The organism is Bradyrhizobium jicamae (assembly GCF_018130215.1).
GTDB classification, from domain to species: Bacteria; Pseudomonadota; Alphaproteobacteria; order Rhizobiales; family Xanthobacteraceae; genus Bradyrhizobium; species Bradyrhizobium jicamae_A.
Genome location: NZ_JAFCKQ010000008.1, coordinates 1 through 57,337, shown reverse-complemented (window position 1 = coordinate 57,337; position 57,337 = coordinate 1). Strand labels below are relative to the sequence as shown.

At 60.7% G+C, this 57,337-nt stretch carries 53 protein-coding genes and 1 pseudogene (1 of these 54 cut by a window edge); 43 read left to right on the top strand and 11 right to left on the bottom strand.

The annotated features are described in order from the left end of the window. The 15 genes and pseudogenes from JQ586_RS12400 to JQ586_RS12330 form a co-directional block, all read left to right on the top strand. Positions 1-139, top strand: partial view of a magnesium chelatase subunit H gene (locus JQ586_RS12400; protein ID WP_212394846.1) — the 3' end only. 3,452 nt of this gene lie to the left of the window's left edge; the window shows 139 of its 3,591 coding nt (coding positions 3,453-3,591); its start codon lies beyond the left edge, outside the window; its stop codon occupies positions 137-139. Next, on the top strand, positions 136-1,044 hold the full coding sequence (bchL, locus tag JQ586_RS12395; protein WP_212394845.1) for a ferredoxin:protochlorophyllide reductase (ATP-dependent) iron-sulfur ATP-binding protein: 909 nt from the start codon (positions 136-138) through the stop codon (positions 1,042-1,044). The genes JQ586_RS12400 and bchL overlap by 4 nt, the downstream gene beginning before the upstream one ends. Further along, a complete protein-coding gene (bchM, locus tag JQ586_RS12390; RefSeq protein ID WP_212394844.1) occupies positions 1,044-1,745 on the top strand; it encodes a magnesium protoporphyrin IX methyltransferase in 702 nt (233 codons plus the stop codon). The genes bchL and bchM overlap by 1 nt, the downstream gene beginning before the upstream one ends. Then, complete coding sequence (locus tag JQ586_RS12385) at positions 1,742-3,172, top strand: BCD family MFS transporter (RefSeq protein ID WP_212394843.1); 1,431 nt, start codon at positions 1,742-1,744, stop codon at positions 3,170-3,172. The genes bchM and JQ586_RS12385 overlap by 4 nt, the downstream gene beginning before the upstream one ends. A gap of 18 nt (positions 3,173-3,190) precedes the next feature. Next, a complete protein-coding gene (gene puhA / locus JQ586_RS12380; protein WP_212394842.1) occupies positions 3,191-3,961 on the top strand; it encodes a photosynthetic reaction center subunit H in 771 nt (256 codons plus the stop codon). A gap of 32 nt (positions 3,962-3,993) precedes the next feature. Further along, the gene (gene puhB / locus JQ586_RS12375; protein WP_312016959.1) at positions 3,994-4,602 is read left to right on the top strand and encodes a photosynthetic complex putative assembly protein PuhB; all 609 of its coding nucleotides are present in this window, start codon (positions 3,994-3,996) and stop codon (positions 4,600-4,602) included. A gap of 11 nt (positions 4,603-4,613) precedes the next feature. Then, positions 4,614-5,072: a photosynthetic complex assembly protein PuhC gene (gene puhC, locus JQ586_RS12370; RefSeq protein ID WP_212394840.1), complete on the top strand. Its 459-nt coding sequence runs from the start codon at positions 4,614-4,616 to the stop codon at positions 5,070-5,072. Then, complete coding sequence (locus JQ586_RS12365; RefSeq protein ID WP_212394839.1) at positions 5,069-5,374, top strand: hypothetical protein; 306 nt, start codon at positions 5,069-5,071, stop codon at positions 5,372-5,374. Before puhC ends, JQ586_RS12365 begins: the two co-directional genes overlap by 4 nt. Beyond that, positions 5,371-6,435 carry a magnesium-protoporphyrin IX monomethyl ester (oxidative) cyclase gene (gene acsF / locus JQ586_RS12360; RefSeq protein WP_212394838.1) on the top strand — a complete coding sequence of 355 codons (1,065 nt, stop codon included), beginning with the start codon at positions 5,371-5,373 and terminating at the stop codon, positions 6,433-6,435. The genes JQ586_RS12365 and acsF overlap by 4 nt, the downstream gene beginning before the upstream one ends. A 13-nt stretch (positions 6,436-6,448) precedes the next feature. Beyond that, the gene (puhE, locus tag JQ586_RS12355) at positions 6,449-7,465 is read left to right on the top strand and encodes a putative photosynthetic complex assembly protein PuhE (RefSeq protein ID WP_212394837.1); all 1,017 of its coding nucleotides are present in this window, start codon (positions 6,449-6,451) and stop codon (positions 7,463-7,465) included. Further along, a complete protein-coding gene (gene hemA / locus JQ586_RS12350) occupies positions 7,462-8,673 on the top strand; it encodes a 5-aminolevulinate synthase (protein WP_212394836.1) in 1,212 nt (403 codons plus the stop codon). Before puhE ends, hemA begins: the two co-directional genes overlap by 4 nt. A 5-nt stretch (positions 8,674-8,678) precedes the next feature. After that, a pseudogene (gene hemF / locus JQ586_RS12345) lies at positions 8,679-9,560 on the top strand (oxygen-dependent coproporphyrinogen oxidase); the annotation flags it as partial. Positions 9,561-9,838: 278 nt separating this feature from the next. After that, positions 9,839-10,243 (top strand): hypothetical protein, encoded by a 405-nt coding sequence (locus JQ586_RS12340; protein ID WP_249147508.1) that lies wholly within the window; start codon positions 9,839-9,841, stop codon positions 10,241-10,243. A 369-nt stretch (positions 10,244-10,612) separates the two neighbouring features. Continuing rightward, a complete protein-coding gene (locus tag JQ586_RS12335; protein WP_212394834.1) occupies positions 10,613-11,092 on the top strand; it encodes a hypothetical protein in 480 nt (159 codons plus the stop codon). Between the two features lie 121 nt (positions 11,093-11,213). Continuing rightward, on the top strand, positions 11,214-11,651 hold the full coding sequence (locus JQ586_RS12330) for a hypothetical protein (protein WP_212394833.1): 438 nt from the start codon (positions 11,214-11,216) through the stop codon (positions 11,649-11,651). A 75-nt stretch (positions 11,652-11,726) separates the two neighbouring features. On the opposite strand, the gene JQ586_RS12325 is transcribed toward JQ586_RS12330, so the two are convergent. The 3 genes from JQ586_RS12325 to JQ586_RS12315 form a co-directional block, all read right to left on the bottom strand. Further along, a complete protein-coding gene (locus JQ586_RS12325) occupies positions 11,727-12,584 on the bottom strand; it encodes a hypothetical protein (protein WP_212394832.1) in 858 nt (285 codons plus the stop codon). Between the two features lie 644 nt (positions 12,585-13,228). Continuing rightward, complete coding sequence (locus tag JQ586_RS12320; protein ID WP_212394831.1) at positions 13,229-13,963, bottom strand: SDR family NAD(P)-dependent oxidoreductase; 735 nt, start codon at positions 13,961-13,963, stop codon at positions 13,229-13,231. 10 nt (positions 13,964-13,973) lie between these two features. Continuing rightward, the gene (locus tag JQ586_RS12315; protein ID WP_212394830.1) at positions 13,974-15,014 is read right to left on the bottom strand and encodes a LacI family DNA-binding transcriptional regulator; all 1,041 of its coding nucleotides are present in this window, start codon (positions 15,012-15,014) and stop codon (positions 13,974-13,976) included. 239 nt (positions 15,015-15,253) lie between these two features. Between JQ586_RS12315 and JQ586_RS12310 the strand changes: the two genes are divergently transcribed. The 8 genes from JQ586_RS12310 to JQ586_RS12275 are packed head-to-tail and all read left to right on the top strand — an operon-like array spanning position 15,254 to position 23,529. Then, the gene (locus JQ586_RS12310) at positions 15,254-16,504 is read left to right on the top strand and encodes an extracellular solute-binding protein (protein ID WP_409410978.1); all 1,251 of its coding nucleotides are present in this window, start codon (positions 15,254-15,256) and stop codon (positions 16,502-16,504) included. A 59-nt stretch (positions 16,505-16,563) separates the two neighbouring features. Then, a complete protein-coding gene (locus JQ586_RS12305) occupies positions 16,564-17,451 on the top strand; it encodes a carbohydrate ABC transporter permease (RefSeq protein ID WP_212394828.1) in 888 nt (295 codons plus the stop codon). Between the two features lie 4 nt (positions 17,452-17,455). Further along, positions 17,456-18,283 (top strand): carbohydrate ABC transporter permease, encoded by an 828-nt coding sequence (locus JQ586_RS12300; protein ID WP_212394827.1) that lies wholly within the window; start codon positions 17,456-17,458, stop codon positions 18,281-18,283. 7 nt (positions 18,284-18,290) lie between these two features. Then, complete coding sequence (locus JQ586_RS12295; RefSeq protein ID WP_212394826.1) at positions 18,291-19,295, top strand: zinc-binding dehydrogenase; 1,005 nt, start codon at positions 18,291-18,293, stop codon at positions 19,293-19,295. A gap of 6 nt (positions 19,296-19,301) precedes the next feature. Further along, positions 19,302-20,375 (top strand): ABC transporter ATP-binding protein, encoded by a 1,074-nt coding sequence (locus tag JQ586_RS12290; protein WP_212394825.1) that lies wholly within the window; start codon positions 19,302-19,304, stop codon positions 20,373-20,375. Next, on the top strand, positions 20,372-21,331 hold the full coding sequence (locus JQ586_RS12285) for a sugar kinase (RefSeq protein ID WP_212394824.1): 960 nt from the start codon (positions 20,372-20,374) through the stop codon (positions 21,329-21,331). Before JQ586_RS12290 ends, JQ586_RS12285 begins: the two co-directional genes overlap by 4 nt. Then, the gene (locus JQ586_RS12280) at positions 21,328-22,365 is read left to right on the top strand and encodes a tagatose 1,6-diphosphate aldolase (RefSeq protein WP_212394823.1); all 1,038 of its coding nucleotides are present in this window, start codon (positions 21,328-21,330) and stop codon (positions 22,363-22,365) included. Before JQ586_RS12285 ends, JQ586_RS12280 begins: the two co-directional genes overlap by 4 nt. 39 nt (positions 22,366-22,404) lie before the next feature. Then, entirely contained in the window at positions 22,405-23,529 is a 1,125-nt protein-coding gene (locus JQ586_RS12275; protein WP_212394822.1) for a mandelate racemase/muconate lactonizing enzyme family protein, read from the top strand. Between the two features lie 282 nt (positions 23,530-23,811). On the opposite strand, the gene JQ586_RS12270 is transcribed toward JQ586_RS12275, so the two are convergent. The 4 genes from JQ586_RS12270 to JQ586_RS12255 form a co-directional block, all read right to left on the bottom strand. Next, positions 23,812-24,450: an RraA family protein gene (locus tag JQ586_RS12270; protein WP_212394821.1), complete on the bottom strand. Its 639-nt coding sequence runs from the start codon at positions 24,448-24,450 to the stop codon at positions 23,812-23,814. Positions 24,451-24,633: 183 nt separating this feature from the next. Next, entirely contained in the window at positions 24,634-25,818 is a 1,185-nt protein-coding gene (locus tag JQ586_RS12265; protein WP_312016958.1) for a Xaa-Pro peptidase family protein, read from the bottom strand. 576 nt (positions 25,819-26,394) lie between these two features. Further along, the gene (locus JQ586_RS12260) at positions 26,395-26,934 is read right to left on the bottom strand and encodes a flavin reductase family protein (RefSeq protein ID WP_212394819.1); all 540 of its coding nucleotides are present in this window, start codon (positions 26,932-26,934) and stop codon (positions 26,395-26,397) included. Between the two features lie 63 nt (positions 26,935-26,997). Beyond that, entirely contained in the window at positions 26,998-28,212 is a 1,215-nt protein-coding gene (locus JQ586_RS12255; protein WP_212394818.1) for an acyl-CoA dehydrogenase family protein, read from the bottom strand. Positions 28,213-28,413: 201 nt separating this feature from the next. On the opposite strand from JQ586_RS12255, the gene JQ586_RS12250 reads away from it, so the two are divergent. From JQ586_RS12250 to JQ586_RS12220, 7 genes are all read left to right on the top strand, one after another. Beyond that, positions 28,414-29,061, top strand: a complete 648-nt coding sequence (locus JQ586_RS12250; RefSeq protein WP_212394817.1) for a TetR family transcriptional regulator — start codon at positions 28,414-28,416, stop codon at positions 29,059-29,061. Between the two features lie 60 nt (positions 29,062-29,121). After that, a complete protein-coding gene (locus JQ586_RS12245; RefSeq protein ID WP_212394816.1) occupies positions 29,122-30,324 on the top strand; it encodes a hypothetical protein in 1,203 nt (400 codons plus the stop codon). A 121-nt stretch (positions 30,325-30,445) separates the two neighbouring features. Next, a complete protein-coding gene (locus JQ586_RS12240) occupies positions 30,446-31,522 on the top strand; it encodes a substrate-binding domain-containing protein (protein WP_212394815.1) in 1,077 nt (358 codons plus the stop codon). 18 nt (positions 31,523-31,540) lie between these two features. Then, positions 31,541-33,100, top strand: a complete 1,560-nt coding sequence (locus JQ586_RS12235) for a sugar ABC transporter ATP-binding protein (RefSeq protein WP_212394814.1) — start codon at positions 31,541-31,543, stop codon at positions 33,098-33,100. A 19-nt stretch (positions 33,101-33,119) separates the two neighbouring features. Then, a complete protein-coding gene (locus JQ586_RS12230) occupies positions 33,120-34,319 on the top strand; it encodes a sugar ABC transporter permease (protein WP_212394813.1) in 1,200 nt (399 codons plus the stop codon). Positions 34,320-35,043: 724 nt separating this feature from the next. After that, positions 35,044-36,435 carry an amidase family protein gene (locus tag JQ586_RS12225; RefSeq protein ID WP_212394976.1) on the top strand — a complete coding sequence of 464 codons (1,392 nt, stop codon included), beginning with the start codon at positions 35,044-35,046 and terminating at the stop codon, positions 36,433-36,435. Between the two features lie 215 nt (positions 36,436-36,650). Beyond that, positions 36,651-36,950 carry a putative quinol monooxygenase gene (locus JQ586_RS12220; protein ID WP_212394812.1) on the top strand — a complete coding sequence of 100 codons (300 nt, stop codon included), beginning with the start codon at positions 36,651-36,653 and terminating at the stop codon, positions 36,948-36,950. Positions 36,951-37,464: 514 nt separating this feature from the next. On the opposite strand, the gene JQ586_RS12215 is transcribed toward JQ586_RS12220, so the two are convergent. Beyond that, complete coding sequence (locus JQ586_RS12215; protein WP_212394811.1) at positions 37,465-38,895, bottom strand: short-chain fatty acyl-CoA regulator family protein; 1,431 nt, start codon at positions 38,893-38,895, stop codon at positions 37,465-37,467. 115 nt (positions 38,896-39,010) lie between these two features. On the opposite strand from JQ586_RS12215, the gene JQ586_RS12210 reads away from it, so the two are divergent. Genes JQ586_RS12210 through prpB form a run of 3 tightly spaced genes read left to right on the top strand, consistent with a single transcriptional unit; the run spans position 39,011 to position 42,690 of the window. Next, positions 39,011-40,585 (top strand): MmgE/PrpD family protein, encoded by a 1,575-nt coding sequence (locus JQ586_RS12210; RefSeq protein WP_212394810.1) that lies wholly within the window; start codon positions 39,011-39,013, stop codon positions 40,583-40,585. Then, positions 40,578-41,762 carry a 2-methylcitrate synthase gene (gene prpC / locus JQ586_RS12205; RefSeq protein WP_212394809.1) on the top strand — a complete coding sequence of 395 codons (1,185 nt, stop codon included), beginning with the start codon at positions 40,578-40,580 and terminating at the stop codon, positions 41,760-41,762. Before JQ586_RS12210 ends, prpC begins: the two co-directional genes overlap by 8 nt. Before the next feature lie 7 nt (positions 41,763-41,769). Then, complete coding sequence (gene prpB / locus JQ586_RS12200) at positions 41,770-42,690, top strand: methylisocitrate lyase (protein WP_212394808.1); 921 nt, start codon at positions 41,770-41,772, stop codon at positions 42,688-42,690. Positions 42,691-42,763: 73 nt separating this feature from the next. Here the strand turns inward: prpB and JQ586_RS12195 are convergent, their stop codons facing one another. Continuing rightward, positions 42,764-43,747, bottom strand: a complete 984-nt coding sequence (locus JQ586_RS12195; RefSeq protein ID WP_212394807.1) for a fumarylacetoacetate hydrolase family protein — start codon at positions 43,745-43,747, stop codon at positions 42,764-42,766. 101 nt (positions 43,748-43,848) lie between these two features. Next, positions 43,849-44,715 (bottom strand): FadR/GntR family transcriptional regulator, encoded by an 867-nt coding sequence (locus JQ586_RS12190; RefSeq protein ID WP_212394806.1) that lies wholly within the window; start codon positions 44,713-44,715, stop codon positions 43,849-43,851. 250 nt (positions 44,716-44,965) lie between these two features. Here JQ586_RS12190 and JQ586_RS12185 point away from each other — a divergent pair, with 250 nt between their 5' ends. The 7 genes from JQ586_RS12185 (at position 44,966) to JQ586_RS12155 (ending at position 52,862) form a co-directional block, all read left to right on the top strand. After that, the gene (locus tag JQ586_RS12185; RefSeq protein WP_212394805.1) at positions 44,966-46,984 is read left to right on the top strand and encodes an FAD-dependent oxidoreductase; all 2,019 of its coding nucleotides are present in this window, start codon (positions 44,966-44,968) and stop codon (positions 46,982-46,984) included. A gap of 74 nt (positions 46,985-47,058) precedes the next feature. After that, on the top strand, positions 47,059-47,925 hold the full coding sequence (locus JQ586_RS12180) for a branched-chain amino acid ABC transporter permease (protein ID WP_212394804.1): 867 nt from the start codon (positions 47,059-47,061) through the stop codon (positions 47,923-47,925). Further along, positions 47,922-48,953: a branched-chain amino acid ABC transporter permease gene (locus JQ586_RS12175; RefSeq protein ID WP_212394803.1), complete on the top strand. Its 1,032-nt coding sequence runs from the start codon at positions 47,922-47,924 to the stop codon at positions 48,951-48,953. Before JQ586_RS12180 ends, JQ586_RS12175 begins: the two co-directional genes overlap by 4 nt. Before the next feature lie 28 nt (positions 48,954-48,981). After that, positions 48,982-50,232, top strand: coding sequence for an ABC transporter substrate-binding protein (locus JQ586_RS12170; RefSeq protein WP_212394802.1), 1,251 nt, complete (start codon positions 48,982-48,984; stop codon positions 50,230-50,232). After that, positions 50,229-50,990: an ABC transporter ATP-binding protein gene (locus JQ586_RS12165; protein ID WP_249147519.1), complete on the top strand. Its 762-nt coding sequence runs from the start codon at positions 50,229-50,231 to the stop codon at positions 50,988-50,990. Before JQ586_RS12170 ends, JQ586_RS12165 begins: the two co-directional genes overlap by 4 nt. A 7-nt stretch (positions 50,991-50,997) precedes the next feature. Next, positions 50,998-51,678, top strand: coding sequence for an ABC transporter ATP-binding protein (locus JQ586_RS12160; RefSeq protein ID WP_312016957.1), 681 nt, complete (start codon positions 50,998-51,000; stop codon positions 51,676-51,678). A gap of 542 nt (positions 51,679-52,220) precedes the next feature. Continuing rightward, a complete protein-coding gene (locus JQ586_RS12155; RefSeq protein WP_212394799.1) occupies positions 52,221-52,862 on the top strand; it encodes a TetR family transcriptional regulator C-terminal domain-containing protein in 642 nt (213 codons plus the stop codon). Between the two features lie 29 nt (positions 52,863-52,891). Here JQ586_RS12155 and JQ586_RS12150 read toward each other — a convergent pair whose 3' ends face one another. Next, complete coding sequence (locus JQ586_RS12150; protein ID WP_212394798.1) at positions 52,892-54,505, bottom strand: AMP-binding protein; 1,614 nt, start codon at positions 54,503-54,505, stop codon at positions 52,892-52,894. A 237-nt stretch (positions 54,506-54,742) separates the two neighbouring features. Here JQ586_RS12150 and JQ586_RS12145 point away from each other — a divergent pair, with 237 nt between their 5' ends. From JQ586_RS12145 to JQ586_RS41105, 3 genes are all read left to right on the top strand, one after another. Further along, positions 54,743-55,915 (top strand): ABC transporter substrate-binding protein, encoded by a 1,173-nt coding sequence (locus tag JQ586_RS12145; RefSeq protein ID WP_312016956.1) that lies wholly within the window; start codon positions 54,743-54,745, stop codon positions 55,913-55,915. A gap of 15 nt (positions 55,916-55,930) precedes the next feature. Then, positions 55,931-57,079 (top strand): acyl-CoA dehydrogenase family protein, encoded by a 1,149-nt coding sequence (locus JQ586_RS12140; protein ID WP_212394796.1) that lies wholly within the window; start codon positions 55,931-55,933, stop codon positions 57,077-57,079. 88 nt (positions 57,080-57,167) lie between these two features. After that, positions 57,168-57,337, top strand: a 170-nt coding sequence (locus JQ586_RS41105; protein WP_283815441.1) for an enoyl-CoA hydratase/isomerase family protein, incomplete at its 3' end; no start/stop codon positions are given.

Sequence of the window (57,337 nt, the reverse complement as noted above, 5' to 3'; positions counted from 1 at the left end):
GTCGGCGAAGATCGCCAATCGCCTGATAGAGGCGCATGAACGCAATTACTGGTCGCCCGACCAGGCCATGCTCGAGGTGTTGCGCAGGGCAGGCGAGCAGTTCGAAGATCGTCTCGAAGGCGTGGGAGTTGCCGCATGAACATGTCGATCGCGCAGCCAGTCGCCAACGCACAGGTCCGTCGTCCTGACGGGGCCGGAAGCGTACAGGTGCAAATGGATCCGAACGTCGTGATCGGCAACGCAAAGGTGTTTTCGATCTACGGCAAGGGTGGCATCGGTAAGAGCACGACGTCGTCAAACCTCTCCGTCGCATTCTCCAAGCTCGGCAAGCGTGTCTTGCAGATCGGCTGCGATCCGAAGCATGACTCGACCTTTACATTGACGAAGCGTCTGGTGCCGACAGTGATCGATATCCTCGAGCAGGTAAACTTTCACGCCGAGGAGCTGCGGCCCGACGATTTCGTCTACCAGGGCTACAACGGCGTGATGTGCGTCGAGGCGGGCGGGCCGCCTGCCGGCACCGGCTGCGGCGGCTATGTCGTTGGTCAGACCGTAAAGCTCCTGAAGGAGCACCACCTGCTCGAGGATACCGATGTCGTGATCTTCGACGTGCTGGGCGACGTCGTTTGCGGCGGATTTGCCTCTCCTCTCCAGCATGCTGACCGCGCGTTGATCGTGGCTGCGAATGATTTCGACTCGATCTTCGCGATGAACCGCATCGTCGCGGCCATCCAGGCCAAGTCGCGCAATTATCCAGTGCGTCTTGGCGGCGTGATCGCCAACCGCAGCGCTGGAACCGATCAAATCGATAAATTCAATGAACGGGCAGGGCTGCAGACCGTCGCGCACTTCCCCGACCTCGATGTCATCCGCAAGAGCCGGCTGAAAAAGTCGACGCTTTTCGAGATGGAGCCGTCGCCCGAGGTGGAAGCCGTGCAGAACGAGTACCTGCGCCTTGCCGCTTCGCTGCTCGGCGGCAGTGTAGCGATGAACGCAGTACCGTTGAAAGACCGTGACATTTTCGACCTGTTGGGGTTCGACTGATGACAACAGCACAGTACCTGGAACGACGCGGCGAACTCGAGACCTATTTCGACCGTACGGCCGTCGCGGCCTGGTCACGACTGACGTCCGACGCACCGGTCGGACGGATCCGGGCGACGGTGCGCGCAGGCCGCGACGAGATGCGGCAAACGTTGCTGTCATGGCTGCCGCAGGACATGCGCGGCGCACGTCTGCTCGACGCTGGCTGCGGAACCGGCGCCTTGTCGATCGACGCCGCGCGCCGCGGTGCCGACGTCGTCGCCGTCGACATCTCTCCGACCCTGGTCGCGATCGCCGGCAAGCGAGTTCCGGTCGATATCGGCACGCGCGCGATCCAGTTCATTGCGGCCGATATGCTCGATCCGCGTTTCGGACGGTTCGATTTTGTCGTCGCGATGGATTCGATGATCCACTATCGGTCGGCGGACATCACGCGGATGGTGGCGGGCCTGGCCGCGCGGACCTCGCATGCCCTGCTGATGACGTTCGCGCCAAAGACACCTGCGCTGGCGCTCATGCATGCGGTCGGCCGCGCCTTTCCGCGCGGCAACCGCGCACCCGCGATCGAACCGGTCTCCGAGAGCAAATTGCGGGCGATGATCGTGGATCATCCCGATCTAAAGGACTGGCGGTTCGGTCGCCATCGCCGGATCGCAAGCAGCTTCTACAAATCCCACGCGCTGGAGCTGTTGGCATCATGACCAGGCGTGCCCCATCGATCGCGCAAGGCTGGATGCAGTTGGGGTCGCGCTTCCTGCCGTTCGCCGATGCGGCGACGGTCGAACTGCCGCTGTCGCGCCTGATGCGGTTGTCGCTGTTCCAGGTCTCCGTGGGGATCTCCGTCGTTCTGCTGAACGGGACGCTCAACCGTGTCATGATCGTCGAGCTCGGCGTGCCGAGCTGGCTGGTTGCATCCATGGTGGCGCTGCCGTTGGTGTTCGCGCCGCTCCGCGTGCTCATCGGCTTCCGGTCCGACAATCATCGTTCCGTACTCGGATGGCGGCGCGTGCCTTATATCTGGATGGGCACACTGTTGCAGTTCGGCGGCCTCGCGATCATGCCCTTCGCGCTTCTGGTGCTGTCGGGAGATTCGCCCGGGCAGATCATTGCCGGCCGCATCGGCGCGGCGGTGGCATTTCTGCTGGTTGGTGCGGGCTTGCATACCACGCAAACGGCCGGCTTGTCGCTGGCCACCGACATAGCGCCCGAGGCGTCGCGGCCGCGGGTCGTTGCATTTCTCTATGTCATGCTGATGCTCGGCATGATGGCGAGCGCGCTCGCATTCGGCGCGCTGCTTGCCAATTTCAGCGAGATGCGCCTGATTCAGGTGGTCCAGGGCGCCGCTTTGCTCGAGATGCTGCTCAATATCGCCGCACTATGGAAGCAGGAGGCACGAAATCCGTCCAGGACGTCGCCTAACCGGGAACGGCCACTCTTCAGTGAATCTTGGCGCAGATTCCAGCAATCCGGCGGTTCGGTGCGCGTGCTTGTCGCCGTCGGGCTCGGCACTGCAGGCTTCACGATGCAGGACATTCTGCTCGAGCCCTATGGCGCCGAGATCCTGCATCTGACGGTCGGCGAGACGACCGCACTGACCGCGCTTTTTGCGGCCGGCACGCTGGCCGGTTTCGGTGTCGCAGCAAGGTTTCTCGGCAACGGAGCGGACCCCTACCGAATTGCCGCCATGGGTCCTTTGGTCGGGCTGATCGCGTTCTCGTCGGTGATCTTCTCCGCACCGTTGGCGTCACCGCTGCTGTTCCGGATCGGGACCACGTTAATCGGGGTTGGTGGAGGGCTGTTCGCTGTCGGCACGCTGACGGCCGCAATGGCGTTGGCGGGAGACGGCGAGAGCGGGCTTGCGCTTGGCACATGGGGTGCGGTGCAGGCCACCGCGGCCGGAGGGGCGATCGCGGTCGGTGGCGCGATCCGAGATCTGATGTCGGGGCTCGCGAGCCAAGGGCATCTTGGTGTGGCGCTTGCCAGTCCTGCCACCGGATACAGCATCGTCTACCACATCGAGCTCGGATTGCTGTTTGCGACGCTCGCCGTGATCGGCCCGCTTGTTCGATCCAGGCATCCGGTGCCAACACAGAAACCCAAATTTGGGATCGCGGAATTTCCGGGTTAGTCGAATCGGGAGGACGTCATGCACACTGATCTCACGGGCTACATCGATGTCGCGCAAGTCGTCTTGTATGCGTTCTGGACATTCTTCGCTTGCCTCATCTTCTATCTGCGGCGCGAAGATAAGCGGGAAGGGTATCCGCTACAATTTGAAGGACCCGGCCGTCGCAGTGGCGTCGGCTTCCCGTCATTCCCCGGTCTGAAGAAATATCAGCTGCGTAACGGGCACGTCGCGACCTTGCCGAATTGGAAGAACGATCGGCGCGATGCGGCCGTCACGCCGTTGACGCCTTGGCCGGGCTCGCCCTACGTCCCGACCGGAGATCCAATGCTCGATGGCGTCGGTCCTGCCTCCTATGCGGATCGCGAAGACGTTCCCGAATTGTCAATGGACGATGTTCCCGCGATCGTGCCGCTTCGGGTCGACACCACCATCTCGATCGAAACGCGCGATCCGGATCCGCGCGGCATGCCGGTTATCGGCGCCGACGGAGAGATCGGTGGCACTGTTCACGAAGTCTGGGTCGACCGTGCCGAGATGCTGATCCGCTACCTCGAGGTCGAGGTGGCCGATGCTGAGGGCCGCCATGTGTTGCTGCCGATGACCATGGCGCGCATCGACAAGCGTCGCGGCCGCGTGCTGGTGCGATCGATCCTTGGACGCCAGTTCGCCGATGCGCCGGTACTGGCGAGCCCGGACCATGTCACCAAGCGGGAGGAAGACAGAATCGCCGGCTATTTCGGTGGTGGCAATCTGTACGCCACTGCAGCACGCCAGGAGCCCCTGCTATGAGAGGAGCGACTGCCAAATTCGAGCCTTTGGCGTTGCCCAAGGGTGAGCGCCTGCTCTGGCAAGGTAGGCCGGACGCATGGGCGCTGGCGATCAGGGTGTTCCACATCCGCTTGGTGGCCGCCTATTTCGCGTTACTTTTCGTCGTTCGCATCGCCATGCGCCTGTCCGCACAAGAGCCGTGGGGCGCGACGATGGCCGGCGCGGCGCGGCTCGCCATCCCCTTCGCGATCGCGATGGTGTTGCTAGGCGGCTTGGCATGGCTGTACGGCCGGACGACCCGTTACAGCATTACCAGTCGCCGCGTGCTGCTGCAGTTCGGCGCCGTCCTGCCCATGACGCTGAACGTGCCGTTCGGGGAGGTCGCGAGCGCCGCGGTCAAGACTTACGGCGATGACACCGGCGATCTCCCGCTGGCGGTGACGAGCAAGCAGCGGCTCGCCTTTCTCTTGCTGTGGCCGCATGTTCGGCCATGGCACCTGACGAGGGTCGAGCCGATGCTTCGCTGCGTGCCCGCCGCGACCAAGGTCGCCGAAATCCTCGGCGCGGCACTAGCGCAGGCCTCTTCGGCCACCCCAGAGCCAGCCGACTGCATGATGCCCTTGCCGCGTCCGGCCCAGCCGGTCGTTGCGACCGCAGCCTAGGAGAGAAAGTCATGAACCACGCCGTCGCCGACCGAACTGTTCCGAAACGGGCGTTGTTGGGCGCGGCGGTACTGGTCGCGTTCTCGATTGTGACGGCAGGTGTCGGCCGGCTGACCGGCCTCGGCGCGCTGCATTCCGAACATGGCATGCCCGTCCGGTCTGTTTCCCTTCGGTTCGAGGATCGTGTCGACGGCGGCATTTCGGTGATCGCCCCGAACTCCGGCACTGTCATCGGCGTGGTGCCGGTCGGGACCGACGGGTTCGTCCGCACGGCGCTGCGCAGCCTCGCCTTCGATCGTCGGCGTCATGGCGTCGGGGACGAACCAGCCTTCCTGATCAACAGATGGCCGGACGGTGCAACGACACTCGAAGACCCCGCCACCGGCCGGCGCGTTGCTCTGGGCGCATTCGGCGACGCCAACTTGAAGGCTTTTACCAACCTGATGGCGATGGGAGAGGGAAAGTCATGAACGCGTTTTGGAACCCAGAACCGCGCCGCTTCGACGTCGGTTGCACGATCGAGATCGGACAGACGGCCGAGAGCCTGCACGCCCATGTCAATCTCGATGGCCACGTCGAGATCCGCCCCGGCGACGAGGTCACCATCCACGGCGCGCCGGTCACGATCAATTTTGGCGACTGCATCAACATGCGCCGGACCGCTACAATCGTCAGGGCTGGGATCCTTAAACGCATGGTGGCGCACATCGCCGGATATCTCGAACTGACCGAACTCTACGACGTCAGCTTCTCGGACGGGAGAGCATCATGATAGCAATCGAAGGTGGAGCCCGAACATCGTCCAGCACAGACATGGCGCGAGAGGACACGATCCTCAGCCCACGCTTCTACACCACCGACTTCGAAGCCATGAATCGGCTCAATGTCGATCTCGTGCGCGCCGAGTGGAACGCTGTCATCGCCGATCTGCGTGCCGACCACAATCGCAAGCATTTCGTCAAGACCGACGAGTTCGAGCGCGATCTCGACGAACTGCCGCTGGAACTGCGCAAGGAATTCAAGGATTTTCTGGTCAGCTCGCTGACCGCCGAATTCTCCGGTTGTGTGCTCTATGCCGAAATCAAGAAGCGGATCAGCAATCCCGACATCCGCGAGCTTTTCACCTATATGAGCCGCGATGAGGCCCGGCATGCCGGCTTCATCAACGAGATACTCAAGGATCACGGCATCGGCGTCGATCTGAGCTTCCTCACCAAAGCGAAGAAATACACCTACTTCAAACCAAAATTCATCTTTTATGCGACATACCTTTCCGAGAAAATCGGCTATGCGCGCTACATCACCATCTACCGCCAGATGGAACGCAATCCCGACCGGCAATTCCATCCGATTTTCCGATGGTTCGAACGCTGGTGCAACGACGAGTTCCGGCATGGCGAAGCATTCGCGCTGTTGATGCGAGCCGATCCGCGACTACTGCGCGGCCACAACAAGCTCTGGATCAAGTTCTTCCTGCTTGCGGTGTTCGCCACCATGTACGTCCGCGACCACATGCGGCCGGCATTTCACCACGCGCTGGGGATGAAGCCGACCGACTACGACATGAGGGTGTTCCGCGTCACGTCGGAGATCTCGCGCCAGGTGTTTCCAGTGATGCTTGATCTCGACGATCCGCGTTTCCTGGGTGGTTTGGAGCGTCTTCGCCGGATTGCGGAATCGATTGCCGACGCCAAGTCGAGAGGTGGATTAGCGGCGCGCTTGAAACGTGTCGGCCTGCCGCTGTTTGCTGCGGCGGCTTTCGGCCGGCTGTTCCTGCTGCCTGCCAAGAAGAACGAGCTGCCCGCAGAAATCAGGCTTCAACCCGCGTGGTGAGGAGCTTCCGGCCATGGGTGTCCTTGCAATCTCGGTCCTCTATGTGTTGTTCGTCTGGTGGTTCAGCACGGGTACCGTACTGCTCCTTGTCGGCTTGTCGTCGCGGTATGGCCGCGTACTGAAGGCCGGCACTGCTGTCCTGTTCGCTGCGTCGCTCGTCGGCGTCGCAGCCAGCAGCCAGGATACCAGCGCGGCCGGGGCCTACTGCGCCTTCACCTGCGCGATTCTTCTGTGGGGCGCCGTTGAGATGTCACTACTGGCTGGTTGGATTACGGGGCCGCGGGCCGAACCATGTCCGCCCGGTTGCGGCGCGCTCGATCGGATTTGGTTTGCGATCCAGGCGATCGCCTATCATGAGCTCGCGCTGATCGTCACCGCCGGCCTCGCATTTGCGGTAACTGTCAACAGCCCGAACCAGCTTGGCTGGTGGACGTTTGCCGCTTTGCTTCTGCTACGCCAGAGCGCCAAGATTAATCTGTTCCTCGGCGTGCGCATACTCAACGATGAACTGCTGCCAGCTCAGGTCGGATTCCTCAAGAGCTACTTCGCGCGCAAGCCGATGAATGCACTGTTCCCGGGTTCGGTGACGCTCGCGACCGCCGCGATGGCATTGCTGGTGCTGGCCGCGATCAATGCGGAGACCGAATTCGATGCGCTTTCCTCCGCCCTTTTGGCGACCCTCATTGCGCTGGGGGCGCTTGAACACTGGTTCATGATGTTGCCCGTACCCGTCGTTGATCTCTGGCGCTGGTCTGTCCGTACCACGCGAGGCAATGCGGATCCGACTGCGACCGAGCCGTCGCCGCGGCCGGTGCTGTCAGTCATTCCGGGCGGAGCAAGCGCGGAGAGACCCGCACAGGCCAAGAGCGCAGCCGTTGCTGCACGACAGCGGCTCGAAGACCGCTTTCGCCAGGCCTATCGCGAGAGCCAGGTCGCCGAAAAAGCCGAGCAGCGCCTGCCGGAACCGGCCATCGCTCAGGCGACCGCCTCGAACGACTTCAACCGAACAGCAGATGGGAGAGCGCCATGAACTACGAGGACTATTTCCGCCGCCAACTGGACGGTCTTCGCCGGGAGGGACGCTATCGGGTATTCGCCGATCTCGAGCGCAAGGTCGGCGCTTTTCCCAAGGCCGTGCACTACAGCCCGGCGGGTCAGCGAGAGGTCTCCGTATGGTGTTCGAACGACTATCTCGGTATGGGGCAGCATCCGAAGGTCCTGGCCGCCATGCATGAGGCGCTGGACCGTGCCGGCGCCGGCGCCGGCGGCACGCGCAACATCGCAGGCACCAATCATTATCACGTGCTGCTGGAGCAGGAGCTCGCGGACCTCCACAACAAGGAGGCAGCGCTGCTGTTCAACTCCGGTTACGTCTCTAACTGGACCACGCTCAGCACGCTGGCTTCGCGTATGCCCGGCTGCGTGATCCTGTCGGACGAGCTCAACCACGCCTCGATGATTGAAGGCATGAAGCACAGCCGCTGCGAGACGCGTGTGTTCCGGCACAACGACGTCGCCGACCTCAGGCAAAAGCTGTCGGACTTGGAACTCCACGCGCCTAAATTGATCGCCTTCGAATCCGTCTATTCAATGGATGGCGACATCGCGCCGATCGCCGACATCTGCGACGTGGCCGACGAGCATCATGCGATGACCTATCTCGACGAGGTGCATGCCGTCGGCCTCTATGGGCCGCGCGGTGGCGGAATTTCAGACCAGGAGGGGCTGAGCGGTCGGCTTACCGTGATCGAGGGAACGCTCGCGAAGGCGTTCGGCGTGATCGGGGGATACATCACTGGCTCGGGCACGATCTGCGACTTCGTGCGCAGCTTCGCGTCGGGTTTCATCTTCTCGAGCGCGCTGCCGCCGGCGATCGCTGCCGGCGCGTTGACCAGCATCCGTCACCTGAAGTCGAGCTCCTATGAGCGCGAGCGTCACCAGGACCGTGTCGCCACGTTGCGCCGGCGGCTGAACGAGGCGGGTGTCAGCCATCTGGACAATCCCAGCCATATCGTTCCGGTGATGGTGCGCGATCCCGTCCTTTGCAAGCAGATCAGCGACGTACTGCTGGATCGCTACGGCATTTACGTTCAGCCAATTAACTACCCGACGGTCGCGCGGGGAAGCGAGCGGCTGCGCATCACGCCGTCGCCGCATCACTCCGACGAGGATATCGAGGCGCTGGTCGGGGCCTTGTCAGAAATCTGGGCGAAGATGGGTCTGGCGCAGGCGGCTTGACGGCCATGAACATCCACGCAGCGAACGCGCACGAGTTGCATCGAAGCGAGGCGCGATGCTGGTTCGAGTCGCTGCGTGATCGCCTTTGTGCGGAAGTGGAATTGCTGGAGCGAGAAGCGCCGGCAACGTTGTTCGGTCAGCAGCAGTCGGCGCGTTTCGTTCACAAGCCATGGGTGCGAACGGCCGGAGAGGGAGGCGGCGTCGGAGGTTTCCTCGTCGAGGGCCGCCTGTTCGAGAAAGCGGGCATTCATGTGTCCTCCGGGCGGGGACGTCTGACGCCGGAGTTAACGAGCACGATGCCGGGCGACGGCAAGCAATTGGAGTACGTCTCGGCCAGCATCAGCCTGATCATTCATCCGCGCAGCCCGCGTGTTCCGACGGTTCACATGAACACCCGGTTTCTGGCGACCTCACGAGGCTGGTTTGGGGGCGGAGCCGATCTCACACCGATGCTGACCTGCCAGCGCGACCAGGCTGCGCCTGACGCGATCGAGTTTCACGCCCGTATGCGGCAGGCATGCGAGGCGCATGGGTCCAAGCATTACCCCAAGTTCAAGGCTTGGGCCGACGAGTACTTCTTTCTGCCGCACAGGGGACAAGCGCGCGGTGTTGGCGGACTCTTCTACGATCATCTCGATAGCGGCGACTTCGAGCGCGATTTTGCGCTGACGCGTGAAGTCGGGCTGGCGTTGCTGGATGTCTATCCGAAGATCGTTCGTCGGCGCATGGTCGAGCCCTGGGACGACGAGGATCGCCGCCAGCAACTGGCTTTCCGCAGCCTCTATGCCGAGTTCAATCTGCTCTATGACCGCGGTACGACGTTCGGTCTGAAAACCGGCGGGAATGTTGAGACCATTCTGAGTTCGATGCCGCCCTTGGGGAGCTGGCGGCAGGAGGTTCTTGAGTCCTCGAAGATCTGGCAACAAAGGAGGTCGAACATGAAGCAGCAGATCGTGATGGACCATGCCGGCGACACCCGGCATTGTTTCGAACCGAACGATGCTGAAGCCCTCATGCGCGCCGAGCGGCGGTTCCGTGAACTGACGTCGATGGGATACACGGCGGCTGTTCGGGAGGCATCCGGCGAGGCCCGAGTCGTGCGGAACTTCGATGCGACTGCAGAACAGACCGTGTTCTACCCCCGTCTTGTGGGTGGATAAGGTCGATGCCAACTCGCCTGGTGTCGTGTGTCACGAGCACATTGGCCACAATACGCGGATGGGTTTTCAGGGTACGCATAAAGGCGCGACGGGCCCGCGGCGCGCGGCCTGAAACGCGAGGCCTGAGGCTGCTGCGGGCGTGGCTGTCGGCAGAACAGCGTTCGCAGTTCGACAGCGACAGGTGTTTCGAGGTCACCGGATGCGATACCGGCAGGCGATATCGCATCCACTATGGTGTCGCGACGAATGTCCATCAACTCGACGCCAATGGCGTCCCAATCCTTGGCTGGTGTTTCGCCCCGCAAGGCCATCTTGTTCCCGCTGACGTGATGCTTGCACAGAAGATCGCCCTGGAAAACGACGAGCGCGAAGCGCTGGCTATCGCGAACAGTGCGCCGGTGAGAAGGTGAGTGGTGGCTTCGCGAACGTCTAACTGTGAACCGTAGGCTTGAGCTGAAGCAAGTTGTCGATCGCGCGCCGGGCGCCCTGGATTGCGCCGGCCCTGGTTGGAGACGTATCACTATGCTCGCTGCCGAGAAATTCAAAGTGCCACCGCCAGCCCCGCGGCACGATTGCCTGGACCAGAGAAAGCTCCACGCCTTTGTAATCCATGACATCACGACTGGGCATCGGTCATCGCTTCCCGGATCGCGGATGCTCCCTTGCGACAAGTCGATAGCATCATTGAGATCAAAGCGCGACACAGCGGGTCACGGTCTGTCTGATCCGTATGACGAGAACTATGTAAATCGCATGTTACATCGAATGACTGGAGCGTTATGCGACGGTTGATGAAATTTCTGCACACGATGGGAGCGATCGGTCTGATTGGGTCGATGGCATGTCTTGTCGTGCTGATTGCATTCACATCAGAGGCGCCCTCGATCAACAATCAGGCCCTTCTGCGCGTCGCCATGGGCGGCATCACGACCTGGATCTTTTTGCCGTCGCTCGGTCTCACGCTGGTTGCCGGCCTGCTCGCCATTGCCGTCAATCGAGCGTTTCACAGTGCCGGCTGGGCCTGGGCGAAGCTGGCGACCGGCATCCTGACGTTCGAGTGGGGGTTCACGGCTGTTCTGGGACCAATGCAGGAGCAGGCGGAACTCGGCGCGCGCTTGCTTGCTGGCCAGGTCGACGCGGTATCGCTTGCTGAGCCGCTCGGCGCCGACAGAAACTCACTGTTCGTTCTGATTGCTGTGGCAACGGTCAATGTCGTGCTGGGCGTCTGGAGGCCGCGGTTCACGAATTTGCCGGACTGACAGTACGCCATTGGCCGTCGGCCGAGACGGACGGACGCTCGAAGTGGTCGGCATTCGCCCTTAGGAACCACACAAAAGCCCGACGATTGCTCTCCAGCACGATCTATTTTGGAGAGAAGCGATGGCCGGTGACGCTCCTATCACTTGGTTGATGTTTTTTACGCTTGGCGCAGGTGTGGTTGTCGCAGCAGGATTGTTCATTGCATTCCTGCGATCGCGGCATAACCGAGAAATCGTCGCCGGTGCTCTGGGAGGCGATGGCCGGTCGAAAGGAGTGGAACCGTCCGGTGCAGGCGTGGAGTTAGGCGGATTGTCTGTGATAGCCCTGTTCGCAATGATAATGTTAGCCGTTGGCTATCGCACTCAATCCGGCACGAGAGCCGCGGAAGCGGTGACACGTCCCAATAATGAGTTGGCAGCCGAGCGAAACAAGCCTGATGCTCCGAAGCCGTATCAACCGGCCAATCCGGCTCCCGATCCGCGCACCTCGCCGACCAGTTCGACCACCGGTCAAGGGCCGAATAGCGGAGGAAGACCCGAAGGACAGCCGAAGCAATAGGGCGACACTAAGATAAGAGCCTGCGCCGATGTCTTCTGAACGCAAGCTCGTCGGAGAAGCGTCGAAGGCGAGGCGTCAGGCTTGCTCCTGGTCGTGCGCAGGCGCCTGATCTTTGCGGTCTTGATGTTCAGCGCTGCTGTCCTCTCCTAGCGACGGCGCCTCGTGATGTACAACTTCGTCTTGTTGGCGAGGTTCAGATGGCGACAGCGACGAATTGTCCTCAACGTCCGTTGTAGCGATGGGGGACGTCCGTGCACCAGTCGCCTGTTGTTTGATCCCTTCAAGCTGATTGGCGAGGAACTGATAAGCGACAAAGGGACCGAGTACGAGCGCAGCGAGCGCAACGATCAGCGCGAGACCCGGTGAGACGCTTGGCGTATTTTGCCGATCTTCGTCCAAGCGCTTTTTCAACTCATCGAGGTCCTTTTGCAATGCGTCAATGCGTTGCCCCGCTCCATCTAGTCGGCTCGACGGGCCCTTGAGCGCGTCGTCCACTTGAGCAACCAGCTTTGTTTGAGAAGCCGCTACTTCCCCTCGCAGTCCTTGTATCGCCTTGTCGTTGGTCTCCTTGCTCTCCGCGCGGAGTTTTGCCTGCTCTGAACGAAGTTCATTGATTTGCGCCTGCGCGGCTTGCACAGCCTGGTCGTTGCTTGACTTTGCATCTTGTAGCTGTCTGAGCAAATCGGATTTGAGCGCTGCTAATCTTTCGCTGTTTGCCTTTGTATCCTCGGATAGCTGCTCCAAATCGGCTTTTTCGGCCTGGGCGCTGTTGACCGACTGCTGTTCGGGCCGGGCTGCATCGCCTGGAGTTTTTGGGGGCTCACTGCGGAGCTCAGTCGGCTCGGCCGGCGCAACGTCCGGCTGCGAAACGACGGTATAGGAAAAAAGGGCTAAAATGCCGAGAATGAGGAAAGCTAATGCAATTTTTGACACAGCGAACTCCCTCCGGTCAGGCAAGGATTACGTTCGTTCAGTCACGTTAAGTGTCACGGGCTTGTAAGGTGATCTTTACATCAAGTTTGCTTTACGTCAAATCAGGAAGCGCGAGTATGGTGGGAGTGTCTGCGTTTGCTGTGCTCGATTAGTCAAAATGCGTTCCATGCTTGTCGCAGGCCGCCGCCCCTCAGTCTTTGAACAATTGTTCACTTTGTAACTTGCGTACCTGTCGATGCAGGGGTCGCCTCCAATGGATGCGATCGGAAGGATCGAAGAGGTCGAAAAGCTGGTCATCAAGCCATGCCGTTGCGGCTTACAGCTGGAATTGGTGCGGACAGTCATGTCGTCAAACTCGAGGACGGCTCGCGTTCTCAAATCTTCCCGGGCGACGTCGACAGCACCCTCGACTGGCTGCCGGAGACCGATCTCACGCTTGCGCCCGCGGGCGACGGGAGATTAAGGAAAATCTGCTTTCAGGCAATTTGAAGCTGTGGCGTTCTGCATGTTGTGAAACCACCTCGCGCGCTATCGGTGGGTAAAGATCGATTGTAGGGCGGCGAGCGTCGCAGGCGCGAATGAGCTAGTTCGCAAAAGGGCTGGCCGGGGGCTACTAAGCATGTCGCCGCCTGACCCCCATGGGCTCATCCAGCGAGAAAGCCGCCATCCACAACAACGACGGTGCCGGTCGCGTATCGTGAAGCAGGCATGCAGAGGAAAGCAACTGCGCCGGCAATGTCCTCCGGTTGTCCCCAGCGCTTGAACGCGGTGCGGTCTGCAATGCGCTGATAATGCGCAAGGTCGGTGCGGCCGGCTGCGTTGATCGCGGTTTCGATATAGCCTGGTGCGACTGCATTGACACGGATGTCTTCCTCAGCCCACTTCAAGGCCAGTGCCTTGGTCAGCATCACGACGCCGCCCTTGCTGGCGCAATAGGCGGGGATGCGTGGCAGCGCCAACGTTGCGTTCATCGAGGCAATGTTGACGATCGAGCCTTTCGTCTCTGCGAGCCGCGATCGGAACGCCATGCAGGTGCGGAACGTGCCGGTGAGATTGACGTCGACAACCTTCATGAAGGTTTCGATCTCGAACTCCTTGTCGCGCGCCAGAATTCCGGCGCAGTTGACTAGCGCGTCGACGCGCTGGTGATTCTGGGCAAACGACGTGACGGCCGCGTCATCGGTCACATCAAGCGTCGCGAGCGCAAGGCCCGCGCGCGGCTTGAGCAGGGTCCGCGCGAGATCTGTCTCGTTCGCTCCGGTTGCGGTCACTGTCGCGCCGAGGTCGCAAAATTGATTGCTGATCGCAGCGCCGATATCGCCGGCGCCGCCGATCACGACGGCATGAAAGCCGGGCGCGAGGGAGAAATTTGAACTCATCTTGAGGGTCTCACTTGAGGGAATTCGGAGGCGGAGCCGTCGATTCACGAACCACCAGCGAGAAATCGATCTCGCGGTGCATGATGGTCTGCTCGCCGGCGAGGCTCCGCACCAGGTATTCGCCGGCGCGCTGCCAGGTCTCTCCGGTTGGAACGTGGATTGTGGTGAGGCTCGGCCGCAAATGGCGGCTCCAGTCGAGGTCGTCGAAGCCGATCACTGACAGATCGCGCGGCACGGAGAAGCCGTCGCGCTCGGCCTCGAGCAGAACGCCATAGGCGATGACGTCGTTGCCGCACACCACGGCCGTCGGGCGGTCCTTGAGGCTGAGGAGATAGCGCGCCGCCTCGCGCGCATCGTCCAGCGTATAGGGCACCTCGACATGCCATTGCGCGGGAAGCTCGATGCCATTCTCGGTCAGCGCGCGGCGAAAGCCGGCGACGCGGGCGCTGGCGCGATCGTTGTTGCGCTGGAGTGCCGAGACGATCCCGATGCGGCGATGGCCGAGCTCGATCACATGCGCGGCAGCACGATGGGCAGCGGCTTCGTTGTCGGTGCCGACACAGGGGTAGGGCCGGTCAGGCTGATAGATGCCGACATTGATGAACGGAACCGCATTGTCCGCGAGCAGCTTTCGCAAGCCGTCGTGATGGCAGTCGCCGCGCAGCACGAGGCCGTCGACGCCACGGCTGATCAGATTGCGCGCCTGCTGTAGTTCGACATCGAGATCGTAGCCGCTCGTGGTGAGGAACAGCATGTATCCGACCGAGGAGAGATATTGCTGTAGCGAGGCGATGCCGCGCGCGAACATCGTGTTGTCGATCGTCGGCACGATCGCGCCGAGCGTGCGCGAGCGGCGTGACGAGAGAATGCGCGCCGGCGCGTGCGGGATGTAGCCGAGGGCGTCGATGGCCTGCTCGATGCGCGCGCGCAAGGAAGGGCTCACCGCACCTGGATTGTTGAGCGCGCGTGAGACCGAGGCCGTCGAGACGCCGGCGCGGGCCGCCACAGCGCGGATACCCTGTTTCACGGATTTGGCGTTGGTCAGTCTCATGAATGTAACGTTACATTGTGCGGTGCGAACCAACCAGTAGCGGTATTATCGAGAATTTGCCGCAGATTGCATGGCTTGTCCATTGCTTGACACAGCCGATGCGAAGTCTATTTTGTAACCGTTTTCAGATGACACTCAGACGTTTCAAAATGGTCCGCCAGCTGAAGGCGGCCAGCCGGGAGGAGAGTTCGATGAAGGCCAGGATGCTCGCGACACATGTCGCGTTGCCCGTTCTCATAATGGCCGTCAGTGCGCAGGCACACGCGGCCGATTTCGACTGGATGAAGTTCAAGGGAAAGACCGTTACCTTTCTCGCCAACAACAATCCGGTCTCGCAGGCGCTGCTGACCTACAAGGCGGATTTCGAGAAGCTGACCGGTATGACCCTGAAAGTCGACGGCTATCAGGAGCAGCAGATGCGCCAGCGTCTGGTCACGGTCATGAATGCGAACAGCGACGAGGTCGACGTGTTCATGACGTTGCCCTCGCGCGAGGGTGAGCAGTTTGCTGCTGCCGGCTGGTACGGCGATCTCACGGCGATGGCCAAGAACATGGTGGCCAAGGACTATGACCCGGACGGACTGAGCCAGGCCCTGCTGAAGGCGGCGACCTTTGGCGGCAAACTGACAAGCATGCCGATGAACATCGAAGGTCCGATCTTCTATTACCGCACCGACATCTTCAAGAAGTGTGGCCTCGAGGCGCCGAAGACGATCAAGGACGTCGAGGCTGCCGCCGAGAAGATCAAGGCTTGCGACAGTGCGGTAACGCCGTTCGTCTCGCGCGGCCTCAAGCCCGCGGTCGCCTATACCTTCAGCAACATGCTGCACAATATCGGCGGCAGCTACATCGCGAATGGCAAGTCGAACCTCTGCTCGGCCAAGGGCAAGGAGGCGCTCGATACCTATAGCCGGCTGTTGCGCGATTTCGGCCCGCCCGGCGTCGTCAACTACAGCTTCCAGCAGATTTCAGCGCTGTATCGCAGCGGCCGCGCCGCGATGGCGTTCGAATCGTCGAATGAACTGCGCACGGTGATGGAGGGCGGAGCGCGCCTGAAGGATACCGGCCTGCTGCCGTTCCCGGCGGGCGATGCCGGCCAGGTGCCGACCACGATCGGCTGGGGCATGGCGGTGTCCTCGCACAGCAAGCAGCCGGATGCGGCCTGGTACTTCGTGCAGTGGGCGACCAGCCCCGAGGTGCAGAAGAAGATGGCGCTACAGGGTATCGCCCCGCCGCGTCCGTCCGTTGCCAAGGATCCTGAGTATCGCAAGTGGATTGACGAGGAGCCGGTCCGCAAGGAATGGCAGGCCGCGCTTGACGTGCTCGCCACCAAGGGTTCCTCCGAGGTCGGCTATCCCATCGTCGCCAATCCGGAATCGCGCGAGTTCATCGGCCAGGCTGTGCAGGACCTGATCCTGAAGCAGAAGCCGATCGACCAGGCCTGCGCCGATGCCGACAAGGCGCTCGACGCGCTGATCGCCCAGAAGTAACGGCTCCATGCCGGCGGGCCTGCTGCCTGCCGGCATCCCCACTCGCGAGGAACGGTCGGATGTCTGATACGGCTGCGACGCTCACGCAGGACCGGCAGAAGCTGGAGATGGCGGCGCTCTCGGCGCCGGCGGTGATTTTCACGGTCGGGATGATCGCGTTTCCGGTCGTCTATACGATCTGGCTCGGCTTCCAGACGTTTTCCTCCACAGGTAAGCAGTCCTTCGCGGGGCTCGCCAATTATTTGAAGCTGATCTCCGACGTCGAATTCTGGCATGGGCTGTGGATCACCATTGCGCTGTTCGTGCTGTCGCTAGTGCTACAGCTCGTGTTCGGCGTCTGGCTCGCGCTGGTTCTGTTCAACGCCAAGCGCTTGCCGGGTATCGTCCGCTCGCTGTTCATCTCGCCCTTCATGATGCCGCCTGTCGTGGCCGGCATGATGTGGCTGGTGATCCTCGATCCGTCGCTGGGTGCTGCCAACTACATCCTGCAGTCGCTCGGCCTGCCGCCGTCGGACTGGCTGGCCTCGCCGACCTGGGTCATTCCGACCGTGGCGTTGATCGATAGCTGGCAGTGGACGCCCTACGTCGCCTTAATCGTGCTAGGGGGATTGCAATCGCTGCCGCCGAGCGTCTACGAGGCCGCGCAGATCGACGGCGCGTCTCCGTTCAAGACATTCCAGCGTATCACGTTACCATTGCTCCTGCCGACCATCGTCACCGCGGCGATCCTGCGCAGCGTCGATCTCCTGCGCTTCTTCGACATCATCTACATCACCACCCAGGGCGGCCCGGGCAACGCCTCGAACACGCTCAACATCTACGGCTTCAGGGTCGGCTTCGAATTCTTCAACATTGGCTATGCCAGCGCGCTGATGCTGACGCTGACGGCGATCGTGTTCGGCGCCGTGCTTGCCTTCAACCGCCTCCGCGGCGCAGTGGCGTGGTGATATCATGAACGATGCCGCCAACACCGACCGCTGGATCCGCTGGCTCAACACGCTGCAGCTGGTGCTTGCCGGCGTGGTCATCATGGCGCCGACGGTATGGATGGTGCTGTCCTCGTTCAAGCCGTCCTTCGAGGTCACCGCCTATCCGCCGACGATGATCTTCTCGCCGACGCTCGAGAACTATGTCGCGCTGACCAAGACTACGCCGTTCCTGAGCTACGCGCTCAACAGCCTCATCGTTACCGTCGGCTCGACCGCACTCGGTCTGCTGTTTGGAATTCCCGCCGCTTTCGCCGTCTCCTGGACGCGGATTTCGTGGCCGGCGATCCTGACACTCGCGGCGCGCATGGCGCCCGGCACGCTGTTCCTGCTGCCGTGGTACGTCATGTTCCGGCAAATCGGCATGATCGGTTCCTACACCGCCCTGATCCTCAGCCACGCCGTGATCACGCTACCGATCGTGATCTGGGTTTTGCTCCCGTCCTTCGACGGCATCCCCCGCAGCGTTTTCGAGGCCGCGCAGGTCGACGGATGCAGCGTCACGCGCATCCTCTGGCGCATTGCGCTGCCGTTGGTGGCGTCCGGTGTCGCGGTCTCGGCGATCCTCGCCTTCGTCTTCTCGTGGAACTACTTCCTGTTTGCGCTGGTGCTCTCCAACGGCGACACCAAGACGCTGATCGCGGCGGCCTTCAACTTCATCGGCGAAGGCTCGACGCAATGGGGCGCTCTCATGGCCGCGGCGACGCTGATCGCGTTGCCGCCGCTGGTGCTGGCCGCCCTGGTTCAGCGCTGGCTGGTGTCCGGACTGACGCTCGGCGCGGTGAAAGGCTAGGTATCCGATGAGTGAATCCACCCGTTCGAATTCGATCATGCAGGCCGCTGTCTTTCACGGCAATGACCGTATCACCATCGAGCGCGTCGCGATGCCCGACGTCGCCATTGGCGAGGTCTTGGTCCGCGTCTCCCGCACTGCGCTGTGCGGCTCGGACTTCAAGCTCTGGCACAAGGGCGCCGAGTTCACCGCGGGTCACGAGATCTTTGGCGTCGTCGAACAGTCCGGTCATCGGCTGCACGGACGCCGCTGCGCCGTGTATATTCCCTTGCACTGCGGTCACTGCGCCGCCTGCAGGCGCGGCGACACCCAGATGTGCCTGGAAGTCTCCTGCCTGATCGGCTGGAACAGGCCGGGCGGCTATGCCGAATATGTACCGGTACCGGAAAACTGCCTGCTGCCGGTGCCCGATGACATCGAGGATAGCCTCGCACCGCTTCTGCTCGATACCATCGGGACGTCAGGCCATGCCGTGCGCTTCGTTAGCCGCGTGGTGCCGGCGAACGAGGCCGGATCTGTTCTTGTCATGGGCGCGGGACCTGTCGGTCTCGGCGTCGTGCTGGCGCTCCGCGCGCTCGGCTATGACGACATCTACGTCGCCGATCCCAACGCGGGGCGCCTCAAGATCGCGCAATCGTTCGGCGCGAAGGCACACCCCGTCGGCAATACCTCAAAGCGCTTCGCTCTCATCATGGAATGCTCCGGCGCACATGCGGCGCGCAACCTCGGCATCGAGCTGGTCCTGCCGCGCGGCGCGCTGGTGCTGGTCGGCGAGAACGCCGCGCCCTGGACCATCGAAGAAGGCAAGGTCTTCCGCCGCAAGGATTTCTACATGATCCGGACCTTCTATTTTCCGGTCTCAGATTTCGAACCGAATGTCGAGCTTCTGCGCAGGTACAAGGATGAGTACCGCCTTCTGGTCGACGACGAGTTCGGCCTCTCGGCTCTGCCGGAAAATTTTGCCCGCTTCGCCAAGGGCGAATTGATCAAGCCTGTGCTGGCGCTGGACTGAGCGATCATGGCCTCGATCTCGATCCGCAACCTCACTAAACGCTACGGCAATTTTACCGTGATCCCTGATCTCAATTTGGAGATCGCTGACCACGAGTTCGTCGTGTTCGTCGGCCCGTCCGGCTGCGGCAAGTCGACCTTGCTGCGGATCATCGCGGGCCTCGAGCCGATTTCTTCGGGCGATCTCTATATCGGCGACAAGCGCGTCAACGGCGTGCAGGCCGCGCGGCGCGACATCGCGATGGTGTTCCAGGATTACGCGCTCTATCCGCACATGCGCGTCTACGATAACATGTCGTTTGCGCTGGAGTTGCGAGGCACGCCCAAGGCAGAGATCGACGCGCGAGTGAAGCGCGCTGCGGCACTGCTGCACATCGAGCCTTACCTGGACCGTAAACCAAAGGAGCTGTCCGGCGGCCAGCGCCAGCGTGTCGCAATGGGACGCGCGATTGTGCGCAATCCCAAGGCGTTTCTGTTCGACGAGCCGCTGTCCAATCTCGACGCCAAATTGCGCGGGCAGGTCCGCGCCGAGATCAAGGCGCTGTCGCAGGAGCTGAAGACCACCATGGTCTTTGTCACCCACGACCAGATTGAGGCCATGACCATGGCCGACCGGATCGTCGTGCTCCAGAGCGGCACCATCCAGCAATATGACACGCCGGAAACGGTCTACGAACGGCCCGCCAACCAGTTCGTCGCGGGCTTCATCGGCTCGCCCGCGATGAACTTCTTTCCGGTCGAATGGCACGAGGAGCGCGCGGTCCTTTCGCAAGGTGGAACGGTGGTGCCGCTGGACGGTGAGACCACAGGCCGCCTGAGCAAGGCCGGCAACGCCGTGCTGGGCATTCGCCCCGAACATTTTGCCGTCGCGACCGATGCCGCCGATGGCATCGCCATCAACGTCAAGCTGGTCGAGCCGCTTGGTTCGGATACGCTGATCCACTTCGATCTCGCTAGCGCCTCCGCGATCGCGCGGGTTGATCCGGCACTCCGGCCGAAGGTCGGCGATCGCATCAATCTGCGCCCGCAGCCGGGCAAGACGCATCTCTTCGACTCCGCCAGCGGACAGGTCTTGCGGTGAACGCGTCGGTCGACATCGGCGCTCTATCGGCGCTGGCCGACGTCGCGTCCAGGGCGAGGCCGGTGCACGTGATCTGCCTCGGCCTGTCCGCGCTCGACCAGGTCTGGCGCGTCGATCGGCCATTCGCGGGTGGAAGCGAGAAAATTAGGGCGGTGGAGTACGGCACGCTCGGCGGCGGTATGGCGGCCAACGCCGCCGTCGCGGTTGCAAAGCTCGGCGCGTCCGTCGCGTTCTGGGGGCGGGCAGGCAACGATGCAGCCGGCCAGGAGATGAAATCGGCCTTCGTCTCCGAAGGCGTTGATGTCGAGAATTTCCGGCTGTTTCCCGATGGCCGCTCGTCTGTGTCCGGGATCATCGTCGACAGCTCCGGCGAACGCCAGATCGTGAACTTCCGCGGCCTCTATCCCGAAGCCGCCAACTGGCTTCCGCTCGAGGCCGTCGCGCTCGCATCTTCCGTGCTGGCCGATCCGCGCTGGGTCGAGGGTGCGGCAACATTGTTCCGCGAAGCGCGCTCGCGCGGTATCCCAACGGTGCTCGACGGCGACATGGCTGACGCAGAGGTGTTCAAGCGACTGCTGCCGTTGACCGACCACGCGATCTTCTCCGAGCCCGCGCTCACCGCCTTTGCCGGCTCGGCCGACGATAACTCCCTCGCGGCGCTCGCGCGCTTCGGATGCCGCGTCATCGCCGTCACGCGCGGCGAGGGGGGCGTGAGCTGGTACGAGAACGGCCAGCTGCAGCGGCAGACCGCCTATGCCGTCGACGTCGTCGACACCACGGGCGCGGGCGACGTCTTCCACGGCGCCTATGCGCTTGCGCTCGGCGCCGGTCTCGACGTGCGCGCCTCCATGGCGTTTTCGGCAGCCACGGCCGCCATGAAATGCCGCCACGCCGGCGGTCGCAACGGAATCCCCACCATCAACGAGTGTCTTGCATTCATGAGGACGAAGCCATGAGAACGATTGGAAAGACCCGCGGCCTGGCACGGCTTGCTGACGCGGATGGCCATTTTCGCATGGTCGCGCTGGACCAGCGGCCCCCTTTGTTCGATGCCATCGCGAAGGCAAAAGGTATCGCGCGCGAGCAGGTCGAATATTCCGACGTCACTGCGGCCAAGCGCCTCCTTGTCGAGAACCTCGCGCCGCATTGCAGCTCGATGCTGTTCGACCCTAATTTTGCCGTGCCGGCCGCGATCGATCTGCTGCCGCCGCGCTGCGGCCTGATCATGACGCTGGAAGAGCATCGCGTGGAGGAAACCGCGGGTGGCCGTAAGTCGCGCGCGATCACGAACTGGAGCGTGGAGAAGATCCGCGCCATGGGCGGCGACGCCGTGAAGGTACTGGCCTGGTACCGGCCGGACGCCGATGCGGCGGTGAACGAGCATCAGAAGAGGTTCGTGCGCGAGATCGGTGAGGACTGCGCCCGCCACGACATTCCCTATGTCCTCGAGCTGCTGGTCTATCCGTTTCTCGGCAACGCAAATCACACCGCTGACTACGTGGAATCGCCGGGCAAGCTCCCAAGTCTCGTCATCGACAGCGTGCGCGAGTTCGTCAAGCCAGAGTACAGCGTCGATCTCCTCAAGCTGGAGAGCCCGCTTGCGGCCAACAGCCTGCCGGCCCGTGACGGCAGCGCAGAAGCCAAGGCCGCGCAGAGGGAGTTCGATGCGATCGGGGAGATCTGCCGCGGCCGCAACATTCCCTGGGTGCTGCTGTCGGGCGGCGCCGCGCCGGAGAAGTTCGAACGTGTGCTTGACTACTCCTACGCTGCGGGCGCAAGCGGCTTCCTCGCGGGCCGCACCATCTGGCTCGATGCCGTCCTGAAGTATTTCCCGGACCGCGCGGCGGTAGCGGCCAGCCTCCGCAAGGATGGCCTCAACGTACTCGAACGGCTCAGCGAACTGACCTCGGCCAAAGGCGCGCCGTGGAAGGCGCGCTACCCAGTCTTCACCGATATCAAACAGGAGGGTGACTTCGCGCGCGCTTACTGAAATGGTAGCGGCTCCTCGTCATCTCGCAGGATCTGCCGTATGACTGACAGCTTCACCATCCGTTCGATCGAGGCGTTCTGCTATCGCTATCCGCTGGCGACGCCGGTGGTGACGTCGTTCGGCAAGATGCTCAACCGTCCCGCTGTGTTCGTCCGCGTGATCGACGAAGACGACGTCGAGGGATGGGGGGAGGCCTGGTCCAACTTCCCGGCACCGGGCGCGGAGCATCGCGCCCGGCTGGTTAACGAAGTGCTCGCGCCGGGTCTCGTCGGTCGCAAATTCGACAGTCCCACTACGGCCTTCGAGACCCTGACCAAGGGCACCGAAGTGCTCGCACTTCAATGCGGCGAGCCCGGTCCGTTCGCGCAGGCAATCGCAGGCATCGATCTCGCGCTGTGGGACCTCTTTGCGCGGCGGCAGCAATTGCCGCTGTGGCGGCTGGTCGGCGGCCAGTCGAGCCGGATCAAGGTCTATGCCAGTGGCATCAATCCCGGTGGCGCCGCCCAAACGGCCGAAGCCGCGCTCAAGCGTGGTCATCGCGCGCTGAAACTGAAGGTCGGGTTCGGTGCAGAGACCGATCTCGCCAATCTCTCCGCGCTGCGCGCCATCGTCGGTGCGGGCATGCTCGCCACCGATGCTAACCAGGGTTGGTCCGTCGATCAGGCACTAGAGATGCTGCCACGCCTCGCCGCATTCGATCTACGCTGGCTGGAAGAGCCGATCCGAGCCGACCGGCCGCGCGAGGAATGGTGCAGGTTGCGCGCGGACGCGAAGATGCCGATTGCCGCTGGCGAGAACATCTCCAGCGTCGAGGACTTCAAGGAAGTGTTGGCCGAAGACGTGCTCGGCGTCGTCCAGCCCGACATCGCCAAATGGGGTGGGTTCAGCGCTTGCACCGCCCTAGCGCGCGACATTCTGAAATCGGGCAAGACGTTCTGTCCGCATTATCTCGGCGGCGGTATCGGGCTGCTCGCCTCGGCGCATCTGCTCGCGGGCGTGGGCGGTGACGGCTGGCTCGAGGTTGACGCTAACGAGAATCCGTTGCGCGATCTGTTCTGCGGTTCGGTCGAGAAGGTACAAGAAGGCGCTGTCTTGCTGAGCGAAGAGCCCGGGCTCGGAATAGTGCCTGATCTCTCAGCTATCACTAGTCACCGCAGCGTATAAGTGCGGGGCGCGGGGCGGAGTCGTCAGATGGCTCCACTCTCACGCTGTGGCGAATGAAAATGAGCCTCGCTTCTTATCGATTGCTCCGACTAGCTAGGTCGACTTTCGTTGGATCAGAGCGAGAGTTCTAGTGTTCCAAATTGGTTAGAAATCGCTCGATCGGGCGCCAATCTCCGGCGATGGCTGGAGGGCGGTCCGCAGAGCGTCCACCTAGCCCCAACAGGACCCGACCGCCTTTAGGCAGAAGGCAATCTCGCCATCGATCCAACTACGATCTCCATTTCAGGAGTTGCCGTAAGATCCTTGATAGCGGCCTTCACGGAACGCCTTCAGCGTCTCTTCTTCGCGTAAGACCTGGGCTTGCACCGCTTCGAGCAGGCTTGTGGCAGTCGCCGCTGGAAACGACACCACGCCGTCCTCATCGCCGACGACGATGTCGCCGGGTGAAATCACGCAGCCTCCGACCGAAACCGGCACGTTGATTTCACCGGGGCCATTTTTGTACGGCCCGCGGTGGATCACCGCGCGCGCGAAGCAGGGAAAGTCCGACGTTGCAAAAGCCGCGACATCGCGGATCGCGCCATCGATAACATAGCCTTCCGCCTTACGCCATTGTGCGATGTTCTTCATGATCTCGCCGACCAGTGCGCGGGTCTCGTCGCCGCCGCCGTCAACCACGATGACATCACCAGGCCCGACCAGCTCAAGCGCCCGGTGGACTGCGAGATTGTCGCCCGGTCGTGTGCGTACGGTGAAGGCAGTGCCAACCAGCTTGCCGCCGCGATGAAACGGACGCAACCCGACCGATTCCGGCAGCCGGCCGAGGTTGTCAGAGATTACGGATGTCGGCGTGCTTCGAAAGCCTTCGATCAAACTTGCCGGAGGCTTCGGCACGAGCGTTGTAGCGATGGTGACGGTCATATGATCCGATCCTTCGATGTTTGCCCAGGCGTTCCGTGCACGTCATGGCGCAGCGTGACCAATGGGCATTCGCTTCTTCGCAAGAGCGTGCATTACAACCCGGCAAGCACGATAAAAAGTGCGCACGATCGTGCTGTGTGACTTGCCACTCTCCACGGACCTTCTGCAGACTTAATGTCTCGCCTACGTACGAGGGCGATTCCACCCGCGGAATTGATCTCCAAACCCCTCGCAGCCAGATGCCGTTACCGCTACTGTATCCTCGAGTTTGATGTACCCTCTGGTGGGATGCTTTAATGCCGTTTCGATTGAAATCACCATTCCAGACTCTAGCGGCCGATCCTCATCATATCCGTGATAAGGTACAGGACCCGTACTGGTCAGGCGCGGACCTTCATGGCTGACGAGTCCCATCCCGTGAGCCAGAAACTCCAGGTGAAGCTTATGCGGTGAATTATGGACCATCTCATTTGCGACAGCGAATATGTCGCCACCACGCGCGCCTGGTCTGATCGGCTTGCGCGCCTCGGATTGAATGTGATCGATCAAACCAAGTAGATCGACCAATTCGGTGTCAGGCTCGCCGAGGAGTCCCATTCGACAGAGGTCACCGATATAGCCGTGATAATTGCCGGCTGAATCCAGCGACAGAATGTCACCAGCTTGCAGCTTTTGATCTGATGGCGCTCGGTTGAGGTCACGCCCCGCCGTGATGAGACAATATTCGAACTTCAGGCCACGATTGACCTCCTCGCGCCGAAGCGCTTCGACCAAGTCGTTCTTGGTCATTCCCGGAGCAGAATGTTCAAAAACGGCTGCCATCGACTGCACGACCCGCTCAGAGGCCTCTCGTAGAAGGTTGAGCTCTGAGGGGCTCTTGATGAGGCGTAGTCGCTCGAGCACAAAAGTCGCTTCCGCTAGGCGACAACCCGCGAGGCTGTCCTGCAACACTTGTCCACCATCCATGGGCAAGAAGGACTTTTCGACTCCGACGGTTGAAGACGATTCACCGATCTTCTTGATGTGCTCAACTGCGAGTCGGACCGCGTCTGTGCTGCTCCATGTTGTAGTGTGCACCGTCGGCGGCCAGAATTTTCCAAGGTCCTTCTCAAAAGTCTCAAGAGCCGCGGCGAAGTACGCCGAGTTCTCGGGCCGACCCTTTTGATAGATGAACACCGGTAAGTAGCGGCTCTCAGCGACCGCATCCATGTAATCAAAGAAAAAGAAGCGATACCCACCAAGCAGGTATTGCACATTGTGCTTGGATGTCACCATCAAGATATCGATTCCGGCCTCATCCAGAAGCCTGTCCAGGCGCGCCTCATCAAACGGCAAAAGTCGGCGGGTGAATGTTTGCGTGGCGCTCACTGACAAATTCCCTTGTTATGGCTTGGGTTGAGACACGTTGGCGAAGGCTGCCGCGACCGCCTTGCGGCCGCCGCAAGTTCTAATAAGCCGCGTCGCTTCGGTCTCCCGAAGTTGTATCGTTGCTATTCGGCAGGCCCACGAATGCCAAAGCGCATGCGACCACCCGCTTAGCGAGAAGCTAGTCATGATCTCGGCGGCTTTCATGCCGCCCTCCGCCGGCTCGACGCACACAGCCGCCGACGGTGCCATTCCGTGCTGCTGTCTGCAAATCTGCGTTGCCTCGTTGTGTGACCTCCACCGTCTTAAAGGTCTCTCGTCGCCCTCTGGTAACTGGCCGAAGGCGAACTGGAGCCAGTCCACCCAATTGCGGTTCCTGCGCGACCTGAAACGATCGACGCACTTCTTGGAACAAAGCGGGGTTCGCCACGAGTAGTGCCGAGCAAGGCCAAACTTGCCATCACAAACGGCGCATCGCGCGGCTCTACAAGATCTCGGGTTTTCGGAGTAATTTGGCATGTTGCTCTCCTCGCGGAGCGCTTCGCTCGTCGAGGGCGATGGTCAGCGGATCGAACGTTCTCACACGGCGCTGCCGAGCGGCGACGGCATCCCGTAGGAGCGCGACCAATAAACGAGGGGTCGCTCGACGCCCGACACGATCTCATCCACGCGTCCGATTAGGAGCACGTGCGAGGCGATCGGCTGCGCATCCATGAGCTCGCAGTCGAACGCTGCCACCACGCCTTCCAGATAACGTGGCGGATCACCAGGTGCGCCCGTCCAGCGGGCCGCAGCGAGATCGTAGGGGCGCCCTGTCCGTGGTCGCCCCGAAAAGCGCTCGGAATGCTCCACCTGTTCGGCCGAGAGCACGTTGATCGTAAAGCGGCGATGCGTGTGCATCGCCTTGCAAAGGGGACTAGTCCCCTTGATAGAAACCAGCACTATCGGGGGATCCGCCGAGACCGAGATGAACGTGCCGACCGTAAGCGCCAGTCGGTCGGCGGGGGCTCCCGCCACGACCACAGCTACGCTTAGCGGCACACGGCTCATTGCCGACACGAATTGTTCGCGCAGGAAGTCGGAGCGGCTAGGGGCGGGCGGTAATGCAAGTGTTGTCATGACGGAAGCGACCTTCGGAAAGATTGTAGTGGTACCGTCAGCGCGGCACCTTCGGTTGGGTCACTAAAGAGTCGGGTTGTCGATCGGCAGGCCGAGCACAACACGGCCATGCGTTGTTGCGCTTACATCCCAATTTTGGGTGATATGCCGGTTCGCAGCGCTCATGTCGCAGTAATAGCGGGAGAGGGGATTGCGGTCATAGATCGCTCCTCCGCCCGCAGCATCCCAAACGATGTTAACCGCGCGCGTCGCGAGCTGTCCGGCAAAGGTCGCTTCCGCCCTGCAACGCGCCCGCTCCTCGTCAGTGGGTAAATTGCCGGACTCGAGGATCTCCGTCATCTGGTCGCACGCGCCGTAAATGAGAAGACGGGCCGCCCTTATGCAGGCGAGCGCCTCCGCCACCTTCACGTGTTGCGTACTAAAATCGGAGACCGGTCGCGATGAGGCGCGCGAGATCCGACCCCGTGTCTGGTCGAGAAAAGTCTCCACCGCGCCCTCGGCAATGCCGAGGGAGGAGCTCCCGATAAAAACGCCAAACATACAATAGAGAGGAGCGCGCAGATTTATTGGCTCACCCGCGTAATGCGCCCCGCGGGCTCGCATGGATTCGATGGTTGTTGTGCGGTGCTCCGGCACAAAAACCTCATTCAACACCACGTCGTGGCTGGCTGAGCCCTTCAGGCCCATGGCGTACCAAGTGTCGAGAATCTGATAGTCGCTCCGCGGAACGAGGAAGTGCCGGTCCTCTTCTTTGCCGTCCGGCCCCGGCGTGAAAGCGGTGAACAGCGACCAGTCGGCAAGACTTACGCCGCTGACGAAGGGCCAGCGGCCCGACAGCACATAACCACCGTCGACCCGGCGGGCTCGTCCGATGTTGGGAATGAGGATGCCCGATAGCAACGCCGCCGGGTTGTTCCGCCAGACGTCTTCCTGCGCCTCCAATGGCCACCGGCACATCATGGAATTGTGAGAAATGTTCTGCACCACCGCCCAGGCGGTCGATCCGCAGGCCTTCCCCAGAGCGATCATAACGTCAACTGCCGTGCGAAACGGCGCGTCGGCCCCGCCAAATCGGGCGGGTTGGAAGAGCCGATGGACTCCAGTTCGCTGGATGTCCTGCCGGGTCGCTTCCGGCGGTTGGCGCAGCGTCTCGGTTTCTGCCGCACGCTCACGCAAGATAGGCGCAAGCTCGCGAGCTCGCTTCACGAGTTCTTCTGGCGTTCCCACGGGTTCAATGGCGGGCAAAACTTCGTCTCTGACGGCGGCTTGGGTTTTCAAGGGCGCTTCTCCGGTTGGGGCTTTTCTGGAACGTGTGTTATATAAAACATACGTTACATAAAACTAATTTGCAAGCCCTCCGTTCACCGCGCTGGTTTGGGGTGGCGCCTCGAAAACGCGATCTTTTCGATGCGTTTTCTAAAATAAACGTTGGAAATGAAGGGGATTGATATAGATTAGACGTTTGAACTGAGGGAAGAGATGCCGAAGCTCGGAATGGAAGCGATCCGCCGGCGGCAAGTGATGGATGCGGTCATCCACATCCTGTCGACCCAGGGCTGGCGTGACCTCACCATCAGAGAGGTGAGCGACGTCGCAGGCATTTCGTCGGGCGTCGTCACTCACTATTTTAGCAACAAGCGCGCCTTGACGCTGGATGCTATCAACGACGCTATTCTCCAGTACGTCAAAGCCCTCGGAAAGATCGAGCACCGACGAGGCGCTGTCGTGGGCCGGCTGATAGCCCTCATCGACTTCGTCAGCCAGCCCGCGCCCCCCGAAGTCCCGGATTGTCGGTTTTGGCTCGGCTTGCTGGGCCGGATGCCGTTCGATCGGGTACTGCAGGCCGAGGTGCAGAAGGTTCACCGGCTTTATGCGGAGATCGTAGCGCGGCTGATCGAAGCCGGCATCGAAGAGCGCGAGTTCCAACCCGATCGCACACCTGGGGACATTGCGGTGAAATTCGTCAGCGCCGCTGTCGGGATGTCCGCGCTTATGGTTGCCGATCCGCAGGATATGCCACCCGAGCGGTGTCGTCGGCTGCTGCTCGACCTGCTGGGCCAGGATCTCGGCGTGACCCTCGAGGAGATGCCGGCAGCACGGGCTCAGCTGGCCTCAAAGCTAGCCTAGTCTTGGCCTTGATGTGTTCGTCAAGGCAGGGGGCCCACAAATCAAAACGGAGCGCGAGCGTTGACCGTCATCCACCCTCAAGGCTTCAAGGGCAAGCGCGTGCAGAGCCAAGAGCTGATCAGCAGCGCACAAAACCTCATCGTGGCGCTGAAGGAGCGGTCAGACGAAGCCGAGCGAATTCGCTGCCTGCCCGATGAGACCTGTCTGGACCTGCGCCGTTTGGGGTTGTCGCGGCTGATTCAGCCGGAGCATTTCGGCGGTGCGGAGGGATCGCTTGAGCACTTTGTGGATGTCATGATCCCGATCGCCAGCGGCTGCCCCTCAACCGCCTGGTGTCTGGCCCAATACATCTTCCACAACTATATGATCGCCCGGTGGCCTCTGCAGGCACAGGAGGAAGTCTGGAGCGATCCAAATAACCTCGTGAGCGGCATTCTCGTCCCGCGGCTCGGCAAGGCCCGGCAGGTCGCGGGGGGCTATGAACTGACCGGCGAATGGCCCTTCGTCAGCGGCGTACAGCCGTCCGACTGGTGCCTGCTATCCGGAATGGTGGAGCAGGATGCGGCTCCTGACGAGGAGCGTTATTTCCTCGTTCCAAGTCGCTCGGTCACCATACTCGATACGTGGTACCCCATCGGTCTGCACGGCTCGGGAAGCCAGGACGTGCGGGTCGACAATCTTTTTGTCCCCGAGCATCTCAGCTTGTCGATCAAGTACCTGAAGGGTGGCGACTTTCCCGGGAAGGCGATCAATCGCAGCGCGGTCTACCGCCCGCCTATCTACATGGTCAGCGGCATTTTGCTCGCCGCAGCGCTGATCGGTATGACACAAGCGATGTTCGAGAACTTCCTTCTGCAGTCGCGCCACCGCAGGGCGCTGATGAGTAGCGAGGAGACGGCGAGCTTCGCTACCCATCAGGTACGGGTGGCGGAGGTGTCGTCTTCGCTGCAGGCCGCCGAGATGCTCATTCGGGCCGATTGCCGAGAGATCATGGAGTTTGCCTCCGCCGACTATGCGCCGACGCCAGTTGAGCGATCGAACTATCGCTGCAATTCGGCGTATGCCGGACAGCTCGCGCGGCGCGCGGCGGAAACGCTATGGGATCTCATCGGAGCGCGGGGAGCCTACGCGACCAACCTGATCGCCCGACTTTACCGCGACATCGCCGTCGCGTCGCGCCACGCTGCGATGAATTGGGAGATCAATGCGACCGAACACGGGCGCGCCCGGCTGAGACTGCCGCTCACAAACCCGTCGCTGTAGCCGCAAAAACAATTTTCCTTCGAGGAAGCTTGACAATTTTTTTTAGATGGTATGTTCTATATAAATAATATTGCTTTGGTGGCGGCGCCAACGATGTGGCCACCTGCTCAGGGGAGGTTTTATGCGCGACTTGCTCAGTCTGACTAAACAGCTTGTTGAGGGCCGCATCACGCGACGCGAGCTCATGAAGTCCGCGGCGGTCTATGGCGCCGCCACTGCAACCTTGGGCGCCGGCGGCCTTTCGGCGCGCGCCGCGACCGGTCCGTTGGTTGGGTTTAGCTTTCCCAGCTTCGACGCCTTCCGCTGGCCTCATGATCGTCACTATTTCCAGACCCGCGCCGACGAGCTGGGACTTCGATACATAATTCAAGGCGCGAATGAAGACGTGGCGACCCAGGACACTCAGATCGATGCCATGCTGTCTCAAGGCATCAAAGTGCTCGTGATCATTCCCGTGAACGTCGAGGCAGCGAAGAAGATTGTCGAGCGCGTCAAGCGCGAGGCGAACATTCCCATCATTTCGTACAACTATGTCATTCCTTCTCCGGCTATCGACTATTGGGCGGCGCGCGACAATTATCTCGTTGGCGAACTTCAAGCCAAGCAGGCCCTCAAGGAAGCAAAAAAGGGCAACTGGGCCCTCGTCAGCGGCCCTGAAGGGATAGACGTGGCGCGTCAGAAGACTGAGGGGGCGCTCAGGGTTCTCAAGCCGCATATAGATTCCGGAGAGATCAAAATCGTCTCGCACCAATGGCACGACAATTGGCGCCAAGAGTCGGCTCTCAAGCAAATCGAGGATGCGCTGACTAAAAACAACAATGATATCCAGGCCGTAGTCTCCAACGAGGAAGGTTTGGCGCTGGGCGCGCTTCAGGCGCTGACCGAGCAGGGACTGAACGGCAAAGTCTGGCTTTGCGGAGAGGACGTGTGGCCCGAAGGCGCTCGTGCGATCGTTAGGGGTGACATGGCGATGAGCGCCTGGACTGATCTCATCCAAATGGGACGCGTAACCGCGGAGGCAGCGTTGGCTCTCACTCGAGGTGAGGTGCCGAAAACCAACGAGGCTCTTGATGTGGGCGGCAAGAAAATACCCGGAATGCGGATTCAGTCACGAGTCGTGAACAAAGAAACCTTGCCTGACTTCCTCAAACTGACCGATTGGTTGAAACCAGCTGATATCGGCCTCAAAGCAGGGTAGATGCAAATGGAAGCGTCCGTGGCATCTGCCACCTTGAGCGGGAACGATGCCGGCGAATTGCTGCAACTCGACGGTATTACCGTCGAGTTCGGCGCAAATCGTGCCCTTGACAAGGTAAGCTTCGACGTCTCGGCCGGAGAGGTTGTCGGCTTGATGGGCGCAAACGGTGCCGGGAAAAGTACGCTTGCAAAAGTTATCGTCGGTGAGATCCCGTATGGGGCTTACTGCGGGAGCGTGACCTGCAGCGGCAAGTTGGCGGCGTTCACCGACTCCAGAGATGCCCATCGTGCCGGCGTTGCTCTCGTTCACCAGGAAGGTTCCGTTGTTTCTCAGCTGACCATCGGTGAAAACGTAATGCTCGCGATCGAGCCCTCTCGTTTCGGAATAATCGATTGGAAGGGCTTGCACGCTCGAGCGGGCGCCGCATTGAGCAGGCTCGGGTTGGCTATTGATACGCGGACGCCGCTCGCCGGGCAGGGCGGAGTCGCTCTGATGGAGCAGGTCGAGATCGCTCGCGCGATCGCGAGTGGCAGTCGGGTGTTCGTTTTCGATGAATCGACCTCGGCGCTCGGAGCTGGTGAGATCACGGTGTTGCTTCAGCGTATGCGCGAGCTCGCAGCTCAGGGCGCCGGCATTATCTTTATTTCTCATCGCACCGATGAAATCTTGCGGGTCTGTGACCGTGTTGTGGTGCTTCGTGATGGTCGTGTCGCGTTGGATGCGCCAAAGTCGGGGCTCAATCATGGAACGATCGTACGAGCCATGCTCGGCAGCGCCCGGGACAACGTCGTGTCGACCGGTCAAAGCACGCATTCAGCGCAGCGCGAAACGACGGTAAGGCTCAACCGATGGAGCCTCTCGCGCTCGCTAGAATCTCCGCGCGACGTTGGACCGATCGACCTCGAGGTCGCGGCGAACGAGATCGTCGCCGTCTACGGGCCCTTAGGGGCGGGAAAGTCGGAGCTCTTGCAATCGCTCTACGGATTCATGCCGGAATTGACGAGCGGCGGGATCGAATTGGCTGGCACCCAGTTCCAGCCGCGAAGTCCACGCGAATCGATCCTGGCGGGTGTCGCCTATGTTTCAGCTGAACGCCAGCGCGATGGAGTCGTCCCACAACTTTCCGTGCTTGAAAACATGATGTTAGGCTGGCATCGCGGGCCTCCACGTCGGAAGGGACCCATTGTTGATCCAGCAAGATGCGCAGATCTCTGCAGATCGATGATCCGCGACTTGGCCATTCGCACGCAGGGACCGGATCAGCCGATAGCAGCCCTCAGTGGTGGTAATCAGCAAAAGGTTCTGTTGGCACGAGCCCTCATCAACGAGCCGCGTCTGGTCTTGCTCGATGAGCCTACGCGCGGAATCGACCTGGGTGCAAAGCAAGACGTGTATCGGCTGGTGCGAAAGCTCGCATCCATCGGAACTGCCGTGCTGTACGCGACCATGGAAGAGTCCGAGGCGCTTCAACTTTCCGATCGGGTTTTGGTGCTACGCGATGGAAGGCAAGTCGCGCTGATCAAGTCGAAAGACACGAACGCTCACGAACTGCTCGCATTGGCCGGGGGATTACAATGAAATCAACGACGGGACTGCGATGACAACGATAGCTGAATCGAAGAGCGACGCGATTGCGGTGACCTCTGCAGAAGCCAGGCCCACGTCGCCGACACGGGCAAACTCGATCATTTCCCTCTTGCGCTCGGCCGCAGGACTGCTCTTGGCGATCGCGATCGTCTGGATCGCCTTCTCAATCCTGACAGACGGTGTATTTGTCAGCGACCGAAATTTGACCAATCTTATGCGGCAGACCGCCATGACTGCCTTGGTCGCTATCGGAATGCTCGTGGTCGTCGTCCAGGGCGAGATCGACCTCTCCGTAGGATCGTTCTTGAGCCTTTGCGTTACCGTGGTCGCCATGATCGAGGTGAGTGGCGCCGTGGGCGTGTGGGGATCGATTGCGGTGGCTCTCGGTATGGGGATCCTCGTCGGCCTGTGGAACGGCGTCTGGGTTGCCCGCTTTGGTCTTCCGTCGTTCGTGGCAACACTCGGTGGCTTGATGCTGTTTCGCGGCTTGGCGCTTGCGCTGTCAGGCGGGCGCACGATCACCGGCGTCTCCGACCAAATCCGGTTCTTCGGCGAAGGCTTTGTTACGGGGTCTGCGCTTTGGGTGTTCATTGCAGTGGCGGCCATCATATCACTCTGGCCGCTTCGCAACCTCGGAGAGGACAACCAGCGTCGGCGTGTATTGGTTCGATCTGGCCTGGGTTTCGCCAGCGTCGTCCTGCTTGGCTGGGCAACGCTGTCTTATCGCGGGTTACCAGTGCCGGTGGCCATCACATTGGCAGCGGCGGCGCTGGTCTCGTGGATGCTGACCAACACCGTGTGGGGGCGCCATGTATATGCGGTTGGCGGCAATCGCGATGCTGCTAGGTCGGCGGGCATACCCATCACCATGCATCTGATGATTTCATTCGTGCTCATCGGAGTGTTGACTGCTATCGCGACACTGATCTTGGTTGGACGGCTCGGCTCCGCACCGCCGGAATCGGGGCTGTTTCTTGAACTGAACGCAATCGCGGCCGTTGTCATCGGCGGAGCAAGCCTCTATGGCGGCACGGGCACGGTCTCCGGCGTCTTATTGGGCGCTTTGCTAATGCAAAGCCTCGCAAACGGTCTTTCGTTGCTGAATGTGCCAACGGCCTACCAGAACATCACAAGCGGGATTGTTCTTATGCTCGCCGTCTACATCGACGTACTGTCCAAGCGTGGGGGGAAGCTATTTTCGCGCCCTTGAAAAGGATCGTAACAATTCTGTTGCTGCCTGCTGCCGCCGGAGCCTTTGCCTTCGGGTATGCGGTGAGTAGCTTCCGCAATTGTTCGCGTGCAGTACGACGCACGCTCCGACGGGATTGGCGAACCGTCTGCTACGGGCCGATGGAAGTTCGTACGCCTCCGACGTGGGGAGAAATCGAACAAGGGCCTGACGGCATGCTCATCCTCCACAACCGGCCTCCAAGACAGAGGGTCGATGGTGATGCTGTTTGGTATGCATCGGCTATCGAACTCAGAATGTATCAGGGTGGCCAGGCTCGTCCAACGGTGGACGGCGCGACGCGTTGGTGGAGCCGCCGGTTGGGGTCTTCGGAAGCACCATTGATCGCGGACCTGCATGTCGCCAATGGGGTGACGTCAGCCGGGACGAAAGAGGCCCAACGTGTACTTCATTCGCTGCGTCTCACCGGAGACCCAGGTTCGATCGTTTGGCCTGTGCAACAACCGACTAGCGTCGCGCTGCGATCGGTTCTTCCGCCACATAATTCGAATGTTGCCCGCGACTTCGAGAGCTTTTAGGACCACAACGAGATCACAGCGAGCGTTGAGCCAACGCGGTGCGCATTAGTGAACCACGTGGACGGCTGGCAACATGATGCGAGTGATCGATCTATTGTCGGACGCTGATCGTAGCGTTCCTAGAGACGCATCGAGTCCGTTTTGGAATGAGAGAAGCGGAGTATATCTTGCAAGATCTTTGGCGTCTGTCGGCCACCCAACTCGTCGGGCTCATCAAATCGAAGAAGGTTTCGGCGAGAGAAGCGGCGGAGGCGGCGCTTGCTCGTCTTGATGCGGTCAACCCGAAAATCAATGCAGTAGTCGATCATCGGCGCGACGACGTGGTGGCCCAGGCCACGTCGATCGACGTGGCAATTGCGCGCGGCGAGGATCTGGGGCCGCTGGTCGGCGTACCCGTTACAATCAAGATCGGTGTCGACCAGCAAGGGTTTGCCACCACCGATGGAATGAAGCTGCAACGTGACAATATCGCCAGGGCCGACAACCCGGTGGTTGCCAATCTACGCAAGGCCGGCGCCATCCTGCTCGGCCGCACCAACTGCCCAACCGTATCTTATCGCTGGTTCACCACCAACCTCATACATGGTGATACTAAGAACCCGCGCGATCCAGGTATCACGCCGGGCGGTTCGTCTGGCGGGGCGGGTGCAGCGGTCGCAGCTGGCATTGGGCACATTGCCCACGGCAGCGATATAGCGGGCTCGATCCGCTATCCCGCCTATGCATGTGGTGTGCATGGTTTGCGGCCCAGCTTGGGCCGAATACCGGCCTTCAATCCGAGCTCAGAAGGGCGTCCGATCGGTCCGCAGATAGGCGCGGTGTCCGGTCCACTGGCGCGCACAATCGGAGATTTGCGCATTTCGCTGGCGGCGATGTCGGCGCCCGATGCTCGCGACCCTTGGTACGCTCCAGTGGCGCTTGAAGGGCCGCCGAGGCCGAAACGAGTAGCGATGTGCCTAAACCCCGATGGCCTCAACCCCGTGCCTGAGGTAGTTGCTGCTGTGACCGACGCTGGTAAACGGCTACAACGCGCGGGCTGGATCGTCGAGGAGATCGAAGATGTACCATCTTTGCGCGAGCCGGCCGATATCCAGACTAAGCTCTGGCTCGGCGACGGCTATGAGGCGCAGCTCGAAATTGCCGAGCGTGAGGGCGATCCAGGCGCATTGGCCTGCTTGCGCGGCATCCGCGATAAAGTGCACCCGTTCGATCTTTCGAAGGCGTTGACCCGTCGCGACAAACTGACGCGCGAGTGGTTTGCCTTCCTTGCCAGATATCCGGTGCTGCTGATGCCAGTATCAGGCGAACTGCCGTTCCCCGATCATCTCGACCTCAGGGATGCTGCGTCATTTGCGCGAGTGTGGCATGCCCAGCTCCCACAGATTGCGATTCCCTGCATGGGCCTTCCAGCGCTAACGGTTTCGACTGGACTGGTTGGACGGATCCCGGTCGGTGTGCAACTGGTGGCCGGCCGCTACCGAGAAGATCTGTGCCTAGCTGCGGGCGAAGCGATCGAGGCTGGCGGCACGCCGTCTGCCGCGATTGATCCTGCAAATTAGTAGTAGGACCGCATCGAGCGCTTGAGATTTCACGCCCTCAATCGTCGATTGGCGCAAACATGCCGGGGCAGGGGTACGAGGCACAGATGCTCGTTAATGATTGAGACCGTAAGTGCCTGCGAGTTTTGCATACAAGGTGCAGGAGCTGCACATCACGCGTCGAGCCGTTTCGCCGTCCTCGGCTTTCCCCGTCAGCAACGTTTATGGAGCTGCTTATGACGATTCCCCTCGTCGCGATCTTTCTCGCCAAGCCCGGCGCGGAAGAAAAACTCGAAACCCTGTTCCGCAGTGTGATCGCGACCACCCTCAAGGAAGAAGGCTGCATCAGCTATCAGCTCAACCGCGCTCTCGACCAGCCACGCCGGTTTGTCTGGACCGAAGAATGGGAAAGCCGCGATCTTCTAGACAAGCATATCGCCGCCCCGCATATCACGGCGATACTTGCCGAGATACCTGACCTCGTCGAAAGCGCAGAGGTGATTCCGTTGCGCAAGGTCGACGGCGGCGCAGCGTGAACCGAACTGCATTGCTCATTCTGGATCCACGATCCGTGTCGTTCGGCCAAAATGAGCGATCCACGAGATCGCGATTGTGACAGCCACATTGACCGGACGTGTCCGGTGTGCTCACAGGTCGAGTGCAACCAGGGAGCGTTCTACAATGGTAGAGGAGAGAAACTCCAGCGTGGACGAATGCTTGCGTCTTTTGGCAGCTTTCGTTTCCATAAAGGATCAGAAGACACGAGCAGAGTTAATCAGACTGGCACAGCGGTTTTCTAGCTTGGATCCGGCCGGGCTTATAGTTTTCGATCGTGATAACAAGTCGTAGGCCGTGCGCTCCGGACGCGCCACTAAGTCTCTTTGCAGCGTCTCGCGTCGCGGTCTTCTTTCAGAGTGGAGGGAAGACGTGCTTGATGGCGATTGAAGCGGTCTAACTGATAACGTTCATAAACAGAGTCAGTCGACTGATAAGGAAATTGCACAAAGCTTATCAGTTGCCGTCTGGCAAAGTTTTAAACGAGCATAGCCCTCAGCCGGGCCCGGTATCGATTCGATAAGGCACGAGACCGCGCTCGGCCGTTCCGACGTCCAGCCTTCGGCCAATCGGCGGGAGCGCGCGGTGCCTGCAATCGGTTCGCTCGCAAGCGCGACACCCGGGGCCGATCGGATCGGCGGCCTCGGCGTCGTCCAGGTCGACGCCTTTCGCGTATACGGTCTGACTCGCATAGGCGACCTCGCATCCCAAGCCGACAGCGACCGCACGCGGCCGGCTGAGATACGAGCCTGCGGATGGGCTCACCGTCCGCGCGATGCTGAGGTATTTCGTGCCTTCGGGCGTGGCTGCGAGCTGGACCAGGATGCGGTTGGGTTGCGAGAACGCCTGATGCACGTTCCATAGAGGGCAGGGGCCTCCGAAACGAGCGAACTGGAATCGCGTCGCGCTACTCCGTTTCAAGACGTTTCCTGCGATGTCGATCTTCAGGAAGTAGAACGGGATGCCCGGCGAGGTTCGCCGCTGCAGCGTGCTGAGCCGATGACAAACTTGCTCGAAGCTCGTGCCAAATCGTCGTTGCAGACGCTCGACGTCATACCGCATTTCGCGCGCGGATCCGAGGAAAGTCTCATAAGGCATCACCAAGGCTCCGGCGAAGTAGTTGGCGAGAGCAACGCGGGCGAGCGAGGCCGCCTCGTCGTTACTGAGGCGTGCCTGTCGGATCTGGCGCTCGATCGCGCCGCGTTGGTCAAGCAGTCCGATAACGTGAGCGATCCAGAAGGCGCGGCTCTCCGATGGCGCGTCCACCGGTAGGAAGAGCGTCTGAGCCTTGCGGTCGAGGCGCCAGATCATTCCTCTATCGAGAGCGTCAGGTGCGTGCTCGATCCTGATGCGATGAGCGTCCAGCATGTATTTTGCGAGATCCTCACCCCTGTTCTCGGAACGGAAATGGTTCACTGTGGCCAGTCTCTCAGCGGCCAAGTCGAGCACGTCGAAATGATTGCGCCTCGATTGAACCCAATCGCGAACTTCGTCGTAGGGAAAGCGGCTCGCAGCCCCGCCTCCTTCCTGCGCGATGCTCGTTTGCAACGAACGATGCTCCTCCTCGAGTGCGAGGTAGGATCGGTACAGATGAAGAAAGCGCTGGGCAAGGTTGGGAGCTACGCGAACGACCGAACTCGCTTCGTCGGGAGACGCGGCTGCGCCGAACAGCGGATCGCTCGCGCTCTCGCGCAGCTCGCTCGCGAGCCGCAGGTCCTCATCATCGGAGAAATATCCAGCGGGTAGCGAGAACAGACGTGTTAATCGCTGAAGCAGTTTGCGCGTGATCGGCCTTTGGTCAGCTTCGATCTGGCTGAGATACCCAGGCGAGATCCCGAGCGCATCGGCAGCCCCCGCCTGCGTCATGTCGCGCTCCATGCGAAGTCGGCGAAGCCGGTCCCCGGCCAGTATCTTGCGCGGTTTCATGATTTACAACCTTTACAGAACGGCGAAATGAACTCGTCATTTATGCGCATATCAGGGGATCCCCCTTGATGGGCGCCTTTGCTAGGTTTGCACAAGTCAAACGAAGGTGCAAAGAATGATACAGCACGTGGTCCGCGTTCACCCCTCGAGAGACCAATTTGCGAAGACGGAGCAACTCGCCTGGAGGATCGCCGAAGTCGCCTGCGATGACGTGTCGGTGGATCAGCCGGTCGCCGAGATGATCGGCAACCGCATCATCGACAATGCCGCGGTGGCAGCCGCGTCTCTGACGCGGCGCCCCGTGGCGAGCGCGCGGGCGCAGGCCTTCGCGCACCAGGGCGTCGGAGCTGGCAGGGCATCGCTGTTCGGGTGTTTCGGCGTGTCGGTCTCCCCCGAATGGGCCGCGTGGGCGAACGGTGTGGCCGTACGCGAGCTCGACTACCACGACACCTTTCTCGCCGCGGATTACTCGCACCCCGGCGACAACATCCCGCCGTTACTAGCGGTTGCGCAGCATTGCAACCGGTCCGGTGCCGACCTGGTGCGGGGAATCGCAACCGCTTACGAGATCCACGTCAATCTCGTGAAGGGTATCTGCCTGCATGAACACAAGATTGATCACATCGCCCACCTCGGTCCCGCAGCAGCCGCGGGGATCGGCACTCTCCTCGGTTTGTCGACCGAGTTGACCTATCAGGCGGTGCAGCAGGCTCTGCACGTCACCACTACGACCCGGCAGTCCCGGAAAGGCGAGATCTCGAGCTGGAAAGCCTATGCTCCGGCTTTCGCGGGCAAGATGGCGGTGGAGGCCGTGGATAGAGCCATGCGTGGCGAGGGCGCACCTTCTCCGGCCTGGGAAGGCGAGGACGGCTTCATCGCCTGGCTGCTCAGCGGACCCAAGGCAACCTATCGCGTGCCTCTGCCGGCGCCTGGCGAAGCCAAGCGGGCGATCCTGGACACCTATACGAAGGAGCATTCTGCCGAATACCAGAGCCAGGCCTTGATCGACCTCGCGCGCAGGCTGGCACCGAGGATCGGCGACTTGAACCGTGTCCGCGAGATCGTCATACACACCAGCCATCACACGCATTACGTGATCGGAACCGGTGCCAACGATCCGCAGAAGATGGATCCGGACGCGACCCGCGAAACCCTTGATCACTCGATCATGTACATCTTCGCCGTCGCTCTCGAGGATGGCGGCTGGCATCACGAGCACTCCTATGCGCCGGAGCGTGCCAGGCGGCCCGCAACGGTCACCCTCTGGCACAAGGTAAGGACGGTGGAAGATCCGCTGTGGACCCACCGCTATCACAGCGCCGATCCCAATGAGAAGGCGTTCGGCGCTCGCGTGGTGGTCACTCTCGATACGGGCGGGTCAATCGAGGACGAAATCGCAGTGGCCGACGCCCACCCGCTCGGTGCGCGCCCGTTCGTCCGCGCCGATTACGTCAGGAAATTCCTGATGCTTTCGGACGGGGTCGTTGCTTCGACCGAGCAGGATCGGTTCCTGGAAACGGTTGAGGGCTTTTCTCGCCTGAGAGCCGGCCAGCTCACCCATTTGAACTTCGTGGCCAACCTCAAGCTGGCCACCGAGACCCGACGGACGGGTATCTTCGATTGGACCGATGCCGGTCAACGCGCCGAACGACGAACCGTTGCGAACGCACGGGAGGGAAAGGATGACTGAAATCGCCGTCGCCCAGGAGGGGCGCACTCGAAAGAAATCAGTGGCTCTGTCCGGCGTCGTGGCGGGTGACACCGCACTGTGCACGGTTGGCCGCACCGGAAACGACCTCCACTACCGCGGCTACGACATACTCGACGTTGCGGAGAGCTGCGAGTTCGAGGAAATCGCCCATCTCCTGGTGCATGGCGAGCTGCCTACGGCCGCACAACTCACGGCCTACAGGGGTCGCTTGAAAAGCAGGCGCGGACTTCCGACAGCAGTGCGCGCGACGCTCGAGGCACTGCCCGCTTCGGCACATCCGATGGATGTTCTGCGAAGCGGCGTCTCGGCCCTCGGATGCACGCTTCCCGAAGCACCCGATCACAGTCCCGCGGCGGCCAGGGAAGTTGCCGACAGGTTGCTGGCTTCGCTCGGCTCGATGCTGTTCTACTGGTATCACTATGCGCTCAACGGTCGCCGCATCGACGTCGAAACGGACGATGAAACGGTCGCAGGCCATATTCTGCGCCTGCTTCACGGAATGCGGGCACCCGCCAGCCACATCCGCGCAATGAACACGTCGCTCATCCTGTACGCCGAGCACGAATTCAATGCGTCCACGTTCACCGCCCGCTCCATCGCGGGGACGGGCGCGGACATGTACTCGGCGATCACCGGCGCGATCGGCGCGCTGCGGGGTCAAAAGCACGGGGGCGCCAATGAGGTTTCCTTCGAGATCCAACAGCGCTATTCCGATCCGGACCAGGCGGAACTCGATATCCGCCGCCGTATCGAGGCGAAAGAGGTCATTATCGGCTTCGGGCACCCCGTCTATACGATCGCCGATCCCAGAAACCAGGTGATCAAGCGGACCGCCTGCCAGCTCAGCAGGGAAGCCGGCGCAACCCGTATGTTCGAGGTCGCTGAGCGGATCGAGCGCGTCATGGCCGAAGCCAGGAAGATGTTCGCCAACCTCGACTGGTTTAGCGCCGTCTCCTACCATCTACTCGGACTACCGACGGCAATGTTCACGCCGCTCTTCGTGATATCGCGCTCCACGGGATGGGCTGCGCACGTGGTTGAACAGCGAGCCGATAACAAGATCATCCGACCGTCCGCCAATTACGTCGGACCGGAACCGCGCAAATTCGTCCCGCTGCAGGAGCGAGGACAAGCAACCGTCTCTCATGCGGCTTGAGGAAATCATGCCTTATATTCTTGCATCGGACATACCGTCAGAACTGCCAGGATTGCAATTCCGCAAGCTGCTGGAGCGCAAGGGGATCCTTGAAATCCCTGGGACTCACAATGGAATGGCGGCGCTTCAGGCGAAAGCCGCTGGTTTCGAGGCGTCATACCTTTCCGGTGCTGCAATGACGGCCTCGATGGGGATACCGGATCTTGGCATCATAACGGTCGACGAGGTCACGTTCTTCATCCGTCAGGTGGTCCGGGCGAGCGGTCTGCCCGTGCTGGTGGACGCAGATACCGGCTACGGGGAAGTGCTCAACGTCATGCACACTGTGCGCTGCTTCGAGGACGCCGGCGCCGCCGCGATTCACATAGAAGATCAGTTGCTCCCCAAGAAGTGCGGTCATCTGAACGACAAGAAGCTTGCCGATCCGCGCGATATGGCCGCCAAGGTCGCCGCGGCCAACAAGGCCAGGCGGCATCTCTATTTGATCGCTCGTACCGACGCCGCGGCGAGCGAGGGACTCGATGGAGCAGTCGCCCGCGCAAAACTCTATGTTGAGGCAGGCGCGGATGCGATTTTTCCGGAGGCGTTGACCAGCGCCGAGATGTTCTGCGAATTCGCGCGGCGAGTGCCCGGGGTGCCGTTACTGGCGAACGTGACCGAATTCGGTCGCTCGCCGTTTTTTACCGCTTCGGAGTTCGAGGAGATGGGGTATCGAATGGTCATTTGGCCCGTCTCCTCGTTGCGCATGGCAAACAGAGCTCAAGCTGATCTCTTTGCCACGCTGCGACGGGATGGCGGTGCTCACAAGATCGTCGGGAAAATGCAGACTCGCGCCGAACTCTACGATCTCATCGGGCTGCCGCGTTACGAGGCGTTAGATGCTTCGATCGTACAAACCATCGTTCCAACTCGCGCACCGTCGGAATAGTGTCGCGCGATACGGTAGCCGGCGCAGCAGCGATTGTCCCGTTTGCATCTACAAATTACGGCCCTTTTTCTTGCTAGATCTCGTAAGCATTGGTTGGCGTCTCTGCGAAAGCCGTGACCGAATTGGTTAACGTGCCGATCTTGTCGATGGTGCATTCGATCAGATCGCCAGGCATGCAATATCGCGTCGCAGGAATCAGGCTCGCGGAGCCAGTCCATGTGCCGCCAAGTTCCTTGTCAGTTGACCAAGCAGTTCCTGCAGGCGTCCCCGTAATGATGACCATGCCGGGCTTTAGAGTGAAGTTAACCGACAGGCTGTGAATCAACGAAGCGCAATTCCAGATCATTTCCGACGTATTCGCGTTTTGCCGCAACTCGCCGTTAATTCGGGTGGATAGATGAAGTCGTTGTGGGTCGCCGATTTCGTCCGCTGTGACGATGCACGGGCCAATGCAAGCACTCGTGTCGAATGCCTTGCCTCGTCCAAGGTCATACCAGATCGTTCCGTTATCCGCCCGGCGGACCTGGCGATCACGCGCGGTCACGTCGTTGCAAATCGTATATCCAAACACGTGGGTGAGAGCGCGCTCGAGCGGGATGTGCCGGCCGGATTTTCCGATCACGATTGCAAGTTCTGTTTCGCAGTCGAGCTTCATCGTAAGGGCGGGGTCGTGGATGATGAAATCGTTCGGACCAACGACTGAGTCGGCCGACTTGATGAAGAACTCGGGCTCCTTGCCGCTTGTGGGAGCATTTGCCTTCTCCGCGTTGTGGTCGCGGTAGTTGCTGCCGGAGCATAGGATGGTCGAAGGCACGATCGGCGCGGCCAGCGTTACGTCAGAAAGTCTGAATTGCTCGTTCGATCCTGCCTTCCGAACGATATGATTTCCCAACGAGATTCCGCGTTCTCCGGAATTGATGAAGCTAACGGTGTCTCGAAACAGGCTCCGCTCTTCCGCAGAGAGTTGCGCCGACAAGATGGGGGCGACGACGGTCTCGCCTACCAAGAAGCCCAGGCGAGGTTCGCCGCCTGCTTGTCGAAACCGCACAACCTTCATGCTGCGTCCTCCCTCGCAATTCTTGATCCAAAACTATGCTAATTGTGGACCAAAAATGTACGAAGTTCAAGACCAATTGAGGAGGGCCTTTGGAGAGGGTTCTATTTTGATGCGGGGCGGGCTTGAAGCATTCCGCTGAGCACACTTTGGAGGTGTTTTTCCATCTCGCGCTTCGCGGCTGTCGCGTCACGTTGGCGGATCGCCGAGACGATCGCGACGTGTTCTTCCGTATGAATGCCTTTTTGCTCTTCGGAAAGGGTGCGTTCCTTTAGAACCCCCCATTCGCCGGCTGTTCTGACCGAGGTGATCATATCGGCGATTGCGATGAACAGCGGATTGCGCGACGCAGATGCGATTTCGCGGTGGAGGTCGTCGTCGCAGTTTTCGAACTCCCACAGGCTGCTTGCTACCCTGGACCGATCAATCGCGTTCTGCATCCGCGAGATTTCGTCAGACCCTGCACGAAGGGCGCATTGCTGGGCGATATACGGTTCGACGGCGATTCGTAATTCCATCAAATCCAGCGGCCCAGCGCGACTGATAAATTCTGGCGTTACGGGCTCGTTTGCTGGCGTCAACGGATAGGAAGTCCGCCTATCATCCGTCAGGGATCCTGTGCGGTCTGGTTGGGTGCCGGTGAGGAAAGTCCCGCGGCCCACGTGCCGTTCGACCAGCCCTTCGGCCTCGAGCGATATGAGGACCTTCCGTATGGTGTTTCGGCCGGTTGCGAACTGAGTGGCCAGGTCCCGTTCGTTCGGAATTTTGTCGCCTGCTTTGAGGCTGCCGTTAGCGACGCAGCTTTCGATGAAGCGCCGGACCTCTCGCGAGGCGTTGCGGGAATGATCCCGGACGTTCCCGGTCCGGGCGGCCGGGGTGGTTCTCTGATGGTTAGGATTTATGGCGCGATCGGTCATTTGGTGGTCGGCGCTTGGCCAAATGGTGCGCCGTGGCTCCTCTGCAAAACCCATAATGGTCCTCCTTCCGAAGAGCAAGCATCGAAGTGCATCCCGAAGGAGCCGGCGCTGTCCTTTGCGCACCTTATATTGCAACAAAAACAATGCGATGGGAGATTCGCGCCAATTGGTTCTAAAAAAAGTTGCGAATGGTTCATTTCTGATCTACTAATGGATTGGAAACGGTCGCCAATAGCGCGAACCAATGCAGCTGATGGCTCGCAGCATTCTGTGGGGCGCCATCAGCCGAGGGAGGAGAGGGACGATGACGGCATACAAGCGCCTGTTTTCTTCGTGGGCGATCAGGAATACCGCGATCAAGAATCGCGTTGTGTTTCCCCCAACGTGCCCCACGTGGGTTCATGGTGGGGTGCTCACCGACATGGCGACCAACTACTACAGGGAGCGTGCAAGAGGCGGGGTCGGCCTGATCATCATTGGCGCGACCCATGTACATCCCACGTCGCTTGCTGCTCCGCTGCAAACTCCGCAGCTCTTTAACGACGCCAATATCGAGCCGCTTAAGAAGATCGCCGACGTTGTGCACGCCGAAGGCGCGAAGCTTGCGATCCAGCTGTGGCATTCAGGCGTGCGCGGAACTCCCGCGCCGAAGATGCAGCCGGAGGCGGATTTCGACAACACGTGGTATTCGCTCTCGCCCAGCCAGGTCCCGCTCGGTGAGTACCCTGGTGGCATCACGCCAAAGGCAATGGATGAGGGAGAAATCGAGGAGATTATTGCTGCGTACGGAACCGCAGCGCAGCGTGCGATTGCGGCCGGCCTTGACGGTGTCGAATTTCATATGAGCCACGGCTATTTGCCCTGGCAATTCCTTTCGCCGTTGTACAACAAGCGTACGGATCGTTGGGGAGGGTCGTTCGAAAACCGCCTGCGTTTTCCCGTTGAAGCCATGGGCGCGATCCGCAAGGCGATCGGTAGTGCGCCGTTCATGGGCTATCGCATTAACTCAACCTCCTTTTGGCCCGGCGACCTCGAACTCGAGGACGTTCTCAAGATTGTGCCCGCGCTCGAGAGTCAAGCTGACTTGGACTATGTCAGCGTCTCCGCGGGTGTGCATCATACGTTCATTCATACGCCGATGCATTTCGAGGGCGGTTGGGAGCGCGATCTCGCCGGCTCGATCCGCAAGGTATCCAACAAGCCTGTGCTTTTGGTTGGCCGAATCACGACGCCGCAAGTCGCCGAAGAACTGCTGGCTGCGGGTTCGGGCGACGCGATCTGTCTGGCGCGGCAGCTGTTCACAGATCCCGAATGGGCCAACAAGGCAAGGGAGGGGCGCGAGGACGACATCAGGCGTTGCGTCGCCGCCAACCTGTGCTGGAAACAGGCGGCAACGGGACAGCGGGTGCAATGCGTCTACAATCCAACGATCGGTCGCGAGGGGGCGTGGGGCGAGGGCACCCTTATTCGCGTCGCCAAGCCCCAGAAGATTGTGGTCATCGGCGGAGGCCCCGCGGGTCTGGAGTACGGACGCGTCGCTGCGGCACGAGGACACGAGGTCGTGCTCTACGAAAAGGAAGCAGAAACAGGTGGCCACGTGCGGTTGCAGTCGCTGCTTCCCGATCGGTCGGAGTTCAACAGTATCGCAACGTGGCTAAGTGGCCAGGCTCAGAAGAACGGAGCGGTGATCAAGCGCGGGGTTGAGATAACCGGCGATAATATCGACGACATCATTTCTGCCGAAAAGCCGGGCCATGTTGTTGTGGCGACGGGTGCCAGCGTCTGCGTGGACGGCTTTCAGGGATGGACCGGTGCGGCGCTGCCTGGCTGGGAATCAGCCAATTGCGTGGGGTGGGACGCAATCGTAACGGGCCAGGTCAAACCACGCGGCGAGGTCCTCGTGATCGACGATATCTCCAATGCCATCGCGCCGTTGACGGCGGTCAAGATGAGGCTGCAGGGCGTCGACACGGTGCGGATGGTCAGTCGTTGGCCGATGATCGGCATGGATACGCTGTATGACGTCTACCACGACTGGATTCTGCCCAAAATCTTCGAGACCAATGTCGAATCGATCGTGAACCATGCGGTGGCGAGCATCGACGGTAACAAGGTTACAATCCAGAACGTCCACTTCGGCAAGCAAACGAGGACGGTGAGGGCGGACACCATCGTGATGGTCACAGGCCGCCGATCCGAAAATGCGTTGCACGGGTTGTTGATGGAGCGCGGCATAAGCGTCGAGACCATCGGCGATGCAGTTGCGCCTCGCGGAACCTACGAGGCGGTCTACGAAGGGCATCGCGCCGGCCGGCGGCTCTAGGGAAAATGTGCAGTCGGCGTGGGACGCCGACCGCTCGTACGCCCCCGACCCGAAACGATTGCGCGAGGCCAGCCATGAATCAATTGGCGTTGGTTTTCCTGAACGGCATTACTCTTGCGTCTCTGTATTTTCTCGTCGCGACGGGTTTCAGTCTGACATTCGGCCTGATGCGGACAGTCAACCTGGCGCACGGTTCGTTCTATCTGCTAGGCGGCTACGTCGGATACACTGTCTCCGAACAGACCGGGTCATGGGTTCTCGGAGCGCTGGGAGGCGGCGCAGCCGCAGCGTTGGGCAGCCTGCTGCTTCATCAGCTTCTGCTGGCTCGCTACGACGGGCAGACGTTGCGGCAGGCCCTCGCATCGATCGCAGTCTCGACGATTGTTGCAGACCAGATGCTGGCGGCCTGGGGCGCGGAGACCTACCAGATCGAACCCCCGCCTCAGCTTGACTGGACGATCGTCCTGTCTCCGATCGGTGGTTATTCATTCCTTCGCGTCAGCACTCTTCTTCTTGCTGTGGTGGCTGCGATCCTACTGTGGCTTTTGCTCGTCCGCACCCGGCTCGGGATGATGATCAGAGCCGGAGTCGACGATTCCTCCATAGTGCGTGCGCTCGGCGTTCCCATCCTTTCCGTGTTTGCCTTCGCAGCGGCGCTGGCCGGCGCGATGGCTGGGATTGCGGGCGTGGTCTGCGGGTCCGTGCTGTCGCTCGCACCGGGGGACGATACCCACTTTCTGTTGATGTCCTTGATTGTCGTCATCATCGGCGGGGTCGGTCGCCTCTCGGGCGCGGCAATCGGCGCTCTGTTGGTTGGTCTTCTAGAGCAGTTTGGCCTCGCATATCTTCCGACCTATAGCGTCGTGCTGACCTTTGCCCTGATGGTTGCGGTTCTTGCGATCCGACCGGATGGCATTCGTGGTTCGCGAGGTGTTGCATGATGGCAAGCAGAAATCTGGGCGCTGCCATCGCGGCCTGCGGGTTGATGATCGTTCTGCCAGGCTTCCTGTCTCCGTTCTGGCTCACTCAGATTGCGATCCAGTCGCTCTGCCTGGGCATGGTTGCTGCAAGCTTGTCCTTCCTGATGCGCTACAGCGGACAGCTTTCGTTGGCGCAGACCAGTGTCGCCGGCGTTGCATCCTATGCCCTTGCCTACCTGGGGCCGAACGATGTCAACCTCGGCCCGGGGTGGAGCATGGTTGCAGCCGTTCCGGCCGCATTCGTGATCTCAATCCTCTATTCGGGAGCCGTCGGTACGCTTGCCGCGCGCACGCGCGGTGTGAACTGCCTGATGATCACCTTGGCCATCGGCATGTCGGTTTTCTATCTGGCGCGGCAGAACTACTCGATCTTCGGTGGATTCAGGGGGATATCAATCGGACATCCCCAGCTGCTCGGCCTGGCGTTCAACGACGGAATCCCATTTTACTACCTGTGCCTCGCGATCGTGATCGTATCCTGCGTTCTGGTCGCCTACCTCGAGGAAACTCCGCTCGGTCTGGCGCTGCGGGCCGTAGGGTCCAGTCCAGAACGAACCGAAGCGGACGGTTACAGCGTGGGCGTGCTGAAGGTGGTCGCTGCGATGCTCGCGGGCGCGCTGGCCAGTTGCGGCGGCATTCTGCTGTTGTGGTATCACGCGCGGATATCGCCAGGGGCGATCGGTGTTTCCAGTATCATCGGCACTCTCATCGTCGCAGTGCTCGGCGGCATTCAGCGACCGATCAATGCCTTCCTTGGTGCGTTTCTCTACGTGCTCCTCGACAACTACGCGATCGATCTGGCGGGCAGTGAGCGATTCCAGACCTTGGTGGGGTCCATCTTCCTCGCCGTGGTCGTCCTGTCGCCCAACGGCGTCGCTGGGCTGCTGGTTTGGCCACGCGATGGGACAAAGGCGCTGGCGAGAGTGAAGCACTGTCGTTGCGCCGCACGCAAAGAGCGCATCGGAGGCCCATCAAGCATCGGACAATAACCGTCAACTACAAGTGAGGGAGGAAGTCATGAGAAAATACAATTATAAGTTGTTAGTCGGTTCGTTAGTCGCGCTTGGGGTGAGTGGCGCCTCCGCGGAGGACAGGAAGCCGATCAAGGTTGGCGTAGTTGCGACACTCAGCGGGGCGTTTGCCGCACTCGGGCAAGAGGCGATGCGGGGTGTGGAACAGGCGATGGCCGAGGCGAATGGCAGCGTCAGTGGACATCCGATCGTGCTTACGAAGGCGTCGTCGGATGCAACGCCGGATTCCGCGGTATCTGCGGTGCGAAAGCTCGTGGAAAGCGACGGCGTCGATCTGGTCGTCGGTCCGCTTTCGGGCGACGAGGGTATCGCGGTCAAGGAATACGCGAAATCGCACCCTAACGTCACGTTCGTTAACGGCACGTCGGCCGCGCAGGACACCACGCTGCGAAATCCAGCGTCGAACTTTTTTCGGTTTTCGGGCGATGGCGCTCAATGGATGGCGGGACTGGGACGCTACGCTTTCACCGAAAAGGGATATCGGCGAGTTGCCGTTGTCGCCGAGGATTATTCGTTCCCCTACACGCAGGTATTCGGCTTCATGACCGAGTTCTGTGCGCTCGGGGGGCATGTGGTGTCCAAGTCGTGGGTGCCGATTGGGCAGAAGGACTACAGTTCGGTCGTGGCATCGCTACCCCGCGATATCGACGCCTTGTTCGTGGGGTTGTCGGGCGCAGATGCGGTGAACTTTCTCACGCAGATGCAGCAGGGCGGAATTGAAAAGCCGATGATCGCAGGCACTTTCACTGCGGATCAAACCATTCTCGGCGCGAAGGGGCGCTTCAAGAAATACTTCATCGGCACGCCGTCGGCCAGCCCGGTGGCCGACGGACTGGACAGCAAGGGGTGGGACGACTATGCGGCGACCTATAAGGCCAAATTTCCGGACGGTCTGGGCTCTCCTTCGCTTGCTGCCTACACCTACTATCTGAATACGCACGCCCTGCTCGACGGCCTCAGCCGGGTGGATGGCGATCTTGCGGATGGCCACGTGAAACTCAACGCGGTCCTGGCGAAGCTGAACTTTGATGCGCCGACGGGCGGTGACGTCCATCTCGACGCCAACAGACAGGCAATCACCGACAACTTTGTGACCGAGGTTTACGAGCGCAGTCCAGGCCTGCTCGTCAACCACGTGGTACGGCGGATCAAGGGGGTGAACCAGACCCTCGGCATGGAGCCTGCCAAGTTCATCGCAATGGGACCAGCATCGCGGGACAATCCGTCGTGTCCATGACGGGTGGGCGGCAGCGCTACGCGCTCGAGTTCGAGGCCGTCCGCAAGTCCTTTGGCGCGCTTGCGGTGCTGAACGGCGTCACGCTTGCGATCAAACCCGGAGAACGCCATGGGCTCATTGGCGTCAATGGTGCTGGTAAGTCCACCTTGTTTGCGCTCGCTGCAGGCGTGCTGAAACCGACGGGAGGGGTCATTCGTGTGTTCGGAGCCGATGTCGCTGGGCTGGCGGCACACGAGAGAGTACGGCTCGGGCTGCGGCGCACCTTCCAGACCTCGAACGTCGTCGGTAATCTATCGGTACTCGACAATGCGGCGCTGGCGGTGCTGGGAGCATCGGCGGAGCGTCTATCCGTTCGCCGCCGCCTGACCAGCAGTGCCCGTACAGAAGCACGGGCGCTGATCAGTCGGTTGGGCCTCGCGTCGGTCGCCGGCCGTGGGGCCGATACGCTGTCCCATGGCGAGAAGCGGCAGCTGGAGATCGCGTGTGCGCTTGCTGGCAATCCAAAGATCATCCTACTCGACGAACCTGCGGCCGGTCTGTCGGCAGCGGAACGGGCCGAACTGCGCGAAATCCTGACCGGCCTCGACTGCACCCTCACCTTGGTGATGATCGAGCACGATATGGAGTTCGCACTTGGGTTTTCCGACCGGGTCACTCTGCTCCATAATGGGCGCGTCGTCGCGCAGGGTACGTCCGCGGAAATAAGCCGCAATGCGGATGTCCACGCGATCTACATGGGAGCGTACAATGGGAGCTAGTCTCAGCGTGCGCGACATCACGGTTCAGTTCGGCTCTGCCATGGTGTTGGATGGTGTCAGCCTCAATTGCGTGACCAAGCCGCTGGCGCTTGTTGGCCGGAACGGAGTCGGCAAGACCACATTGTGCAAAGCGATCATGGGATTGGTCGGCATCGCAGCCGGCACGATCGAACTTGATGGGCGGCGCGTCGATGGTCGCAGGCCGGAGCAGGTCGCTGCAAGAGGCATCGGATATGTGCCGCAAGGGCGCCGCATCTTCGGTTCGCTCACGGTCGAAGAGAATCTGTTGGTCGTTTCGCCGCGTGCGGCCGAGCCCTACACGCTTGAACGCATATGGGAGCGATTTCCCAGGTTGAGCGAGCGGCGAACGAATCTCGGAACACAGCTGTCGGGTGGCGAGCAGCAGATGCTGGCGATCGCACGCGCGCTTCGCACCAACCCGAAAATGCTGATCATGGACGAGCCCACGGAAGGGGTCGCGCCAATCTTCGTCGATCAACTTGTCAGCTTGATCGCCGACATTTGCCGAACCGGCATCGGCCTCTTGCTGGTCGAGCAGAACCTTCGCGTAGCTGCGGCGATTGCAGAACTGGCCCTGGTGATGGTCAACGGAAGGATAGTGATGCAAACGCCGACCTCGTCGCTTCTGGATGATGAGATGGCACAAAGAACATTTTTGGGCCTTTAAGCCTTCGGGTGCCAAACTCGGAACCTGCCGCGCCGGGACCCTGGGCGGAAGGTCCGATTGCCGTTGGGAGAAACCCATGGCCTCCCGAACTCATCTCAGTTTCCTGAGCGTGTGAGTGCGGCGTTGCTACGTATCTGCCGATCACGCAGAGATAACAGAACGGACGCGGTCTCCGACTAATCCCTGGGCATCCCGATTTTCGGATGAAGCTGGTCTTTACGAACAAGATCTACCAAGGTCGCAAGATCTTCACCGTCGGAAACGTTGCTGTCCGTAAGTGCCGAACACTCCTGGGTACAGGCCGTCTGTGCGTGCTTTTACGTGCGTTGGATGCTCCATGCGTTCGATTTAGCCTTGTCGGAAGGCGTACCGTCGAGCGTTCGAGGTAGTTGGGTTCAGTCATTCACAAGCCGTTCTTCCTGTTCTGATCGCTCTTGGACGGCATTCCGCTGCTGAGCTTGACCTTGTTGTATCGTCTATGAGATAGACTTCTAGACGTCTGATTTGGTTGACAAATTGAGCTAGCCGCGGGGGAGTAGTACTTGGTCAAGGCCGCAAAGCGGGCACGGGGTCGTCCGATAGGGTCATCGGATCAGGAACCGAAGCGCCAAGAGTTTGTGGTCGCAGTTATGAAGGCGATTGCTGAGCATGGGTACAAGGACGTTACCGTCGCGACCATTTGTGAGGCGGCCGGTTTCTCGCGTGGCCTAATCGGACATTATTTTCCCAGCAAAGACGCATTGCTGCTTCACGCGGTGGCAGAGGTTGCCAAGGATTTCGAGCAAGCGACGAGAGCGGCTGCTGAAGCCGCGGGCCACGATCCCTTGGACCGATTGCATGCTGTCGTCGCTGCATGCTTTCGCGCGCCGGTTTTCACGCCCGAAAGAGTGTTGGTTTGGGTGGCCCTCGCCAATACCTCGCATTGGTCGCCCGAACTCGCCGAGATTTATCGAAAGGCGTACCGTCCTTACCGCCGGGGGCTGGCTCGTCTCATGACGCGAGCAGGCGCCTCGCGTGGCTTGAAAATCAACCCGGAGCGTCTCGCAATCACCCTTACTCAGTTGACTGAAGGGCTTTGGTCAGGCTGGGCTGCCGATCCAAAGACAGTTTCAGCTGCCGAGGGAGAGGCGGCGTGCCATGATTTGCTCAATGCGTTCTTTTCCTCGACGCGTTCAAATTCCTAACCCGGCCAGAGCATCGCTCTCCTCGTCGTTCAGCGGCGCTTCTTGGCCGAACGCAGATCGATCGCGCCGACAAGAGTCTTCGGGTCAAGCCCGGGCGCAAAGATTTGTGCTTTGTTGATCTTTTCGGTGGCTGTGACGGGCAAGTGATCCAAGAACAGAATCCACCCCGGAGCCTTGTAGTAGGCGAGTTGTTCATTGCAGTAATCCAAAATGCTTTGGGCGAGCTCACGGTCGGCCTTGCATCCGGGGGTTGGCACAATGCAGGCAAAAATCTCTTCACCGGTTCGCTCGTCGGAAACGCCTACGATGGCGATCTGCGAGATGCTCGGATGCTGGCACAACACGGTTTCCACCTCGGTTGCCGCAATGTTTTCGCCGGACCTTCGGATCATGTTCTTTCGACGATCGACGAAATAGATCATCCCGCTCTTATCTTGCCGGACGACGTCGCCTGAATGCCACCAACCGCCGCGCCATCCGGCTTCGGTCGCGGCTGCATCATCAAGATACCCAGCAAAAAATCCCTTTCGAGGGTTCTCGCCAGCGAGGCGAACGACAAGCTCCCCCTCCGTATCCGACGGCACATCGCGGTCGAACTCATCGACCACCTTTACTTCCAGCGGCGCAATTGGTCGTCCGATCGCGCGCGCGCCAACTGGCCTCGGCTCGTGATCGTTCGTCGTCCAACGACCGACCTCGGTCATGCCCCACACCTCCAGGTGAGGTATTCCAAACCGTTCTTCAAACGCGCCGTGTATGGCGGGCTCGAGGCCCGCGCCGAAACCAAACCGGACCTGATGCCGGCGCTCGTCGGCAGATTTCTCCAACGCGACCAGAGCTTGTGGCACAGCGCCGATGTAGTGAACGATTGTTGCCCGGCTGCTCGTTACTTCGCGCCACCATCGCTTTGCCGAAAAATGCTCGGGACGGACTACGCAACCCTGCGACAGGAGCATCGGCATCAATGCAACGACGCCAGCGTGCACGTGGAAGACAGGCATCGGATTGAATAGGCGATCGCGGCCTGGTTCGATCGAGAAGCGGCCGCCGGCTTGTGCCAGCGTAAAGAACCATTCACCAGCGGAGAGCCAGTAGTCATTTGTGACCAGGCATCCCTTGGGACGGCCGGTGGTTCCCGATGTGTAGAAAACGCCAGCCTCGGTATCTCGGTCTAGTCTGCCAGATATTGAGCGCTTCACTGGTGGGGGAAGGCGGTTTGGCGTTTGGTCGGACGAGATGACAATGAACTGACCAGCCAACTCCGCGGCGACCGCTGTCATTCGATCAACATGGTGCCGTAAAACAACAGCCAGGACGACGCCGCTATGCTGCATCTGATACAGCAGTTCGGCATGCCGGTGATCAGGATTGACAGGTACAACACTGGCGCCAACAGCATTAAGTGCCAGCAGGTGAAGGTAGTAATCGGGTCTGTTCTCAAGAAGCAAGGCAACTCGATGCCCGAGCCCATATCCGGCCTGCCTATAATTATCAGCGAGGGTGACGACCCGTTCCAGGGTCGCGCCGTATGTCCATTCAAAGCCTTCCGGCGCGTAAGAAGTACCCTCAGGGACACATACGAAGGCGTTATCGGGCGCGGCCGTAGCACTGGCCTCAAACGCTTCGAATACTGTTCTGGCCACCTGCACGGATATCCCTGTGTTTCTCAACGCACTTACGCCGCATCTGACGTCACCGCAAACCACGCAATTTGGGCCGTAGCGGTTCCCCGGCGGCTTTGGTTGGCCATCCTAGGTCAGCAAAACGGAAACGCAATAATATTTTTGTTGAACGTTCGACAAATTATGCCATTGTGCGCCTTGTAATCAAAAATCGTCAGGCGGGAGGTGCAGGGAATGCTGAGGAGGTGGATAGGCGCATTGTTGTTTGTTCTTGCGCCAGCGGTGGCGCAGGCTGGTGCAGACACGCCGGTGAAGATCGGTGTCCTCGGTGACCAGTCTTCGGTTTATTCCGCCGCAGGCGGCAGGGGCAGCGTTGAGGCCGCAAAGCTCGCCGCAGAAGATGCCGGGCTCGTGCTTGGTAAGCCGGTCGAAATCGTCTCGGCGGATTTTCAGTTGAAGGTCGACGTCGGCGTAGCCATTGCGAGGAAGTGGTACGACGAAGAGAACGTCGACACGATCATCGATGTGCCATTCTCGGGCTTGGCGCTGGCCATTGCCGACATGACCAGGTCGAAGAAGAAGCTGGCGCTGTTCAATGCGGCCGCAAGCTCGGAGCTGACGGGTGCAAAATGCTCACCCTACGTCGCGCAGTGGACCTACGATACCTACTCGCTGGGGCACGGTCCGACGACCGGCCTTGTGGGTCGAGGCGAAAATTCGTGGTTCTTTGTAACGAACGATACCGTATTTGGCAGCAGCCTCGAGGGTGATGCATCGACGGCGGTTAAATCTGCGGGCGGCAAGGTCGTTGGTTCGGTACGGACCCCGACGGGGACCACAGACTTTTCTTCGTTTTTGCTCCAGGCTCAGTCTTCCAAGGCAAAGGTGATCGGCCTTGTCGAGGCCGGTGCGGATCTCGCGACCGTTCTGAAGCAGGGCGAAGAGTTTGGTCTTAAGGCACAGGGGCAGCGCTTCGCTGCGCTGATGGCCACCATCGATGCGATCCATGGTGTCGGGCTCAAGGATGCTCAAGGGATCATCGTTGCTGAAGCGTTCTACTGGGACCAGAACGACGAAACACGCGCTTTTGCCAAGCGGTTCTATGATCGGATGAAGGTCATGCCGACCCAAGTGCAGGCCGGAGCTTACAGCGTCGTCAATCACTACCTGAAGGCCGTCAAGGCGGTGGGCTCCAAGGATCCTGACAAGGTGATGGCGAAGATGCGGGAAATGCCGATCAACGATTTCATGTCGCACAATGCAAAGTTAAGAGCGGATGGCCGAGTTCTCCGCGATCTGTACCTGTTTGAAGTCAAGTCGCCCAAGGAATCGAAAGGCGAGTGGGACTACTACAAGCAGATTGCCGTGATCCCGGCGGACAAGGCGGTTCGGCCACTCGATCAGGGCGGTTGCCCCCTGGTCGGGCAGTAATCCCGGATTAGACACGTGCCCAAAGCAGCTTTCGACCACGGTGAACTCGATCTCTTTCGCACGAGCGTCCGGCGCTTCCTTGCGGAAGAGGTCGTTCCAAACGCAGACGCGTGGCGTACCAGAGGCTACATTGATCGAGAGCTTTGGCGGAAGGCGGGCTCCCTTGGCTTGCTTTGCGCCAGCAGCCCGGAAGAATACGGCGGCGGCGGTGGCAATTTTTGGCACGAGGCCGTCATCATCGAGGAACTGGCTCGGATTGCATTCCCAGACTTCAGCATTCCCTTGCAGAATGTAATTCTGGCGCCGTATTTCGTGCAGTACGGAACAGAAGAGCAGAAGCGACGCTGGCTGCCACAGATGGCAAGGGGAGATCTGGTCGCCGCGCTAGCCATGAGCGAGCCGGGCGCAGGTTCAGATGTGAGAGCCATTCGGACCCACGCGCGCCGTGATGGAAATGACTACATCGTTAACGGCCAGAAGACCTTTATCACGCATGGGCACACGGCCGATCTGATTTGTCTCGCCGTGAAGACTGATACGAGCGATAGCAACGGTGTTCGCGGCTTTAGCCTTTTGGTTGTCGAAACCGAAAAGACCGTGGGATTCCGCCGTGGCCGCCGGCTGGACAAGGTCGGTCTCAAGGCGCAGGACACGGCCGAGCTATTCTTTGATGAAGCCCGTGTGCCGGTCGACAATCTGCTGGGCGGTGTCGAAGGGCGCGGCTTCTATCAATTGATGGAGCAGCTGGCCAAGGAGCGCATCAATATCGCGATGCAGGCGCTCGCGCTCAGCGAGGCTGCCCTTGCAGAGACAATCGCCTACGTGAAGGAGCGGGAAGTCTTCGGCAAGCGCCTGATGGAATTCCAGAACACCCGAATGGTCCTGGCCGAAGCGAAGACCGCGGCGTCGGTAACCCGCACTTTCGTCGAAAGCTGCATCGAACGGCTGATCGCCGGAACACTCGATCCGGAATCTGCCGCAATGGCGAAATGGTGGGCGACTGATAAGCAGTGCGAGACTATCGACAACTGCATGCAGCTGCACGGCGGTTACGGCTATATGCTGGAATATCCCATCGCCAGGATGTGGAGCGATGGACGCATCCAGAAGATTTGGGGCGGCTCCAACGAAGTCATGAAGGAGCTCATTGCGCGGACCCTTTGAGGGCCCGTTGCACATTGATCGTTGTGAGGACTTGCTGGGCCGCGGGCTTAAGCGCCGAGAAGCATACTTATCACTGCTGGAGTGAACTATGAGCCTTTACGCCAAATACGAATGTCTAACGGTCGAGGTCGCCGACAAAGTCGCGATAGTGACCCTGAATCGGCCGCAGGCACGCAACGCGATCAATCAGAAGCTGATCCGCGAGTTGCGCACGATCTGGGACGACCTTGCCGACGATCACGCCGTCAATGTCGTGGT

What these genes read in the sequence shown, in the direction of transcription:
- JQ586_RS12180 (WP_212394804.1), top strand. Translation starts at nt 47,059, where the DNA reads ATGAATCAATTGGCGTTGGTTTTCCTGAACGGCATTACTCTTGCGTCT.
- JQ586_RS12270 (WP_212394821.1), bottom strand. Translation starts at nt 24,450, where the DNA reads ATGACCGTCACCATCGCTACAACGCTCGTGCCGAAGCCTCCGGCAAGT.
- JQ586_RS12320 (WP_212394831.1), bottom strand. Translation starts at nt 13,963, where the DNA reads ATGAGTTCAAATTTCTCCCTCGCGCCCGGCTTTCATGCCGTCGTGATC.
- JQ586_RS12170 (WP_212394802.1), top strand. Translation starts at nt 48,982, where the DNA reads ATGAGAAAATACAATTATAAGTTGTTAGTCGGTTCGTTAGTCGCGCTT.
- JQ586_RS12310 (WP_409410978.1), top strand. Translation starts at nt 15,254, where the DNA reads ATGGCCGTCAGTGCGCAGGCACACGCGGCCGATTTCGACTGGATGAAG.
- JQ586_RS12165 (WP_249147519.1), top strand. Translation starts at nt 50,229, where the DNA reads ATGACGGGTGGGCGGCAGCGCTACGCGCTCGAGTTCGAGGCCGTCCGC.
- JQ586_RS12250 (WP_212394817.1), top strand. Translation starts at nt 28,414, where the DNA reads ATGCCGAAGCTCGGAATGGAAGCGATCCGCCGGCGGCAAGTGATGGAT.
- JQ586_RS12330 (WP_212394833.1), top strand. Translation starts at nt 11,214, where the DNA reads ATGGCCGGTGACGCTCCTATCACTTGGTTGATGTTTTTTACGCTTGGC.
- JQ586_RS12260 (WP_212394819.1), bottom strand. Translation starts at nt 26,934, where the DNA reads ATGACAACACTTGCATTACCGCCCGCCCCTAGCCGCTCCGACTTCCTG.
- JQ586_RS12230 (WP_212394813.1), top strand. Translation starts at nt 33,120, where the DNA reads ATGACAACGATAGCTGAATCGAAGAGCGACGCGATTGCGGTGACCTCT.
- JQ586_RS12315 (WP_212394830.1), bottom strand. Translation starts at nt 15,014, where the DNA reads ATGAGACTGACCAACGCCAAATCCGTGAAACAGGGTATCCGCGCTGTG.
- JQ586_RS12210 (WP_212394810.1), top strand. Translation starts at nt 39,011, where the DNA reads ATGATACAGCACGTGGTCCGCGTTCACCCCTCGAGAGACCAATTTGCG.
- puhA (WP_212394842.1), top strand. Translation starts at nt 3,191, where the DNA reads ATGCACACTGATCTCACGGGCTACATCGATGTCGCGCAAGTCGTCTTG.
- bchM (WP_212394844.1), top strand. Translation starts at nt 1,044, where the DNA reads ATGACAACAGCACAGTACCTGGAACGACGCGGCGAACTCGAGACCTAT.
- hemA (WP_212394836.1), top strand. Translation starts at nt 7,462, where the DNA reads ATGAACTACGAGGACTATTTCCGCCGCCAACTGGACGGTCTTCGCCGG.
- bchL (WP_212394845.1), top strand. Translation starts at nt 136, where the DNA reads ATGAACATGTCGATCGCGCAGCCAGTCGCCAACGCACAGGTCCGTCGT.
- JQ586_RS12300 (WP_212394827.1), top strand. Translation starts at nt 17,456, where the DNA reads ATGAACGATGCCGCCAACACCGACCGCTGGATCCGCTGGCTCAACACG.
- JQ586_RS12335 (WP_212394834.1), top strand. Translation starts at nt 10,613, where the DNA reads ATGCGACGGTTGATGAAATTTCTGCACACGATGGGAGCGATCGGTCTG.
- JQ586_RS12280 (WP_212394823.1), top strand. Translation starts at nt 21,328, where the DNA reads ATGAGAACGATTGGAAAGACCCGCGGCCTGGCACGGCTTGCTGACGCG.
- JQ586_RS12365 (WP_212394839.1), top strand. Translation starts at nt 5,069, where the DNA reads ATGAACGCGTTTTGGAACCCAGAACCGCGCCGCTTCGACGTCGGTTGC.
- JQ586_RS12185 (WP_212394805.1), top strand. Translation starts at nt 44,966, where the DNA reads ATGACGGCATACAAGCGCCTGTTTTCTTCGTGGGCGATCAGGAATACC.
- JQ586_RS12195 (WP_212394807.1), bottom strand. Translation starts at nt 43,747, where the DNA reads ATGAAGGTTGTGCGGTTTCGACAAGCAGGCGGCGAACCTCGCCTGGGC.
- JQ586_RS12385 (WP_212394843.1), top strand. Translation starts at nt 1,742, where the DNA reads ATGACCAGGCGTGCCCCATCGATCGCGCAAGGCTGGATGCAGTTGGGG.
- JQ586_RS12220 (WP_212394812.1), top strand. Translation starts at nt 36,651, where the DNA reads ATGACGATTCCCCTCGTCGCGATCTTTCTCGCCAAGCCCGGCGCGGAA.
- JQ586_RS12305 (WP_212394828.1), top strand. Translation starts at nt 16,564, where the DNA reads ATGTCTGATACGGCTGCGACGCTCACGCAGGACCGGCAGAAGCTGGAG.
- JQ586_RS12340 (WP_249147508.1), top strand. Translation starts at nt 9,839, where the DNA reads ATGCCAACTCGCCTGGTGTCGTGTGTCACGAGCACATTGGCCACAATA.
- puhE (WP_212394837.1), top strand. Translation starts at nt 6,449, where the DNA reads ATGGGTGTCCTTGCAATCTCGGTCCTCTATGTGTTGTTCGTCTGGTGG.
- JQ586_RS12240 (WP_212394815.1), top strand. Translation starts at nt 30,446, where the DNA reads ATGCGCGACTTGCTCAGTCTGACTAAACAGCTTGTTGAGGGCCGCATC.
- JQ586_RS12290 (WP_212394825.1), top strand. Translation starts at nt 19,302, where the DNA reads ATGGCCTCGATCTCGATCCGCAACCTCACTAAACGCTACGGCAATTTT.
- acsF (WP_212394838.1), top strand. Translation starts at nt 5,371, where the DNA reads ATGATAGCAATCGAAGGTGGAGCCCGAACATCGTCCAGCACAGACATG.
- prpC (WP_212394809.1), top strand. Translation starts at nt 40,578, where the DNA reads ATGACTGAAATCGCCGTCGCCCAGGAGGGGCGCACTCGAAAGAAATCA.
- puhC (WP_212394840.1), top strand. Translation starts at nt 4,614, where the DNA reads ATGAACCACGCCGTCGCCGACCGAACTGTTCCGAAACGGGCGTTGTTG.
- prpB (WP_212394808.1), top strand. Translation starts at nt 41,770, where the DNA reads ATGCCTTATATTCTTGCATCGGACATACCGTCAGAACTGCCAGGATTG.
- JQ586_RS12175 (WP_212394803.1), top strand. Translation starts at nt 47,922, where the DNA reads ATGATGGCAAGCAGAAATCTGGGCGCTGCCATCGCGGCCTGCGGGTTG.
- JQ586_RS12275 (WP_212394822.1), top strand. Translation starts at nt 22,405, where the DNA reads ATGACTGACAGCTTCACCATCCGTTCGATCGAGGCGTTCTGCTATCGC.
- JQ586_RS12215 (WP_212394811.1), bottom strand. Translation starts at nt 38,895, where the DNA reads ATGAAACCGCGCAAGATACTGGCCGGGGACCGGCTTCGCCGACTTCGC.
- JQ586_RS12190 (WP_212394806.1), bottom strand. Translation starts at nt 44,715, where the DNA reads ATGGGTTTTGCAGAGGAGCCACGGCGCACCATTTGGCCAAGCGCCGAC.
- JQ586_RS12295 (WP_212394826.1), top strand. Translation starts at nt 18,291, where the DNA reads ATGAGTGAATCCACCCGTTCGAATTCGATCATGCAGGCCGCTGTCTTT.